Source organism: Clostridium sp. HMP27, from assembly GCF_000765165.1.
GTDB lineage: Bacteria > Bacillota > Clostridia > Clostridiales > Clostridiaceae > Clostridium_AK.
The window spans coordinates 1-54,469 of the sequence record NZ_JMFY01000011.1; the positions used below are offsets into that span (position 1 = coordinate 1).

44 protein-coding genes, 3 tRNA genes, 1 riboswitch and 1 other annotated feature are annotated in these 54,469 nt (G+C 31.5%); of the genes, 36 read left to right on the top strand and 11 right to left on the bottom strand.

The genetic code is table 11. The annotated features are described in order from the left end of the window. From DP68_RS05190 to DP68_RS05200, 3 genes are all read right to left on the bottom strand, one after another. Positions 1 to 222: sodium/glutamate symporter (locus DP68_RS05190; protein ID WP_035307087.1), on the bottom strand; the 222-nt coding region annotated here is incomplete at its 3' end. Between the two features lie 675 nt (positions 223 to 897). Beyond that, positions 898 to 2,091: a sodium/glutamate symporter gene (gene gltS, locus DP68_RS05195; RefSeq protein ID WP_035307090.1), complete on the bottom strand. Its 1,194-nt coding sequence runs from the start codon at positions 2,089 to 2,091 to the stop codon at positions 898 to 900. Positions 2,092 to 2,388: 297 nt separating this feature from the next. Further along, positions 2,389 to 3,420 (bottom strand): ABC transporter substrate-binding protein, encoded by a 1,032-nt coding sequence (locus DP68_RS05200; RefSeq protein ID WP_035307093.1) that lies wholly within the window; start codon positions 3,418 to 3,420, stop codon positions 2,389 to 2,391. Between the two features lie 168 nt (positions 3,421 to 3,588). Between DP68_RS05200 and DP68_RS05205 the strand changes: the two genes are divergently transcribed. The 11 genes from DP68_RS05205 (at position 3,589) to hutH (ending at position 20,883) form a co-directional block, all read left to right on the top strand. Then, positions 3,589 to 5,211, top strand: coding sequence for a transporter substrate-binding domain-containing protein (locus DP68_RS05205; RefSeq protein WP_035307096.1), 1,623 nt, complete (start codon positions 3,589 to 3,591; stop codon positions 5,209 to 5,211). Continuing rightward, positions 5,204 to 6,550 carry a sigma-54 dependent transcriptional regulator gene (locus DP68_RS05210; RefSeq protein WP_035307098.1) on the top strand — a complete coding sequence of 449 codons (1,347 nt, stop codon included), beginning with the start codon at positions 5,204 to 5,206 and terminating at the stop codon, positions 6,548 to 6,550. The genes DP68_RS05205 and DP68_RS05210 overlap by 8 nt, the downstream gene beginning before the upstream one ends. 188 nt (positions 6,551 to 6,738) lie before the next feature. Beyond that, the gene (locus DP68_RS05215) at positions 6,739 to 8,766 is read left to right on the top strand and encodes a urocanate hydratase (RefSeq protein ID WP_035307101.1); all 2,028 of its coding nucleotides are present in this window, start codon (positions 6,739 to 6,741) and stop codon (positions 8,764 to 8,766) included. A gap of 225 nt (positions 8,767 to 8,991) precedes the next feature. Continuing rightward, entirely contained in the window at positions 8,992 to 9,897 is a 906-nt protein-coding gene (ftcD, locus tag DP68_RS05220) for a glutamate formimidoyltransferase (RefSeq protein ID WP_035307104.1), read from the top strand. 8 nt (positions 9,898 to 9,905) lie between these two features. After that, positions 9,906 to 11,162: an imidazolonepropionase gene (gene hutI / locus DP68_RS05225; RefSeq protein WP_035307113.1), complete on the top strand. Its 1,257-nt coding sequence runs from the start codon at positions 9,906 to 9,908 to the stop codon at positions 11,160 to 11,162. Positions 11,163 to 11,341: 179 nt separating this feature from the next. After that, the gene (locus DP68_RS05230; protein WP_291547461.1) at positions 11,342 to 11,941 is read left to right on the top strand and encodes a trimeric intracellular cation channel family protein; all 600 of its coding nucleotides are present in this window, start codon (positions 11,342 to 11,344) and stop codon (positions 11,939 to 11,941) included. A 98-nt stretch (positions 11,942 to 12,039) separates the two neighbouring features. Further along, positions 12,040 to 15,102: an AAA family ATPase gene (locus DP68_RS05235; RefSeq protein WP_035307117.1), complete on the top strand. Its 3,063-nt coding sequence runs from the start codon at positions 12,040 to 12,042 to the stop codon at positions 15,100 to 15,102. A 133-nt stretch (positions 15,103 to 15,235) separates the two neighbouring features. After that, positions 15,236 to 16,552 carry a YjiH family protein gene (locus DP68_RS05240; RefSeq protein ID WP_035307120.1) on the top strand — a complete coding sequence of 439 codons (1,317 nt, stop codon included), beginning with the start codon at positions 15,236 to 15,238 and terminating at the stop codon, positions 16,550 to 16,552. Positions 16,553 to 17,095: 543 nt separating this feature from the next. Next, positions 17,096 to 17,899, top strand: a complete 804-nt coding sequence (locus tag DP68_RS05245; RefSeq protein ID WP_291547420.1) for a diaminopimelate epimerase — start codon at positions 17,096 to 17,098, stop codon at positions 17,897 to 17,899. Positions 17,900 to 17,921: 22 nt separating this feature from the next. Further along, positions 17,922 to 19,229, top strand: coding sequence for an SLC13 family permease (locus tag DP68_RS05250; protein ID WP_035307126.1), 1,308 nt, complete (start codon positions 17,922 to 17,924; stop codon positions 19,227 to 19,229). Between the two features lie 109 nt (positions 19,230 to 19,338). Beyond that, positions 19,339 to 20,883 (top strand): histidine ammonia-lyase, encoded by a 1,545-nt coding sequence (hutH, locus tag DP68_RS05255; RefSeq protein WP_035307128.1) that lies wholly within the window; start codon positions 19,339 to 19,341, stop codon positions 20,881 to 20,883. Positions 20,884 to 20,931: 48 nt separating this feature from the next. Here hutH and DP68_RS05260 read toward each other — a convergent pair whose 3' ends face one another. Continuing rightward, positions 20,932 to 22,221: an amidohydrolase family protein gene (locus DP68_RS05260; protein WP_035307131.1), complete on the bottom strand. Its 1,290-nt coding sequence runs from the start codon at positions 22,219 to 22,221 to the stop codon at positions 20,932 to 20,934. Positions 22,222 to 22,509: 288 nt separating this feature from the next. On the opposite strand from DP68_RS05260, the gene gltS (DP68_RS05265) reads away from it, so the two are divergent. The 7 genes from gltS (DP68_RS05265) to DP68_RS05295 all read left to right on the top strand — a co-directional run bounded on the left by gltS (DP68_RS05265) (position 22,510) and on the right by DP68_RS05295 (position 32,560). Beyond that, positions 22,510 to 23,739 carry a sodium/glutamate symporter gene (gene gltS / locus DP68_RS05265; RefSeq protein ID WP_291547425.1) on the top strand — a complete coding sequence of 410 codons (1,230 nt, stop codon included), beginning with the start codon at positions 22,510 to 22,512 and terminating at the stop codon, positions 23,737 to 23,739. Between the two features lie 353 nt (positions 23,740 to 24,092). Then, entirely contained in the window at positions 24,093 to 24,986 is an 894-nt protein-coding gene (gene ftcD / locus DP68_RS05270) for a glutamate formimidoyltransferase (protein WP_035307133.1), read from the top strand. A 165-nt stretch (positions 24,987 to 25,151) separates the two neighbouring features. Next, complete coding sequence (locus tag DP68_RS05275; RefSeq protein WP_035307135.1) at positions 25,152 to 25,667, top strand: folate family ECF transporter S component; 516 nt, start codon at positions 25,152 to 25,154, stop codon at positions 25,665 to 25,667. A 55-nt stretch (positions 25,668 to 25,722) separates the two neighbouring features. Further along, on the top strand, positions 25,723 to 27,405 hold the full coding sequence (locus DP68_RS05280; RefSeq protein WP_035307138.1) for a formate--tetrahydrofolate ligase: 1,683 nt from the start codon (positions 25,723 to 25,725) through the stop codon (positions 27,403 to 27,405). A 17-nt stretch (positions 27,406 to 27,422) separates the two neighbouring features. Next, on the top strand, positions 27,423 to 28,040 hold the full coding sequence (locus DP68_RS05285; RefSeq protein WP_035307140.1) for a cyclodeaminase/cyclohydrolase family protein: 618 nt from the start codon (positions 27,423 to 27,425) through the stop codon (positions 28,038 to 28,040). A 169-nt stretch (positions 28,041 to 28,209) separates the two neighbouring features. Beyond that, positions 28,210 to 28,425: a binding site (T-box leader), on the top strand. 49 nt (positions 28,426 to 28,474) lie between these two features. Further along, a complete protein-coding gene (locus DP68_RS05290; RefSeq protein WP_035307142.1) occupies positions 28,475 to 31,123 on the top strand; it encodes a valine--tRNA ligase in 2,649 nt (882 codons plus the stop codon). 138 nt (positions 31,124 to 31,261) lie between these two features. Next, on the top strand, positions 31,262 to 32,560 hold the full coding sequence (locus DP68_RS05295) for a folylpolyglutamate synthase/dihydrofolate synthase family protein (RefSeq protein ID WP_035307144.1): 1,299 nt from the start codon (positions 31,262 to 31,264) through the stop codon (positions 32,558 to 32,560). Between the two features lie 110 nt (positions 32,561 to 32,670). On the opposite strand, the gene DP68_RS05300 is transcribed toward DP68_RS05295, so the two are convergent. Next, positions 32,671 to 32,925 carry a TIGR03905 family TSCPD domain-containing protein gene (locus tag DP68_RS05300; protein WP_035307145.1) on the bottom strand — a complete coding sequence of 85 codons (255 nt, stop codon included), beginning with the start codon at positions 32,923 to 32,925 and terminating at the stop codon, positions 32,671 to 32,673. A 161-nt stretch (positions 32,926 to 33,086) separates the two neighbouring features. Here DP68_RS05300 and DP68_RS05305 point away from each other — a divergent pair, with 161 nt between their 5' ends. Next, positions 33,087 to 33,968 carry a YncE family protein gene (locus DP68_RS05305; RefSeq protein WP_035307147.1) on the top strand — a complete coding sequence of 294 codons (882 nt, stop codon included), beginning with the start codon at positions 33,087 to 33,089 and terminating at the stop codon, positions 33,966 to 33,968. On the opposite strand, the gene DP68_RS05310 is transcribed toward DP68_RS05305, so the two are convergent. Together DP68_RS05310 and DP68_RS05315 are read right to left on the bottom strand one after the other, a co-directional pair. After that, positions 33,965 to 34,492 (bottom strand): DUF4364 family protein, encoded by a 528-nt coding sequence (locus DP68_RS05310; RefSeq protein ID WP_035307148.1) that lies wholly within the window; start codon positions 34,490 to 34,492, stop codon positions 33,965 to 33,967. The two genes, DP68_RS05305 and DP68_RS05310, sit on opposite strands and share 4 nt — an antisense overlap. 131 nt (positions 34,493 to 34,623) lie before the next feature. Continuing rightward, positions 34,624 to 34,854 (bottom strand): alpha/beta-type small acid-soluble spore protein, encoded by a 231-nt coding sequence (locus DP68_RS05315; RefSeq protein WP_035307150.1) that lies wholly within the window; start codon positions 34,852 to 34,854, stop codon positions 34,624 to 34,626. A 191-nt stretch (positions 34,855 to 35,045) separates the two neighbouring features. Between DP68_RS05315 and pdaB the strand changes: the two genes are divergently transcribed. The 3 genes from pdaB to DP68_RS05330 all read left to right on the top strand — a co-directional run bounded on the left by pdaB (position 35,046) and on the right by DP68_RS05330 (position 37,163). Next, positions 35,046 to 35,801, top strand: a complete 756-nt coding sequence (gene pdaB, locus DP68_RS05320; protein ID WP_035307153.1) for a polysaccharide deacetylase family sporulation protein PdaB — start codon at positions 35,046 to 35,048, stop codon at positions 35,799 to 35,801. A 91-nt stretch (positions 35,802 to 35,892) separates the two neighbouring features. After that, positions 35,893 to 36,393 carry a hypothetical protein gene (locus tag DP68_RS05325; protein ID WP_052085657.1) on the top strand — a complete coding sequence of 167 codons (501 nt, stop codon included), beginning with the start codon at positions 35,893 to 35,895 and terminating at the stop codon, positions 36,391 to 36,393. Positions 36,394 to 36,473: 80 nt separating this feature from the next. Then, complete coding sequence (locus DP68_RS05330) at positions 36,474 to 37,163, top strand: single-stranded DNA-binding protein (RefSeq protein WP_035307156.1); 690 nt, start codon at positions 36,474 to 36,476, stop codon at positions 37,161 to 37,163. 212 nt (positions 37,164 to 37,375) lie between these two features. On the opposite strand, the gene dapD is transcribed toward DP68_RS05330, so the two are convergent. Continuing rightward, positions 37,376 to 38,083, bottom strand: a complete 708-nt coding sequence (gene dapD / locus DP68_RS05335) for a 2,3,4,5-tetrahydropyridine-2,6-dicarboxylate N-acetyltransferase (RefSeq protein WP_035307158.1) — start codon at positions 38,081 to 38,083, stop codon at positions 37,376 to 37,378. A gap of 199 nt (positions 38,084 to 38,282) precedes the next feature. On the opposite strand from dapD, the gene DP68_RS18850 reads away from it, so the two are divergent. Then, a complete protein-coding gene (locus DP68_RS18850; protein ID WP_052085658.1) occupies positions 38,283 to 39,377 on the top strand; it encodes an amidase domain-containing protein in 1,095 nt (364 codons plus the stop codon). A gap of 17 nt (positions 39,378 to 39,394) precedes the next feature. After that, the gene (locus tag DP68_RS05345) at positions 39,395 to 40,564 is read left to right on the top strand and encodes an aminotransferase class I/II-fold pyridoxal phosphate-dependent enzyme (RefSeq protein WP_035307160.1); all 1,170 of its coding nucleotides are present in this window, start codon (positions 39,395 to 39,397) and stop codon (positions 40,562 to 40,564) included. 390 nt (positions 40,565 to 40,954) lie between these two features. On the opposite strand, the gene dapB is transcribed toward DP68_RS05345, so the two are convergent. Genes dapB through DP68_RS05360 form a run of 3 tightly spaced genes read right to left on the bottom strand, consistent with a single transcriptional unit; the run spans position 40,955 to position 43,629 of the window. Then, positions 40,955 to 41,704 carry a 4-hydroxy-tetrahydrodipicolinate reductase gene (dapB, locus tag DP68_RS05350; protein ID WP_035307163.1) on the bottom strand — a complete coding sequence of 250 codons (750 nt, stop codon included), beginning with the start codon at positions 41,702 to 41,704 and terminating at the stop codon, positions 40,955 to 40,957. Positions 41,705 to 41,719: 15 nt separating this feature from the next. After that, positions 41,720 to 42,604, bottom strand: a complete 885-nt coding sequence (gene dapA, locus DP68_RS05355; protein WP_035307164.1) for a 4-hydroxy-tetrahydrodipicolinate synthase — start codon at positions 42,602 to 42,604, stop codon at positions 41,720 to 41,722. 35 nt (positions 42,605 to 42,639) lie between these two features. After that, entirely contained in the window at positions 42,640 to 43,629 is a 990-nt protein-coding gene (locus DP68_RS05360; RefSeq protein WP_035307167.1) for an aspartate-semialdehyde dehydrogenase, read from the bottom strand. Positions 43,630 to 44,304: 675 nt separating this feature from the next. Here DP68_RS05360 and DP68_RS05365 point away from each other — a divergent pair. The 12 genes from DP68_RS05365 (at position 44,305) to DP68_RS05420 (ending at position 54,392) form a co-directional block, all read left to right on the top strand. Beyond that, on the top strand, positions 44,305 to 45,963 hold the full coding sequence (locus tag DP68_RS05365; RefSeq protein WP_035307169.1) for a peptide ABC transporter substrate-binding protein: 1,659 nt from the start codon (positions 44,305 to 44,307) through the stop codon (positions 45,961 to 45,963). Positions 45,964 to 46,130: 167 nt separating this feature from the next. Then, entirely contained in the window at positions 46,131 to 47,081 is a 951-nt protein-coding gene (locus DP68_RS05370; RefSeq protein WP_035307171.1) for an ABC transporter permease, read from the top strand. 15 nt (positions 47,082 to 47,096) lie between these two features. Beyond that, entirely contained in the window at positions 47,097 to 48,014 is a 918-nt protein-coding gene (locus DP68_RS05375; RefSeq protein ID WP_035307174.1) for an ABC transporter permease, read from the top strand. Between the two features lie 14 nt (positions 48,015 to 48,028). Further along, positions 48,029 to 49,048: an ABC transporter ATP-binding protein gene (locus DP68_RS05380; protein ID WP_035307177.1), complete on the top strand. Its 1,020-nt coding sequence runs from the start codon at positions 48,029 to 48,031 to the stop codon at positions 49,046 to 49,048. After that, positions 49,049 to 50,014: an oligopeptide/dipeptide ABC transporter ATP-binding protein gene (locus tag DP68_RS05385; RefSeq protein ID WP_035307180.1), complete on the top strand. Its 966-nt coding sequence runs from the start codon at positions 49,049 to 49,051 to the stop codon at positions 50,012 to 50,014. 178 nt (positions 50,015 to 50,192) lie between these two features. Beyond that, complete coding sequence (locus tag DP68_RS05390) at positions 50,193 to 50,447, top strand: small, acid-soluble spore protein, alpha/beta type (RefSeq protein ID WP_035307183.1); 255 nt, start codon at positions 50,193 to 50,195, stop codon at positions 50,445 to 50,447. 69 nt (positions 50,448 to 50,516) lie between these two features. Next, complete coding sequence (locus DP68_RS05395) at positions 50,517 to 51,254, top strand: class I SAM-dependent methyltransferase (RefSeq protein ID WP_035307186.1); 738 nt, start codon at positions 50,517 to 50,519, stop codon at positions 51,252 to 51,254. Positions 51,255 to 51,273: 19 nt separating this feature from the next. Beyond that, positions 51,274 to 52,164, top strand: coding sequence for an Hsp33 family molecular chaperone HslO (gene hslO, locus DP68_RS05400; RefSeq protein ID WP_035307189.1), 891 nt, complete (start codon positions 51,274 to 51,276; stop codon positions 52,162 to 52,164). A 143-nt stretch (positions 52,165 to 52,307) separates the two neighbouring features. After that, positions 52,308 to 52,483, top strand: a riboswitch (cobalamin riboswitch). Positions 52,484 to 52,791: 308 nt separating this feature from the next. Continuing rightward, a complete protein-coding gene (gene cobT / locus DP68_RS05405; protein WP_035307192.1) occupies positions 52,792 to 53,868 on the top strand; it encodes a nicotinate-nucleotide--dimethylbenzimidazole phosphoribosyltransferase in 1,077 nt (358 codons plus the stop codon). 280 nt (positions 53,869 to 54,148) lie between these two features. Then, positions 54,149 to 54,224 (top strand) — tRNA-Val (locus DP68_RS05410). A gap of 9 nt (positions 54,225 to 54,233) precedes the next feature. Further along, a tRNA-Asp gene (locus DP68_RS05415) sits at positions 54,234 to 54,310 on the top strand. A 7-nt stretch (positions 54,311 to 54,317) separates the two neighbouring features. Next, positions 54,318 to 54,392: transfer RNA gene (locus DP68_RS05420), tRNA-Thr, on the top strand. Positions 54,393 to 54,469: the final 77 nt, after the last annotated feature.

Sequence of the window (54,469 nt, forward strand, 5' to 3'; positions counted from 1 at the left end):
TACCATCATAAATGGTGTTTGAAGAGTTGTATCCAAATTTAATTTAAGAATTCCGTTTACTCTTAGTAAAGTGTTTACAAGTGCGAATAAAATACCGCCTACAACAGGTCCAGGTATACAAAACTTTTGAAGAGCTGGGAATTTACCTTTTATCCATTCTCCAAGGTAGTACATTACCACTGCTAAAGCTGTGGTTTGCATCATGTCTAATTTAAATTCCATAATAAGTCCACCTTCCTTTAATATAAGTTAAATAATAAAAATAAGTTTAATAGCTTGTACTGAAAACGTTAATCATCAGTACAATTATTATTATACATAAAATAATAAAAAAAGCAATCGAAAAAATGAAAAAAATGAATTTTTATTTTAAAATATTTCATTTATCAGTCAAGAATGAATAATATAACATTGAATTTATAATAATACAAAAAGTTATTGAAAAATTAATAATTATATTATACTAGTTTCAAAAAAACATATAAAATTTGGCTATATTGCACGAAATAGGTCAAATAAATATAATTGTATTAATTAAGATTATGATTGTTATTATTAGGGAATGAGTGTCTTGTAATACTGATATAGTCTTTATAAGGAGCTTAAGACTTTTAAATAAACAAACTCATTGAAGAAGAGTTAAAAAATATATAAAAAATATGTATATGTATTTATATATTTTTTAAAAACTAATAACAATGTAAACAAACTGTAAATTTAAGTAGAATGAAATTGAACAAATTCCATATTATTACTGAAAATTTAATCTGATAATATTTGCACGAAAAAGAATATATGAAATGTTTATATTGTCGAAATTCAAAAAAATATAAAAAATGCCAGTATATAAATATACTGGCATAAGGAATGGACTTGTTATATCTATTATATATATGATTATTTAGCAAATAAATTAGCAAAGGTAGTTATTATTATTGCATTAGTAAAGTCTATTAGGAATGCACCAACTATAGGTAATACGAAGAATGCTCTTGGTGCAGCTCCGAATCTTTCTACAACAGATCTCATGTTAGCCATAGCGTTTGGAGTAGCTCCCATACCAAATCCGCAGTGTCCAGCAGACATTACAGCTGAATCGAAGTCTTTACCCATTATATTAAATGTTACATAATAAGCAAATAACCACATAACAACAACTTGAGCTAATAATATTATAAGCATTGGACCTGCAACTGCTGCAAGTTCCCAAAGTTTTAATGAAATTAATGCCATAGATAAGAAGATGTTAAGTCCTATTGATCCTATGATTTCAGTACACTTTTGATTTACATGCCACTTTCCAGTGGATTCGCCAACATTTAGTATAATAGCGGCTATAATCATTGCACTAACGTAAGCTGGAAGGGTAATTCCTGCTTTTTTGAATAGGTTTCCAAGTACTGCACCAATTCCAAGAGCTATTAAAAGTAAGGCGAAGCTTCTGAAAAACTCTTCATATGATACAGCCTCTTCAGCTGCAGCGCTAACTTCTTCTTGAGAAACATATAATTCAGGATGAGATTTAAGATTCCTTGTTTCTATTAATCTTCTTCCAAGAGGACCTCCCATTAATGAACCGGATACAAGACCGAAAGTTGCAGCTGCCATAGCAAAGGTTGTAGCACCTGCAAGTCCCATTTGTTCAAATACTGGACCGAAGGCACCACCGGTACCATGACCACCAGTCATTGTAACAGAACCGCATATAAGTCCAAGTAGAGGATTTTGACCTAATGCTTTAGCAATGACTACACCAATTCCATCCTGGATTACACAAAGAATGGATGCTACTAGCCAGAATATAGCAACTTGTAGTCCACCTTTCTTAACAAGTTGTAGGCTTGCTGTAAATCCTATAGATGTGAAGAAAACCATCATAAATGGACTTTGTAATGTAGTGTCTAAAGTTAGTTTTAAAGCACCACTTTGTCTTAAGAAAAGGTTTACGATTGAGAAAATAAGTCCGCCAACAACAGGGTCTGGAATACAAAATTTGTAGAGTAATTTCCATTTTGATTTTACCCAACCGCCGAAGTAGTAAATTACTACGGCTAATGCAGTCGTTTGCATCATGTCCAATTTAATTTCCATAAAAATTCCCCCTTATTTAGATAAATATAATTCCAGGAAATATCAATTTAATCTTAATATTTCCTATATGTACATTATATACCTTGCCAAAATAAAGTCAAATTCATAAATCTGACAAATGAAGTGATTATTTTCTTAAATTTCAAATGTGTTTAAAAAATGTATAATAAGAGCTAAATATTTATAATTATAAATTAAGTTCTAAATGATTGTTTATAATAATTTAAAAATGACAAAAAATAGCAATGATAAAAACCGCCTTTTTGAAAAATAAGGCGGTTTTTATCATACGATTTTTTACTTGATTTCAGTTATGACTTTTTTTCCTATATTGTTGTTAACAATATCCGTAAATGCTGGTCTTTTAGGGATTAAATCTGCTTTATAGGATTGTATTACATCCATTAATTTAGTCATTGATTCTTCCTTTAATATAGGATCTTCTGCAAAAGCATTTATGCCTTTATAATTTTTTACAACAGATATTATTACATCTTTATCTGTTCCGGGGAAGAAGGAAATTATAGTGTCAGCTACCTTTTCGTCACTATTATTTTTAACCCATAATTGTCCTTTGTACAAAGCCCTTGTGAAACTTTCTATAAGAGCTTCATTCTTTTGTATGAATGATTTAGTTGCAAAAAACGCAGTATAACCCATATCACCAACAGATTCTCCTATGGAAGCTACTATTTTACCTGAGTTGTCTTTTTCAAGCATTGTAGCTGTTGGTTCAAATAAAGCAACATAATCTCCAGTGCCGGCTTTAAAAGCTCCGGAAGTAGCAGTGAAGGCTAAATTAGTAATAAGTTTAACATCTTTAGCTGGATCTAACCCATGCTCCTTAAGGGCATATTCTAATGCCATTTCAGGAACTCCACCAGGTCTTCCGCCAATGATAGTTTTGCCTTTTAAGGATTCCCACTTAAAGTTTTCTTCTTTAGTTCTACCTACAAGGAAGGAACCATCCTTACGAGTTAAGTTAGCAAATATAACTGGAAAGTCTTCTCTGTTCTGATTGTAAATGTAGATAACCTGCTCAGGGCCGCAAAAACCTATATCAGCACTTCCGCTCAATACCTGCTGCATAGTTTTATCTGCACCTTGGCCTGTTGTAAGATTGATTTCTATGCCTTCTTCTTTAAAGAAACCATTATTTACGGCTGCGTAGAAAGGAGCATAGAATACTGAACGTACAACTTCATTAACATTTACTTTTACTATTTTCTTTTCTTCTGGTTTAGTTTTTCCACTGCAGGATACTAGAGTTGCTAGCAAGGTTACAATCATAATTACATAGGAAATGAGTTTAAGTTTTTTATGTTTCATAAAAACCTCCGATTAAACTTTTTTATATTCTTATAATATGTAAGATATGGTTAAGTGTGATAATATAGAAAATAACAAATAATAAGCAATAATTTGGAAACTTAAAAATTTATAAATTCATCTATAATTAATACTAAGTGCTTATTTATAAAGGGGAGGGAGATGACTTTGTACAGAAGTAATAAAAAAACAATAGTATTTGTATTAACTGTATTAATAGTAGGTTTGACAATATTTTATATCTATAAAAATAAAACCGATATAAAACAGCCACAAAATGTTGTGATAGAAGTTGCAGGTGATATAAATTTTCCACCATTTGAGTACCTAGATGAAAATCATATATATGTAGGGTTTAATGTGGATTTAATAAGAGCTGTAGCACTACGAAGCGGAATAGAAATTAAGTTTAATCCTATGAAATGGGAAGATGCTTGTGAAAAGCTTAAGAGGGGCGAAGTAGATATAATAGAAGGTATGAAACGAACAAGCGAAAGGGATAAACTATATGATTTTTCTGAAGAGATACTTACCAATTCTCAAAGTATTTTTGTTTTAGCTGATAATAATTACTTGAATAAATATGAAGATTTGACTCGAAGTACAGTAGCTATACAAAAGGGAGATGTTGCAATTAATAATTTACGGAGTATGGAAAGGGTAAATATAATATTTACAAAGGACCAAGAAGATGCTTTTAAAAAGCTTCTAAATAAAGAAGTAGATGCGTTTATAGGCAATACCTTAACAGGAGTGTACTATGCAAATAAATTAAGTATTAATAATAAAATAAAAATTGTAGATGCCCCTTTAAACCCTACATCATATAGTATTGCGGTAAAAAAAGGGGATAAAGCAACTTTAGAACTTTTAAATAAGGGTATAAAAGAAATAAAAGAAAATGGCACTTACGATATGATTTATAGAAAATGGTTTGGACAATCCTTTAAATACGCCAATTGGTATGTAAGGAATACGCTGAAATATTCATTAATAGCTATGTGCATTTTTTTTGTAATACTTTTTTTCCTTTATATGTGGAACGACAAGCTTAAAGAAGAAGTAGAAAAGAAAACTAAAAGTTTAGAAATGGCTAATGAATCCTTAAGAAAAAAAGATAGAATGGAATCTCTCGGGATCTTAATGGCAGGTATTGCTCATGAAATAAGAAATCCTTTAACTTCTATTAAAACTTATGCAGAATTGCTCCCTAAAAAATATGACAATCCAAAATTTAGAGAAATGATAAGTAAAGATATACCTTATGAAATAGAACGACTTAATAGTTTAATAAATGAGCTTTTAGAGTATTCTAAACCTAAAAAGGCTTTTAAAGAAAATGTAAATATATATGAAATCATAGAAAAGATACTAGCGCTGATAGGTAATAAGATACAAAAAGAAAGTGTGAAAATAAATATAGATATACCTAAAGATGTATTTGTGTACGCAGATAAGAACCATCTTAAGCAAATAATTATAAACTTAATATTAAATGGAATAGAGGCAATTAATAAAGAAGAAAAATCAATAAATATAAGTTCTATGGAAAGCTTGGGGAAGACTTATTTGATGATAGAAGATAATGGTTGTGGTATGGATAAAGAAGAGTTAAATAAAATATATGATCCATTTTATACTACAAAGGCATCAGGAACAGGATTAGGGCTTTTTGTATGCTATCAGCTTATGGAGGAAAATAACGGGAAAATACATGTATCAAGTTCAAAAGATGAAGGAACTTCATTTATATTAGAATTTAAAAGCTTAGGAGATGATAAAAATGTTTAAAGTACTGGTTATTGATGATGAAAGTTCTATATGTACAGCATTAAGTTTTGCATTAGAAGATAATTATGAGGTTTTTACAGCAAAAGATGAAAAAACTACGTTGACTATCATAAATGAAGTTGACATAAATATTATACTTTTAGATTTAAGACTAGGGGATGAAAATGGAATAGAGGTGTTGAAGAAAATAAAATGTGCAAATAAAGAAATAATGGTCATTATGATGACTGCATTTGGAACTATAGAATCCTCTGTAGAAGCTATAAAAAATGGAGCGTTTTATTATATTACAAAACCTATTAATATGGAAGAGCTTGATCTTCTTATGAAAAAGGCTGAGGAATACATAGGATTAAATAGTAAAATAAAGTACTTAAGTGATAAGATAGATAAAAATTATAACATAATAGGAAGCTCTTCTAAAATGAAGGAGGTTTTCAATCTAATAGATAGAGTTAAAGACGTAAATATAAATGTATTCATAACAGGAGAAAGTGGCACTGGAAAAGAACTTGTTGCAAGGGCAGTTCATTTTAATGGAAAAAGAAAGGACAAACCTTTCAATGTAATAAACTGCTCGGCAATACCAGATAATCTTTTAGAAAGTGAGCTCTTTGGGTATAAAAAGGGTGCTTTCACAGGTGCTGCAGAAGATAGAAAAGGAATAATAGAACTTTCAAGTGAAGGGACATTATTTCTAGATGAAATAGGCGATATGGATATAAATTTGCAAACTAAGCTTTTAAGAGTAATTCAAGATAAAGAAATAAGACCTGTTGGTTCTAATAAAATTATAAAAGTAGACGTTAGATTTATATCTGCTACAAATAAGAACTTAAAGGAAGAGGTTAAAAGGGGTAACTTTAGACAAGATTTGTTTTATAGACTAAATGTAATAAATATACAAATTCCTCCGTTAAGAGAAAGAATGGAAGATATACCTGAAATCATAGAATATTTTATAAAAAAATATAGTAATCAGTTTGAAAAGAGAATTAAAGGAATAACAGCAGGAGCACTACAAGCTTTAGAAGGGTATAAATTTAATGGGAATGTACGTGAGCTTCAAAATATTCTAGAAAGAGCTGTGGTGCTAACAAGAAACGAGTATATAGATAAAGAAGATTTACCTCCTGAAATTTTTGAAAGAGAAAATATACTCCTATTAAAAGATCATCTCATACCAATTTATGTAGGGGAGGATATGAAGACTATAGAAAAAAAGGTTATAGAATATAACTTAAAAAAATTTAAACAAAACAGAAAAAATACTGCTGAAGCCTTGGGGATCAGCGAAAGAAACTTAAGGTATAAGATTAAGGAATACGAGTTATTATAAGCGCTAGTTACTAAAAAATATTCTACGTTTTTACCGTCTACAAACGGAACCGTCAAAAAAGTCGAATTTCAAGTTAGAAATTTCTGAATTTATAAAATACATAGACGTTTTAACGACGAAGCTGATATATAATAAGAGTGTAATATAAATACGCAATATAAATATTTAACATATAGGGGGATTTAAAAATGATAGGAAATTTTGATATTTCAGAAGCTATGGAAATTAAACTTGATGATTATTTACCAGAAATGCCTAAGTTTGTTCAAGGAATAAGAAGAGCTCCAAATAGAGGTTTTCACCTTACACAGGCACAAACAGAGGTAGCACTTAAAAATGCACTTCGTTATATACCAGAAAAGTATCATGCAGAGTTGATTCCAGAATTTTTAGAAGAGCTTACTACAAAAGGAAGAATTTATGGATATAGATTCCGTCCAGAAGGAAGACTTTACGGAAAACCAATTGATGAATATAAAGGAAATTGTATAGAAGGTAAAGCTTTTCAGGTGATGATAGACAACAATTTAGATTTTGATATTGCACTTTATCCTTATGAATTAGTTACATACGGAGAAACAGGTAGCGTATGTCAAAACTGGATGCAGTACAGATTAATTAAAAAATACTTAGAAGTGATGACACAAGATCAAACTTTAGTTCTAGAATCAGGACATCCTCTAGGATTATTTAAATCTAAGCCAGATGCACCAAGAGTAATAATTACAAATGCACTTATGATAGGTATGTTTGACAACTTAAAGGATTGGGAAATCGCTGAAGAAATGGGAGTTGCAAACTATGGACAAATGACAGCAGGTGGATGGATGTATATAGGACCACAGGGTATTGTTCATGGAACATTTAACACTATATTAAATGCAGGAAGAACAAAACTTGGAATTCCAAATGATGGAGATTTAAGAGGAAGAATATTTGTAACTTCAGGACTTGGTGGAATGAGTGGTGCTCAAGGTAAAGCAGGAGAAATAGCAAATGGTGTTGCTATAGTTGCCGAAGTTGATAAATCAAGAGTAGATACAAGACTTGAACAGGGCTGGATTAAAAAATGGTCATCAAACTTAGAAGAAGTTTGGGCAATGGCTGAAGAATCTAAAGCAAAAAAAGAAGCTATGTCTATAGCTTATCATGGTAATATAGTAGATTTACTTCAATATGCAGTAGACCATAATATTCACATAGATTTACTTTCAGACCAAACATCTTGTCACAATGTTTATGAAGGTGGATATTGCCCAGCAGGTATTACATTCGAAGAAAGAACAAGACTTTTAGCAGAAGACCCAGCTAAGTTCAGAGAATTAGTAGACAAGACTTTAAAACAGCATTTTGAAGTTATTAAAACTTTAACTGAAAGAGGAGTATATTTCTTTGACTATGGTAACTCTTTTATGAAGGCTATATATGATGCTGGAGTTAAAGAAATTTCTAAAAATGGAATAGATGAAAAAGATGGATTTATTTGGCCATCCTATGTTGAAGATATCATGGGACCACATTTATTTGACTATGGATATGGACCATTTAGATGGGTATGCCTAAGCGGAAAACATGAAGATTTAAGAAAAACAGATCATGCAGCTATGGAATGCATAGATCCAGAAAGAAGATATCAAGATAGAGATAACTATAACTGGATAAAGGATGCTGAAAAGAATGCATTGGTTGTAGGAACTGAAGCTAGAATATTATATCAAGATGCTATGGGAAGAGTAAATATTGCCCTTAAGTTTAATGATATGGTTAGAAAAGGTGAAGTTGGTCCTATAATGCTTGGAAGAGACCATCATGACGTTTCAGGTACAGATTCACCATTTAGAGAAACTTCAAATATTAAAGATGGAAGTAACGTAATGGCTGATATGGCTGTACAGTGCTATGCTGGTAATGCTGCAAGAGGAATGAGTTTAATAGCTCTTCATAATGGTGGAGGAGTTGGAATTGGTAAATCTGTAAACGGTGGATTTGGATTAGTTCTTGACGGAAGCCACAGAGTAGATGAAATAATAAAATCAGCTATGGCATGGGATGTTATGGGCGGAGTTGCTAGACGTTCATGGGCTAGAAATGAGCATTCTGTAGAAACTGTTGTTGAATACAATAAGATGAATAAAGGAACTGATCACATAACAATACCATATATCGCAGATGAAAACATGGTGAAAGAAGCAGTAGGAAAAGTATTTAATAAATAATTTGGTTTTTAATAGTATACTGATTGCAGTAAACTAGGAGTAGAGGATATAAATTAGGGATTAGGCTAAGGTGCTAGGAGATAGGAAATGAGAAGATTTTGATTATACAAAGTATCTCAAAAACCCTAGTACCTAGTGTCTAACCCCTAAAGTCTTTATCCTAGTTTTTGTATATAATAGATAATGTATATAGGTTGACAATTAAAACTTGTAAGTGGAGGATTTATGGGGAATGGGGATAAGATAGTAACTTGTGCCCCTAACTTTAGTGAAGGCACAGATATAAAGAAAATAGATAAAATTATTGATGAATTTAGAGGAATAGAAGGTATAAAGCTTTTAGATTATAGTTATAATAAAAAATTTAATAGATCATCAGCAGTTATAATGGGAAATCCTAAGGATGTTAAAAATGCAATGATGAATGCAATGGGGATAGCATTGGAACTTATAGATATGGAAAAGCATACTGGGGATCATCCAAGAGTTGGAGCTGTTGATGTGGTACCTTTTATACCATTAAAGAATATGAGCATGTTAGAAGCTATAGTTATTTCAAAAGAGTTTGGAAAAGAAGCATCTTTAAACTATAATATACCAATATTTTTATATGAAAAATCTGCCTCAAGTCCTAATAGAGTAGATTTATGTAATATAAGGATGGGGGGATATGAAGGGATAAAAAACAAACTTAAAAGACCAGAATGGAAGCCAGATTTTGGACCAGATAAGCCTCATCCTACAGGAGGAATTAGTATAGTAGGGGCTAGAATGCCTTTGGTGTGCTTTAATATAAAATTCAACACATCGAATTATGCACTTGTAAAAAAAATAGGTAAAAGCATTCGAGGCTCTGAAAGAGGGTTTAAATGTTGTAGGGCATTGGCAGTAAAACCAAGCAACGATGAGGCTGTGGTGCTTGCTGTGGTTTTAACGGATTATAATAAAACAGGACTTTATACAGTTTTTGAAATGGTTAAAAGAGAAAGTGAGAAATTTGGGGTAAATATTATAGGAACGGAAATAAGTGGACTTGTATCTATGGAAGCTTTAGTAAACAGCGCAGTGTACTATTTGCAATTAGAGGACTTTTCTATGGAACAAGTAATAGAATATAAATTAATGGAGTAGGTGATTTTATGTTAAAAGGAAATTTAATAATAATAAATGCAGCAGAAATAGTAACACCTTTAGGAAGTAAGGCAAGTTTTGGTAAGGAAATGGGAAATTTAAATATAATAAAAAATGGAGCAGTTGTTATAAAAAATGGAATTATTGAAAAGGTAGGAACTACAGAGGAAATATTAAAGGTATATAATCAAGAAAATTTTCAGGTTATAGATGCAGAAGGAAAAACTGTATTACCTGGATTTGTAGATTCTCATACTCATTTTGTATTTGGCGGATATAGAGCAGAGGAGTTTTCATGGAGACTTAGCGGGGTAAGCTACATGGAAATCATGAATAGAGGAGGAGGTATAGTTAACAGCGTAAGAGGAACAAGAGATGCTTCTGAAGAAGAGTTATATAATTTGGGAAAAGAAAGATTAAATTCAATGCTATCCTTTGGAGTAACTACTGTAGAAGGAAAAAGCGGATATGGATTAGACTTAGAAACAGAATTAAAACAACTTAAAGTAATGGATAGATTAAATGAAGATCATCCTGTAGATATATGCAAAACCTTTTTAGGTGCTCATGCAGTACCAGATGAATATAAAGGAAGAACTCAAGAATATATTAATTTCATGGTTGAAGAAGTGCTGCCAAAAGTTGCAAAGGAAAATTTAGCAGATTTTTGTGATGTGTTTTGTGAAAAAGGAGTATTTTCGGTGGAGGAATCCAGAGAAATACTTTTAAAAGCTAAGGAATTAGGCATGAAATTAAAACTTCATGCAGATGAAATAGTACAACTTGGAGGATCAGAGCTTGCTGCAGAACTTAATGCAGTGTCAGCAGATCATCTTTTACATGCATCGGATAAGGGCATAGAGGACATGGCAAGGGCGGGGGTTGTAAGTACGCTTCTTCCAACTACAGCATTCTGCTTAAAGGAGCCATATGCCAGGGGAAGATTTATGATAGATAAGGGATGTGCTGTGGCACTTGCTACAGATTTTAATCCAGGCAGTGGATTTACAAATTCTATACCACTTATGTTTGCACTAGCTACAATATATATGAATATGAGTATTGAGGAAGCAATAACAGCAATGACTTTAAATGGTGCTGCAGCTATAGGAAGAGCAGACGTCATAGGAAGTATTGAAGAAGGTAAAAAAGCAGATTTAGTGATATTGAAGTATCCTTCTTATAAATTCTTGCCATATCATACTGGAGTAAATATAGTAGAAAAAACCATTAAAGATGGTGTTGTGGTAATGGCTAATCAGTAGGCGGAATTAGCTATTAACTAATGGTTAGGGAAATAAAAGGAAGTTTGTTGAAGGCAAACTTCCTTTTATAATATATACTAATAATGGGTAATCTCTTAATGTTTAATTTTCTTCTGAATTTTGTTACAATATAATATGTAAACGAAGTCAAAGAATGGGGGAGAAAAAACTTGAACCTTATGAGTGTTTTTGAGTTTATAGGAACTGTAGCTTTTGCCTTTTCAGGAGCTATAATTGGAATACGAAAGGAAATGGACATATTTGGCGCTATCATACTTGCCATAACTACAGCTATAGGAGGGGGAATTTTTAGAGATATAGTAGTAGGAATACTGCCGCCTACATCTTTTGTAAATCCAACTAATTGTTTTATAAGCATAGCTACTGCAATAATAGTTTTTATTTTTTATAATAAGTTAAATAAACTTTCTCACCTTGTGCAAATTTCTGATGCTATAGGACTTGGAGCGTTTACTGCTATAGGAGGGAACGTAGCGTTACATACACTTCCTACAAATTTTATGATAGTATCTTTAGGACTTTTTACGGGAGTTGGGGGAGGAGTGCTTCGCGATGTGTTTGCTAAAGAAATTCCATTTGTATTTAAAAAGGAAATATATGCAGTAGCATCCATACTAGGAGGCGTAAGTTTCATATCTACATATAAAAGCTTGGGGATAGATAGAGCTTCATACATATGTTTTTTTGCAACATTTCTAGTTAGAATGATTTCAATAAAAAAAGGATTACATTTACCAGTGGCTAAGGTTAAGGAATAAAAATTAAGTTGTATTAAAAACTTTAATTTAATAATGAGAGGTTGGAGATTAAAATCGCTTCAATACCTAAGCGTTAGAAAGATGATTGGGGGGTAAAAATGAATAAGATATATGGGAAATTATTTGGTACACCAAAAGTTACAAAGGATGGGCAGGAAGTATTGTTTCCTTATGGAAAGGTAAAAGCTCTTTTTTATTATTTGCTTATAAATAAACAGGCTAGCCGTGAAGAGTTAGCTGGAATGCTTTGGGCGGAAGAAGATGAGGATATAGCAAAGAAAAATTTAAGAAATGCTATATATAAGATAAAGAAAGCATTTGATGAAGAAGTTATAATTTCCCCTAAAAAGTCTATGATTTTATTAAATCCAGAGATTGAAATAAAAACAGATGTGGATGAGTTTCTAAGTGATAAGAAAGATATTAAGGAGTATGAAGGAGAGCTTTTACAAGGTTTTTTTGTAAAAAATGCAGAAGAATTTGAAAGCTGGCTAGATAAAACCAGAGAGCATTATAAGAGTATATATATATCGTCTTTATATGAAGAAATAGCTTCTAAAATTACAAATGGAGATTTAAAAAATAATTTAATAGAAAAGTATTCGAAGATTCTGATAAGAATAGATGAATTTGATGAAAAGGCATATAGAGCTCTTATGAATTATTATAAAGAAAATAGTAGCTATAGTAAGGCGCTAGAACTTTATAATAAGCTTACAGAAATCTTGGATAAGGAACTTGGAATTACGCCTGATGAAGAAACCACAGCTATATTTGATTCAATACTGGATAAAATGAATTCTACAGATAAAGAGAGTATTAAAGCAGCAAAGAATTTTTTTTATGGAAGATGTAATGAGCTTAGAATACTCGAAAATAATTATAATAACTTTATTAAAGGAACATCTAATGCACGCTCAATTATAATAAAAGGAGAAGCGGGAATAGGTAAATCTCGACTAAAAGAAAGATTTTTAGAAGGAGTAGATACAAAAGAAGTATTTTTATTTGAAACCAACTGTTATCAACTAGAAAAAGAATATATATTAAAGCCATGGAACAGTATAATTTATCAAGTATCAAGTGTTTTAAAAACTAATAATATTAGTATCCCTACCATGTGGGAGGATATTATAGCAAATGTTTTTCCTGAGTTTGGGGAAAAAAAGGCTGCATCAAATATAAAATTACTTGAGAACTTAGATAGCTTAAAATGCGAAATGATAGCAGAAGCATTATTAGACATTTTAAAAAAAATAACAGTAAAGAAAAAAATAATAATGATTTTTGATGACATACAATGGATGGATAATTTGAGTTTGCTTATTCTGAGTAGTATAATACTTCACGCAAATAAAAACGATATAATGTTTATAGGGACTTGTAGAAATGAATATGATGAAAATATAGATAACTTCATAACCACAATGAAAAGATACGAAAAAATACATTGTGTAAATCTGGAGAGATTTAATTTAAAGGAAGTAGAAAGTTTTGTGAGCAAGGCATTACCTCAAAAAAACTTTTCAAAGGAAGTATTTAAAAAGGTATATGATGAAACGGAAGGGAATGCTTTTTTTATAACTGAATACTTAAATATATTAAAGTCTAAAGGTGATACCAATATAATGTCTGTTAAAATGCAGGATGTATTACAAAGTAGATTTTTGTATATTTCTGAAGAAGGAAAAAAGATATTAAATATAGCATCTCTTTTCTTTGATGAAGCACCTTTAGAAATAATAAAAAATGTAACTCAAAAGGATGAGCTAGAAATAATTGATATAATAGAGGAGCTTACAAATAGGTTTATCTTAAAGGAAGTAATTACAGAGAATGGGACAAGTTTTAAGTTTACTCACCAAAAACTTAGGGAATTTGTTTATCTAAAGCAATCAGAGGGTAGAAAGAGAATTTTGCATAGTAAGATAGCTAGTATATTAGAAAAACAGCTTAAAAATGATAAGAGTGATATAAACACTTATCATAAACTTATATATCATTTTAGTAGCGGAGATAATGAACTGGAGGCTTTAAGGTATAGAATAAAGAGCTTGAGTTATTACTTGAATTTTAGTCATGAACTCTTTCCTATATTATTTAATCAAGAAAGTAATGCTTATAAGTACGCCTATCTTAGTAAACAGCAAACAGAAAAACATCTTAAGGATTTAGAGAAGTCTTTAAAGGAAGTAAAGAAAAGAGAAACCTCTGGGGATGAATTAAAGAAAATTGAAATTTCATATCTTCATATTAGAGGAAGGTATCTTATAAGAGAAGGAAATTATGATGAAGGCACTGTATTTATAAAAGAAATGATAGAAAAATCTGTAGAATTAAAGGATAATGACTATGCATTAGAAGGTTATAAGCAAATGATATACTATTGCATACAAACCAATGATACAGAAACTATGGTAAATTATATAGATTTAGCTTTGAACCTAGCAGTGGAATGCAATTATCATAAGGAAATAGGAATACTTTTAAGGTTAAAAGGCCTTTATAATATAATGTGCGGGAAATATGATGAAGCAGAGAAACTTCTAAATGAGTCTATAAATATATTTAATGTAACAAAGCAAGTTGCAGATAAATATGCTTTAAATATTGCAGCAGCATATAATTATATTGGAGAAATCAGGCGATATAATATGAAGTTTTCGGAGGCTCTTTCTTATTTTGATAAAGCATTATCTATATGTGAAAATAAAAATGCTCTTGTGAGTTTGTCTATTTTTAATATAAATGCAGGACTTTCAGCCTTTGACATGGGGGATTATGACAGGGCAAAAGAACATTTTGAAAAGGCATATAATATTTTTGGGCAATTGGATTCTATATGGAAAAGATCTATGGTAGAAGCTTTTTTATCTCTATTAAATGTAAAGGAAGGAAACTATACAGAAGCTCTAGAGTATTTAAAAAATGCGGATATGTATTCAGGGAGGCTTAAAAATCCTCAAGAGTTTGGAATAGTATATAGGGTAAAGGCTGAAATTAAGGCTCATATGAGTTTAAATGAAACTTTAAATAAAGTTTTTAGCAAGTATTTAGATAAAGAGGTATCTTATTATTGCGATGAGGCAATTAAATATTTAAAAGAAGCAGGAGATAAATATAGTATTGAAGTTATAGAAGTTATAAAAAGAGGAAACTAAACTAGTGCCACCCACGTGGCAAGTGGCAAGTGAACAGCACTTGCCACTTGCCATGTGGGTGGCACTAGTAATATATTTGTAATCTATAAAATATATTATAGTATAAAGTTTAATATTTTATAGGAGGAATTGTATGCAAACAGTTAAAGGCACAAATACACCTACTAATACTACTAATGCATTCCGCTTTCTGGTATACAGTCTTATAGGAATATTTATGTTCTTTGTTCCTATAAAGATCAAAGGCAATTCTACTATTCCAATTGATCACATGGTAAACTATCTTAAAGCAGCATCTCCGGGGCTTGTCAATATTTATGCACTTATAGTTATAATTCTTGGAGGATTATATCCTTTTATTAAAAAAACTTGGAATAAAGATAAAGTAACTTTAGTATTTTCTATTCTTAAACTTATGGGAATTGTAGTTGGAATTATGATATTCTTTAAGATTGGACCAGCTTGGATGTTTGAAGCTGATATGGCACCATTCTTATTTAATAAGTTAGTTATTCCGGTAGGTGTAATAGTTCCTATAGGTTCAGCATTTCTTGCATTTTTAGTAGGATATGGGCTTATGGAATTTACAGGCGCATTGGTACAGCCTATTATGAGACCTGTTTGGAAAACTCCAGGAAGATCTGCTATAGACGCAGTTGCATCCTTCGTAGGAAGTTATTCTATAGCGCTTTTAATTACAAATAGAGTTTATAAAGAAGGAAAGTATACGGCAAAGGAAGCAGCTATAATTGCTACTGGATTCTCCACAGTTTCAGCTACTTTTATGATAATAATATGTAAAACATTAAATATAATGAATCTATGGAATACGTATTTTTGGGTTACTTTAATTGTTACATTTATAGTAACTGCAATAACTGCAAGAATATATCCACTAAGTAAAAAACCAGGCACTTATTATACTGGAGTAGGAGACCCTGAACCCATTGCACAGGGTAATAGGATTAAATATGCTTGGAATGAAGCTATGAAGTCAGCATCAGCTTCGGTATCACTTGGGAAAAATATAAAGATCAATTTAAGAGATGGTTTTATAATGGCAATGGGAATACTACCTTCAATATTATCTGTAGGCTTTCTAGGATTGGTACTTGCAAAATATACTCCTGTGTTTGATGTATTAGGTTATATTTTTTATCCATTTACTTTAGCTTTAAAGATTCCAGAACCACTTTTAGCAGCCAAGGCTTCTTCAGTTGAAATAGCTGAGATGTTTTTGCCTGCAATGCTAGTAGTTCAGGCTCCACTTGTAACTAAGTTTATAATAGCTGTAGTATCAGTTTCCTCTATATTATTCTTTTCAGCTTCAATACCATGTATTTTATCTACTGATATTCCAATTAGCTTAACAGATATAATAATAATTTGGATTGAAAGAACTATATTTACCCTAATATTAACTGCACCAATTGCATTTTTTATACTGTGAATAAGTGCCACTCATGTGGCAAGTGGCAAGTTAACACACTTGCCACTTGCCATGTGGGTGGCACTTATTTGTTAATTTAATATGGTAAACAATTAAAGCAATAGTGAATTAAAAAAGTGCATTGATAGCAAGTTAATAGTTTAATAAATTGTTGAATTATTTCATTGTCTTGAAAATTTGAAATATTTTATTTCTTTTTTAAACTACAATTGATGGAATTTAGCTTAATAAATTGGAAAACTAATAAAGGCATTTGACGTTTTATAGACGATAAAATCACCTAAAATAGCCGTTTATAACAAGAACATATAGCTAGACAATGAAAATATAAGTAAACTATTCCCAAATTATAGCATATAATGTATAATTAATGACAATGAAAGTATAAAGTCATAATAATATTTTTATTTTTTTAAAAATTCACAATAGACTATTATTTGACGAAGTTTATGATATAATAAGCTTGTAGAACATGAGGTGAAGATTTGAGGGGAGGGGACAAGCATAGAGTTAAGTTTTATAAAAATAAGCCCAGTAGAAAATATGACCGTGTTTATAAAAGACAACTTGCCTAGAAGAATACATAAGGATGTAGCAAAAGAAATAATGCAGTATGGAAATATATACGCAGAACAAGTTGGATTTATTGAAACCCCAGTTTCAGAAGAAGGTAAGAAAAAGGAAACTCTAAGACTTCAAATGATGGGTGGGGAGTTTTGCGGAAATGCCGCAAGATCTTTGGCAGCCTATATGGTATATAGCTCTTATCCAGGTTTAAATAAGATTGAAGATAAATACTTGGTAGAATTAGAGGTATCAGGAGCAAAAGAGATGGTTTCATGCGAAGTATTACCTACCCAAAAATCTAATGAATTTTATTCCAAAATCAATATGCCTCTACCAGTAAGTACAGATGAATTTAAATTTAATTATGAAAACGGTTCATTAAATATAGTGAAGGTAGAGCTTCCTGGTATAACTCACTTTATAATAGCATGCGATGGAATAAAAGATAAGCAAGACTTCTTCATAAAGTTCAAATCAGAGCTTAACTTAGATGAGTTAGATGCTTTTGGACTAATGTTTTATGAAGCTCATAAAAACTTTTTAGAACCACTAGTATATGTACGAGAAACTGAAAGCTTATTTTGGGAAAGAAGTTGTGTTTCAGGTACCACAGCCTTAGCTTATGCATTGTCTTATGATAAAAAAGAAAATTTAAGTATAGAAGTAAATGAGCCTGGAGGAAAACTTTTGGTTGAAGCAAGCTGGTGTGATGGAAAAATAAAAAGTATAAAGTTGGATGGAAAAGTTACCATCGTAGCAGAGGGAACTTTACACATATAAAAATTAAAAAGGGGGAATTATTATGCTATTATTAAACCCAGTTATATTATCCGTTATTATAATGTCGGCATTGTGTCTAATAAAGCTTAATGTTATGTTAGCGATACTTATAGCTGCAGTTGTTGCAGGAGTCGCTGCGGGAATGCCAATTTCAGAGACCATGTCAACACTTATAGGTGGCATGGGAGGAAACTCAGAAACAGCATTAAGCTACGTATTACTTGGAGCTTTGGCTGTTGCAATCAATAAAACAGGTCTTGCTACAATACTTGCAAAGAAAATTGCAAAGGTAGTTAAAGGAAAAGCTATAGTATTTACATTGCTTATTGCATTTGTGGCTTGTTTTTCACAAAATCTTATTCCAGTACACATTGCATTTATTCCAATTTTGATACCACCACTAATTCCTATAATGAATAAGATGAAAATAGACAGAAGAGCAGTAGCTTGTGCATTGACCTTTGGACTTAAAGCGCCTTATGTAACACTTCCAGTAGGATTTGGACTTATATTCCACAACATTATAAGAGATCAAATGATTCAAAATGGAGTTAATGTAGCAACTAGCGATGTTGCAGGAGTAATGTGGATAGCTGGGGCAAGTATGGTTGTAGGCTTATTCCTTGCAGTATTCATATTTTATAGAAAACCAAGAGAATATAGAGAAATGATGATGAATGAAGCTGATGAAGCAGCAGCAGCAGTGGATGAAAAAATGACAACTAAACATTGGCTTGCATTACTTGGAGCAGTAGCTGCATTTGTAGTTCAGCTTAAGACAGGTTCTCTTCCACTAGGAGCATTAGCAGGTTTAACAATTATGGTAATAACAAAATCCATAGTATGGAAAGATGTAGATGAACTTATGGATGGCGGAATGAAACTTATGGGATTCATAGCTTTCGTAATGCTTGTAGCAGCAGGATATGGTAACGTATTAAGAGAAACAGGAGCTGTAGAAGCACTAGTTAATGTTACAGCAGGTATGGTAGGAGGCAAAATGGGTGGAGCATTCTTAATGCTTTTCGTTGGATTAGTTGTAACTATGGGTATAGGTACATCCTTTGGTACAGTACCAATCATAGCAGCTATATACTGCCCACTTGGACTAAAACTTGGAATGAGTCCAGCTTTAATTATACTTTTACTTGGTATAGCAGCAGCACTTGGAGATGCAGGTTCACCAGCATCAGATAGTACACTTGGACCAACATCAGGATTATCGGTAGATGGACAGCATGATCATATTTGGGATACTTGCGTACCAACATTTATATTCTATGATATACCACTCTTCTTAGCAGGAATGGTTGGAGCAATGTTCCTATAATAAATAATAAATTAGGTTGAAATTCAGCTTTAGCTGAATTTCTTCCATAATTACAACAATATGGACAACAACTTAATATAAATACATAACTAAAAGGGAGGAACTTAAAATGAAAGAAATAAGAGAAGTAATATTAAATGGAAACGATTTAACTTTAGAGGAAGTAGTAGCTGTAGCAAGATATGGTGCTAAAGTTTTTTTAAGTGAGGAAGCTAAAAATAGTGTATTAGAATCAAGAAAGATTATTGATGATATAGTTGAAAATGAAAGAGTAGTATATGGAGTAACTACAGGATTTGGCGAATTTTGTAACGTAAGTATATCAAAAGAAGATTGTAAAACATTACAAGAAAATCTTATTCGTTCACATGCTTGTGGATATGGACCAGCATTCTCTGCAGATATAGTAAGAACTATAATGCTAACAAGAGCAAATGCTTTAGCAAAAGGATATTCAGGAATAAGAATAGGGACATTAAATACATTAATATCAATGCTAAATGCAGGAGTGCACCCACAAATACCTGAAAAAGGATCTCTTGGAGCATCGGGAGACTTAGCGCCACTTGCTCATATGGTTTTACCAATGCTTGGACTTGGCGAAGCTGAATATAAGGGAGAAGTAATGTCAGGCGCTGAAGCTATGGAGAAAGCAGGTGTTGAAGTAATTGAGTTAGACGCTAAAGAAGGACTAGCTTTAATAAACGGAACTCAAGTTTTAACATCAACAGGAGCATTAGCGACATATGATGCAATTGAACTTTTAAAAGTTAGTGATATAGTAGCAGCTCTTTCAATGGAAGCATTAAGAGGTATTACAGATGCTTTTGACCCTAGAACTCACGTAATAAGAGCACATGAAGGACAAATGGCTACAGCAAGAAATATATTGAAATTAGTTGAAGGAAGTACTTATGTAACAAGACAAGGAGAACTTAGGGTTCAAGATGCTTACTCCATAAGATGTGTACCTCAAATACATGGAGCTAGCAAGGATACTATTGATTATGTTCAGAAAAAGGTTGAAATAGAAATTAACTCAGTTACAGACAATCCAATAATAACAAGAGAAGGGGATGTAATTTCTGGAGGTAACTTCCACGGGGAACCAATGGCACAGCCTTTTGACTTCTTAGGGATTGGAGCAGCAGAAATTGCAAACGTATCAGAAAGAAGAATTGAAAGACTTATAAATCACCAATTAAATGACTTGCCAGCATTCCTTGCAAAGCATGGTGGATTAAACTCTGGATTTATGATAACTCAGTATGCAGCAGCAGCTTTAGTATCAGAAAATAAAGTTCTTGCTCACCCTGCATCAGTAGACTCCATTCCATCTTCAGCTAACCAAGAAGACTTAGTAAGTATGGGAACAATAGCTGCAAGAAAGGCAAGAGATATAATAGACAATGCTAAGAGAGTAGTGGCAACAGAAATGATGGCAGCATGCCAAGCTATAGATTTTAGAAAAGATAAAGGATTTGAACTTGGAAAAGGAACTAAAGAAGCATATAAAGTAGTAAGAGAAGCTTTAAATTTTATAGAATTTGACACTGATATACAGATGTATAAAGAATTAGATAAAGCCACAGAATTAATAAGCAGCGGAAAGTTATTAGAAGCAGTTGAAAAGGTAGTTGAATTAGAACACTAAAAGAAGAGCCATCTCACAGTTAATAGTGAGATGGCTTTTTATTATATTTTAATCAACAAATAATTTAGATAATAAATTCTTAAGAGGAGTCTCAATGTCCTTGTCCATATTCATAGTAAGTAGATTTCCATCTTTAACTACATTCTTTGAACTTACAAATACATCGGATACTAAGCCTTCTTTATTAGTTACTTTTATATCACAAAAATGTCCATTATCAAGTGTCCCGATATATCCTTGATTAAATTTAAATGGAGTTTTACCAATAGAGTTAATTACTTCAGAATTAACATTTGTGAATTTGTCTTTTAAAAAGTTACGTTCTCCGATGATGGATAGATCGTCATTACTAGCTTCTCCATCAGTACCTAAATACAGTGGTATATTCATTTCTAGGAATTTTTCTAAATTAGCTTTACCAGCTTTTACTCTTTCATTCATTCTTGGGTTTAATACCACATTCATGTTATATTTTTTAATAACCTCGTATTCTTCATCATCAAGCCATATGCAATCGGATAAAATTACATGCTCAAGACTTTTAACTTCTTTATTTTTAAGTAAAGATTCTAAAAACTTTAGTGGACGCATACCGTATAACTCAAGGGATAAATCTACATCTCCTTTATCCTCTGACAAATGGAATTGAATATACTTTCCATTCTCAAAGGCTAAATTAATCCCTTTTACTATAGCTTCTTTTGTGGAAGCATGTATGCTATGAAGGGAAGGAGCAGCGATTATATCCTTATCGCACATTTCTCCAAATAACATATAAAAATTCATTTCTGCTTCATCTGGAGTTTCAAAGTAGCTCTTTTGAGAATCCTTTTTTGCTTCATAGGCATTTTCAGTTAATATATCATAGTTCATTCTACCGAAATAAAGTCTAATACCAGTATCTTTTGCTGCTCTTAATACCTCTTTATCTAAAGTATTGCCTTTATTGCCGTGACAATAAAAAGATACCATAACAGATGTAACCCCTAGTGTAAGCATGCGAGAAAATGCCCTTAAACATCCGTAATATATATGTTCAGGCTGTAGTTTTACACTATATCTATAGATTGTATTACGACACCAAGTTCCTAGATCCCAAGACTTATCTACAATATCAGTATATATGGATTGTTCAGGATGGGAATGAGCATTAAAATCTCCAGCTTCTATTATATACTCATTTGGATAATCATATACCTTGCCTGGGAAATCATCTTGAAAGGCTTCGTTTAACTTGATTTCCTCAATTAAACCTGTATTTAAATTTGAAATAATATAACCTGGATGCACCTCCTTATCTTTTTTAATATTTCCTTTAATAAGAGTTCTTTCTTCCATAGTTACCCTCTTTTCTATTTATATTAGTTATTATCAGTATTCTGCAAAAAAACTAGTATTCCTTTTAAAAATGCCAATGGTTTTTAAAAACTTACAATTGATTGGTTTTTAGTTTGTATATGTAGTAAATGGCAAATAGAAATAGGCAAAATTTGCAGTGCGGCAAATTTTGCAGTGTATACGAAGTAAAAATATTGAGAAAAGATAGAAAATTGAGTTAAGTTTAATTGGCATGGATTTTGCTCTTATAAATTAGTGAAATAATAAAATATATTAGGAGGTATTTTTATGAAAATTGAAATGGTAAAAGGTATCTTGACATTTAAGATGGACATGATTGCCACATTAACCGTTGCATTACTGTTATTATTTTTAGGGTATTATTTAAGAAAGAAGGTTAAATTCTTTGAAAGATTTTGTATTCCAGCACCAGTTATTGGTGGCCTAACATTTTCACTATTAGCTTTAGTTTTAAAACAAAGTAATATAATTACCATTAGTATGGATACTACATTTCAATCACCTTTCATGATTGCGTTTTTTACAACAGTAGGATTAGGAGGAAGCTTTGCATTAGTTAAAAAGGGTGGTAAACCTTTAATAATTTACTGGATACTTTGTAGTATACTTGCAGTAGCTCAGAACGCTATAGGAGTTCTTTCAGCTAAAATGGTTGGAATTCATCCTATACTTGGGGTAATGATGGGAGCTGTATCTATGGAAGGTGGACATGGTGCAGCAGCAGCTTTTGGACCTACAGCAGAATCCTTAGGAGTTGCAGGAGCAACTACTGTAGCAGTGGCAGCAGCAACTTTTGGACTTATATCTGGAGGACTTATAGGAGGACCTATAGCAAAATATTTAATAGATAAATATAAATTAAAACCTACAGAAGTAGAAGAATTCTCAGGGGAGTCATATAGAGAAGCAGCAGGTATAGCTTCAACTTCAAATGTTACATCTCATGGATTCTTAGTTCAATTAGCAGTAATTACAGTTTGTATGACTATAGGAGCTATAGTGTGTGCTTTTATAGCTAAAACAGGAACAGTACTTCCAGGATACGTAGGAGCAATGTTTACAGCAGTTGCTTTTAGAAATTTAAATGATAAATTCAAATTTATGAAACTTGATCACTATATTATAGATTTAGTAGGAGATGTATCTCTCGGAATATTCTTATCTATGGCTCTTATGTCATTAAAATTATGGGAACTATCAAATCTTGCAGGACCAATGCTTATAGTTGTAGTTATACAAGTAATATTTATGATTTTATACACAGTATTTATAGTATTTAAAGCATTAGGAAAAGATTTTGATGCAGCAGTTATGGCGTCTGGAATGGCAGGTCATGGACTTGGAGCAACTCCAAATGCTATAGCAAATATGGGAGCTGTTACAGAAAAATACGGCCCATCCACTAAGGCATTTTTAATAGTACCTTTAGTTGGAGCATTTTTAATAGACTTAGTAGGAATACCAAACATCGTATGGTTTATAAACTTCTTTAAATAAATCATATTTTCGCATAATGTTGAACCTCCCGTATGGGATTTGCATATTTAGTGAAACATCTCAGTAAACTGAGATGTTTCATTAGATGAAGGTTCCTAGATGAGAATTCTATACGACCAGGTGAACATAAAAAAGTTTCGCATTTTTTATCGTCTATAAAATAATACAAAGATTTTAAATTGTTTGAATATATTATAAAAATTAGACGTTTTATTGATGGAATGGTGATATAATTTAAGTGTAAGGTAAATAAAACCACGACAGCACAGCTCTTAGATACATATTATAAATCATTAAAGAGCTACACAATAAAAATAAAATAACATTTTTCATAAATTAAGGAGGAGTTACTTATGGCAAAATTAGTTGAATGTGTACCAAATTTTAGTGAGGGAAGAGATAAGGAACTTGTAGAAAAGATAGTTGATGAAGCAAGAAAGGTAAAAGAAGTTAAACTTTTAGACTATTCATCAGATGAGGATCATAATAGAACGGTTGTAACTTTAATTGGATCACCAGAAAAGATAAAAGAGGCTGTTGTAAATATGGCCAAGGTAGCAACAGGATTAATAGATATGACAACTCATCATGGTGCACATCCTAGAATGGGAGCAGTAGACGTTGTACCATTCACTCCAGTAGCAGATATAACTATGGAAGAGTGTATAGAAATAGCAAAAGAAGTAGGAAAAGAAATTGGAAGTTTGGGAGTTCCAGTATACTTATATGAAGATGCAGCAACAAAACCAGAAAGAAAAAATCTTGCGGATGTAAGAAAAGGACAATATGAGGCATTCTTTGAAAAGATTGTAAAGCCAGAATGGAAGCCAGATTTTGGTCCACAAGAAATGAATGCAAAGAGCGGATGTACAGCAGTAGGGGCTAGAGTATCCTTAGTAGCATTTAATGTAAATTTAGGAACTGATAGACTTGAAGTTGCAGATGCTATAGCTAAAAAGGTTAGATTCATAGGTGGCGGTCTTAGATTTGTAAAAGCTATAGGATTAAAATTAGAAGAAAGAAATCAAGTTCAAGTATCTATGAATTTAGTTAACTATGAAAAAACAGCAGTATATAGAGCATTTGAAATGATAAAAATAGAGGCTAAAAGATATGGAGTTCCAGTTGTAGGTAGTGAAGTTATAGGAACTGTTCCTATGAAAGCATTACTTGATGCTGCAGAATACTACTTACAAATTGAAAATTTTGATATTAACCAAATACTCGAAAAGAGATTGTTAGAATAAGTTCCACGTTCACCTTGCATGATTTACAGAAATCTATGATTTCATTGTAAATCATTACATCTCATTCAATTGAGATGTTTCTTTTAAAACTACAAACGTCTACAAATACTGCAAGAATTTGTAGACGTTTGAGAAATACATATGGTATAAAAAGGGGGGAAAGAGTTGAATACTAAAAAGGTAGTTTATACAGCATTATTTATATCTATGGGAATTATAATAAGTAGGTTTTTTTCAATAACTACTCCGATAGTTAGAATAGGATTTGGATTTATTCCAACTATGCTTTCAGGAGTGTTGTTTAGCCCATTGTTTGCAGGAATTGTAGATGCAGCAATTGATTTAATTGGAGCCACAATCTTTCCTACAGGAGCTGTATTTTTAGGATTTACGCTAAGCGCCTTTGTATCAGGTGCAATATATGGACTTTTCTTTTATAAGAAAAATATAGGATATAAAAATATTATTTTAGCTACAGTTTTAAAAACTATCATAGTAAATATAGGCTTGAATACTATATGGTTAAGTATGCTTACAGGAAAAGCATTCATGGTGATTATAGCACCGCGACTTGTAAAGGATTTAATAATGCTTCCAATTGAGATAATAGTATTTACAAGCGTACTATACTACTTGAGAAATAGTTCCATGGTTAGTAAAATTAATAATGTAGTTCAATAAAAAATTAACATATATTTTTATAATATAAATTTAAAGAAGATGGGGTGTAAATATTATGACAAATAAAGTACCAAGTGATATTGAAATAGCACAAAGCGCGAAAATGAAGAAAATTGCTGAGGTAGCAGAAGAATACGGCATATTAGATGATGAATTAGAACTTTATGGAAAATACAAAGCAAAAATTTCATTGGATGTTTTTAATAGATTAAAAGATAAGAAAGATGGAAAGTTAGTTCTTGTTACAGCTATAACTCCAACTCCAGCAGGAGAAGGAAAGTCAACTACAACTATAGGACTTGGACAGGCTCTTAACAAAATAGGTAAAAAAGCAATTATCGCTTTAAGAGAACCATCCTTAGGACCTGTATTTGGAGTAAAAGGAGGAGCAGCTGGCGGTGGATATGCACAAGTTGTTCCTATGGAAGATATAAACCTTCACTTTACAGGAGATATGCATGCTATAACTACAGCAAACAATTTACTTTCAGCTGCAATAGATAATCATATAAATCATGGAAATACTCTTAATATAGATATAAGACAGATAGTTTGGAAAAGAGTTTTAGACATGAATGATAGATCTTTAAGAAATGTAGTAGTAGGTTTAGGTGGAAAAGTAAATGGTTATCCAAGAGAAGATTCATTTATGATAACTGTTGCTTCAGAAGTTATGGCAGTACTTTGCTTAGCATCTGACCTTATGGATTTAAAAGAAAGACTTGGAAGGATGATTGTAGCTTATAATGGAGAAGGTCAACCAGTAACAGCTAAGGATTTAAATGTTCATGGAGCTATGGCATTGGTATTAAAGGATGCTATAAAACCAAACATTGTTCAAACACTTGAAAATACTCCAGCACTTATTCATGGAGGACCTTTTGCAAATATAGCTCATGGATGCAACAGTATAATTGCTACAAAACTTGGATTAAAACTTGGAGACTATCTTGTTACAGAAGCAGGATTCGGTGCAGACCTTGGTGGAGAAAAGTTCTTAGATATAAAATGTAGATATGGAAACTTAAAGCCATCTGCAGTAGTATTAGTTGCAACTATCAGAGCATTAAAGATGCATGGTGGAGTTAAGAAGACAGAACTTGGAGCTGAAAATGTAGAAGCGCTAATTAATGGATTTGCAAACCTTCAAAAACAAGTAGAAAACATTAGAAAATTTGGATTACCAGTACTTGTAGCTGTTAACAAATTTGCAAATGATACTGAAGCTGAAATACAAGCATTAACAAACCAATGTAAGGAGCATGGAATAGAAGTTTCACTTAATGAAGTATGGGAAAAAGGCGGCCAAGGTGGAGTTGAAATGGCTGAAAAGCTAGTTAAAATCATTGAAACTGAAGAAAGTAATTATGCTCCACTTTATGAAGTTGAAGCATCAATTCCAGAAAAATTAAACACTATTGTAAAAGAAATTTATGGTGGAGACGGAGTAGAAATAGATTCAGCTGCTATGAAGCAAATTAAGAAATTAGAAGAATTAGGTCTTGATAAGCTTCCAATATGTATGGCAAAAACTCAGTATTCTTTCTCAGATGACCCAAGTTTAGTTGGTGCTCCAAAAGGATTTAAGATAAACGTTAAAGACGTAAGAGTATCAGCTGGAGCAGGATTTATAGTTTGCCAAACAAGTAATATAATGATTATGCCAGGACTTCCAAAAGTACCAGCTGCAAATAAAATGGATATAGATGAAAACGGAGTTATATCAGGATTATTTTAGAATTGGAGGAAATTAACATGCTAAGAGATTTAACAGTTAAGGATTTTATAGATGAAACAGCTTCAGAATCACCAGCACCAGGTGGCGGAAGTATAGCTGCATTAAGCGCAGCTTCCGCTGCAGCTTTGATTACTATGGTAGCAAATCTTACTTTAGGTAAAAAGGGCTATGAAGAAGTTCAAGGTGAGATGGAAGAAATAAAGAAAATAGCTGGAGAATACAAAGATAAATTTGTAAATTATATTGATGAGGATTCAGATGCATTTAATAAAATAATGGCAGCTTTTAAAATGCCAAAGGAAACTGATGAAGAAAAAAAAGCAAGAACAGCAGCAGTTCAAAGTGCATTTAAGGGAGCGGCTACAGTACCTTTAAATGTAGCAAAGGATGCATTTAAGTTACTAGACCTAGCTAAAGTTGTAATAGAAAAAGGAAACCAAAATGCAGTAACAGATGGAGCAGTAGCTGCAATGTCTTCAAGAACAGCAGTGCTTTCAGCATTATATAATGTAAAAATAAACTTAGGTTCTATAAAAGACGAAGAATTTGTAAATGAAGCTAAAAAGGAAATGGAAGAATTAGAATCTAAGGTAAATGAAATAGAACAAAGCCTTCTTTCTAAAGTAGTACTTTAGTTAAATTAATAAAAAACAATTAATACTTAATAGCTATGAAAGGGAAATTTAGGTGAAACTTAAATTTCCCTCTTCAATTATTATTAGTTCACTATTAAATCAATTAATTGTTGACAGTTTTAGGATTTAAGCTATAATAAAGATTATAAATTAAATAACAATTTGATACTGAAATGCTTTGAAAAAGAGGAGTAAAGGTTAATAGTTCTAAGAGAGGAAAGTTCATAGGCTGAAAGACTTTCTGTGCAAATGACCTTGAAGGTAGCTTTGGAGCTTCTTTGCTGAAATCTTAGTAGGCAAAGACGGGTTTAATCATCCGTTAATAATATGAGAGCTTGAGTTTTACTCAAGAAAAAAGGTGGTAACGCGCGCTGTCGTCCTTTTAAGGATAGCAGGGTGCTTTTTTAATTAAAAAAAAGCGGGAGGTAATACATATGAACGAAAATATAAACATAGCCACAACCTATAATCCTAAGGAGTTTGAAGATAGGATTTATAAGAATTGGGAGGAAAATAAGTATTTTACCCCAGAGGTAGATAAGAATAAAAAACCTTATACAATAATGATGCCCCCTCCAAATATTACAGGAAAGCTTCATTTAGGGCATGCATTAGATAACAGTATTCAGGATTTTTTAATAAGAGCTAAGAGAATGCAAGGATATAGTACATTATGGCTTCCAGGAGAAGATCATGCAAGTATTGCTACAGAAGTTAAGGTGGAAAATGAGCTTCTTAAGCAGGGACTTAAGAAAAAGGAAATGGGAAGAGAAGCTTTCCTTGAAAAGGTATGGGAATGGAGCCATGAGTACAGAGATAGAATAAAGGGACAGCTTAAAAAACTAGGGGTATCTGCTGACTTTACAAGAGAAGCATTTACTATGGATGAAAATTTAAATAAAGCTGTTAGAACAGTATTTGTTAAACTTTATGAAGAAGGATTAGTTTACAGAGGTAATAGGATAGTTAACTGGTGTCCTAAATGTATGACTGCTATTTCAGATGCAGAAATAGAATATAGTGAGCATGAAGGTCATTTTTGGCATATAAAATATCCTGTAAAGGGAGAAGATAGATTTATAGAAATAGCAACTACAAGACCAGAAACTATGCTTGGAGATACTGCTGTAGCTGTTAATCCAAATGATGAGAGATATGCTGACTTAGTGGGAAAAACTCTTATACTTCCACTTGTTAATAGAGAAATTCCTATTGTTGCTGATGACTATGTAGATATGGAATTTGGAACAGGTGCAGTTAAAATAACACCAGCCCATGACCCAAATGATTATCATGTTGGAAAGAGACATAACCTTCCAGAAATAATTGTTATGAATGAAAACGGAACAATAAATGGACTTGGTGGAGAATACGCTGGTATGGATAGATATGAAGCAAGAAAAGCCATAGTAGCAGATTTAGAAAAAGAAGGATTCTTAGTAAATATAAAAGACCATGCTCATAATGTAGGATGTCATGATAGATGCAACACTGTAATAGAACCTATGATTTCAAAACAGTGGTATGTAAAAATGGAATCACTTGCAAAGCCAGCTATTGATGTAGTAAGAGAGAAAAAGGTGAATTTTGTACCTGAAAGATTTGATAAAACATATTTCAACTGGATGGAAAATATTCAAGATTGGTGTATATCAAGACAGCTTTGGTGGGGACATAGAATCCCAGTATGGTACTGTGAAGACTGTGGAGAAATGATAGTATCTGCAGAAGAACCAACTACTTGTCATAAATGCAATAGTTCTAAGCTTAAACAGGATAATGATGTATTAGATACTTGGTTTAGCTCAGCACTTTGGCCTTTCTCAACTCTTGGATGGCCAGATAAAACAGAAGACTTGGAATACTTCTATCCAACAAGTGTACTCGTTACAGGATATGATATCATATTCTTCTGGGTAGCAAGAATGATTTTCTCTGGACTTCACAGCATGAATGATATCCCATTTGAAACTGTACTTATTCATGGTATAGTAAGAGATTCAAATGGTAAAAAAATGTCAAAGTCTCTTGGAAATGGAGTTGACCCATTAGATATAATTGATAAGTACGGTGCAGATGCTCTAAGATTTATGCTTGTAACAGGAAACGCTCCAGGTAATGATATAAGATTTTATGAAGAAAAAGTTGAAGCGGCAAGAAACTTTGCAAATAAGATATGGAATGCCTCAAGATTCGTTATGATGAACTTAGATAAAGATCTTATGGATAAATATAAAGACGTTAAGGATTATACTATAGCAGATAAGTGGATATTATCAAGAGTAAATACTTTAGTAAAAGAAGTTACTGAAAACATAGATAAATATGAGTTGGGTATAGCATCACAAAAGGTTTATGACTTTATGTGGAGTGAATTCTGTGATTGGTATATAGAACTTGTTAAACCTGTATTATATGGAGAAGATGAAAAGGCTAAGGGTATAACTTATAATGTACTATTTGATGTATTAACTACAGGACTTAAGCTGTTACATCCAATCATGCCATTTATAACAGAAGAAATTTACACTCATGTTCAAAGTGAAGAAAATACTATAACTACTTCCAAGTGGCCTGAATATAGAGAAGAGTTAAATGATAAAAAATCAGAAGAAAATATGAATTACATAATTGAAGCTATTAAAGCTTTAAGAAATGTAAGATTAGAAATGAATGTACCACCTTCAAGAAAAGCTAAGGTTGCAATATTTGCAGTAGAAGGAAAAGAGGCATTTAATGAAGGAACAGTATACTTTGAAAAACTTGCATCAGCTAGTGAAGTTACTTTCTTAAATTCTAAAGAAGAAGCACCAGAAAATGCAGTTGCGGCAGTAACTAAAGGTGCTGAAATGTATATGCCATTACTTGACCTTGTAGATTTAGAAAAGGAACTTGAAAGACTAAATAAAGAAAAAGAAAAGCTACAAAAAGAAATAGAACGTGTAGAAAAGAAACTTTCAAATGAAAGCTTTGTAAAGAAGGCTCCAGAATCAGTAGTAGCTGAAGAAAAAGCTAAAGGTGATAAATACAAAGAAATGCTTACATCTGTACTTGAAAGAATACAAAGTTTAAGTAATCAGTAATTAGTATACTTAGTAACCAGTGGCCAGTAAAATATAGTGTTGATTTTTAGAATCCCTATAACTGGGTACTGGTTACTAGCATACTTTCTATTAAAACTGAAGAGTAGGGATTAGTGATAAAAAACGGGGGGATTTTAGATGAATTATAATGAATCTATAGGTTATATTGAAAATACGGCTAAGTTTGGTAAAAATAAAGGACTTGAGAGAACTAACAAGATATTAGAGCTTTTAGGAAATCCTCATAAAGATTTAAAGTGTATTCATATAGCAGGAACTAATGGAAAGGGTTCTACTACAGCAATGCTTACTCAAATACTTATAGAATCTGGATATAAGGTTGGAATGTACACTTCACCATTTATAGAAGAATTTGAGGAAAGAATACAAATAAATAGTAATAATATTCCTAAAGAAAGATTATGTGAGGTAGTAGAAAAAGTAAAGATAGCAGTAGATAAGACTTGTGAACTAGGATATGATGAGCCTACAGAATTTGAAATAATAACAGCAGTAATGTTTGTATATTTTCAAGAGGAAAAAGTGGACTATGCAGTAATTGAAGTAGGCCTTGGAGGAAGAATAGACGCTACAAATGTAGTAAATCCTTTGATAAGCATAATAACTTCAATAAGCTATGATCATGTGAAAATTTTAGGGAATACATTAGAAGAAATTGCATATGAAAAGGCAGGTATAATAAAAGAAAAGACACCTGTAATATTATATCCTGTGGAAGAAGAGGCGAAACTTTCTATTGAAAAAGTAGCCAAAGAAAAACAAAGCCCTATAATATATGTAAAAAAAGAAGATTCAATGCTAAAAGAAAAGCTTTACAATGTACCTTATCAAGAGATTATAATTAACACTAGTAAGAATACTTATGAAATACAGTTATCACTTTTAGGAACTCATCAGTTATTAAATTGTTCTGTAGTTATAAAAGCAGCAGAAGAATTACAAAATATAGGGGTTAATATTAAAAAAGAACATATTATAGAAGGGTTAAAAAAGGTAAAGTGGGCTGGAAGACTTGAGATGTTAAAGGCAAAACCTATGGTGGTAATAGACGGAGCTCATAACATTGATGGGATTAAAAGTCTTAAAAATAGTATAAATACTTATTTTAAATACAATAAGTTCATACTGATTATGGGCATACTTTCAGACAAACAAGTAGATGATATGGTAAAGGTGATTACACCAGAAGCCTCAAATATTATAACTGTGACACCACCAAGCTATAGGGCAGAAAATTCCTCTGGACTTGTGGAAATAATAAAAAAATATAATTCTAACTGTGAAGCTATAGAAAATTATAAAGAAGCCTATGAAAAGGCTTTATCCTATGCAAATGCAAATGATTTAATACTTATATGCGGATCGCTTTATATGGTAGGAGAAATGAGAAAAACTATAAGAACAATTAATAGTTGATATTAAGTAGTAAAAAAGTTTAATGAAAATTTATTGAGATAAATTCGCAAAGTATAAAAACCTTCCACAAAAGTGGAAGGTTTTTTATATTAAATAATAATTATTAAATATTAATTATTGACTGAATTTAACGCCTCTTCCAGTGCCTTTGAAAGCTGATCTGGGCAAGATGTAGGTTTTTCTTTACAATTAATTCCTTTTAATCTTTTTATTGCTTCATTAACATCCATTCCTTCAATTAAGCTTGCAAGTCCTTGTAAGTTACCATTGCATCCTCCAAGAAAACGAACATTTGTAACTTTGTTATCAACAATATCAAAATCAATTTTACTAGCACAAACACCTTTTGTAGTATATGAATACATTAAATTTTCCTCCTTTAAAAGTATATAAGAATTATAACTTATTCAAATTTAATAGACAAGTACTAATATTTTAGACATATATCAATTTATTTGAGATGTTTCATTTAACTATGCCCAATTTTTATGTACTTACATATTATATCTGTGAGGGGGGAAAAACCATGAGTCATTTATTCATATGCAACACATCTTCTGACTGTATATCTAGAATAAATCTATCTACATTTAAAGAAGAAAACAAGATAACATTGAACAATGGGTATTATAAAATTGGGCCCCATGGAATATGCAGATATAAAGATAAACTGATAACTGCAAACAGCTATTCAAATAGTATTTCTATAGTAGATGTTACAAAGAATATTGAAATACAAAATTACTTTATAGGAATGCACTGTAACGATGTAGTTACAGTAGAGGATTATGCATATATCGTATGCGGAGAACTAAATACTATAGTGGTGTTTGATTTGGTACAAAATAAGATCGTAGAGGAAATACCATGTGGCAATTTACCTCATAGTATTCAATTCAATGAAAAAAATAACTTGTTCATAGTATCAAATATGGGAAATGATACTTTAACCTTAATTAGTGGAGAAAAAAAAGGATGCATAAAAAATATAAAGGTAGGACCTTACCCAACAAAAGCCTTATTTACGAAAGATGGCGAATATATTGTAGTATGTGAAAGTAATTTAGGCTCAGATCAAAAAGGAAGTATAAGCATTTTATCGACTAAAAATCTTAGAGTATTATATAGAATATCTGTAGGAAATTCACCAGTGGATATGGTCATAGATGATAATATTTGCTATGTTTCGAATTTTGGGGATGGAACTTTGAGTTTCGTAGATATAAATTATTATGAGGAAACAAATAGAATAAAGATAGGAGGAATGCCTAGGGGGATAGTGAAAGAAGGAAATGAACTTTATGTAGGAGATAATTATAATAATGTTCTTATAAAAATTGATTTAGAAAGTGGTAATAAGAAAAATATACCAATAGGAGGAGAGCCTACTGGTATGATTTTAATTTAATCATCTAAAAGTATCTGCAATATTCTCTCATATTTTTTAGAAGAATCATTCTTCCATTTTGTGCATAATTCCCGAGCTAAATTATTGCTGTCTACAGTTATCTTTAAATCAATTAAATTTATATTACCCTCAATAGCTTTTAAACTTACAACAAATTTATTTTTATTTTCAATTGTATAGTCAGAAGATGCAGAAACCTCTCTTTTTATATTTTCATGTTGATTTTCTAAATATATGTCTATTGTTTCAAGTTTAACTTTAGAAATCCTGTTTATAAAAAGAGATAGTACTTTTTCACCCTTTTCCGTAATTAAAAGTCTATGTTTATTTTCATCTTCAAGTATTTGCAAAAAGTTATTTTGAACAAGTTCTGAAATATATTGTTGAAGAGTAAAATAATTCATAAAATTATTTTCAAGTATCATTTGGGTAATTTGATTATTGGAAATAGGGGCGTTTATTTTTAGAAATATATATAGCAGCAGGAGTTTGTTTTCTGCGAGTTCTAAAGTATCTTCAAACATTCATAATCCTCCTAATAACCTTATATTGATTGTTAAACTTATCAATTATTATATCACAATTTATTAAGTATTAACAATTAAGTATTAACTAAAAAAAGTCGGCTATTATAGCCGACTTTTATATAAAGTTATTATTTGATACCATTTGCAAGTTGTTCTTCAGCCATTGAGATGAGTTTTTTAACCATTTGCCCACCAACTCTTCCACAATTCTTTGAAGTTACTTCTCCCCAGTAATCTTCGGAGCCTTGATGAACCCCGAGTTCCATTGATTCTGCTATTTCATATTTCATATCATCTAAAGCTTTATGAGAATCGGGTACAAGCTGAGTTCTTCCACTTCCTGATTGTCCTAATGCCATAATAAGTTACCTCCTTTTATAAATAATTATGTATTAGTCATTTATAGTATCTGCTCATATTAAATATAAATACTGTAGTGTTTCAGGAAATATAGGTTTAATAAGGTAAGTTAATTAAATTTCACTAGAATATTTCACTTAAATTTCACATATAAAAAATAAGAAGGAAATTATATGGAGGGTAGTGCAAATTGAAGAGTAAAATTTACAAAAAGGTCTTATTTGCAGTGTTGCTATTGGCGGTAAGTACCATATCAAGTATATTTTTAAATGTTAGCAAGGGAGTATTTATTCAGGATAAAAATATTCCTATATATTCAGTGGATACACAAGAAAAGAAAGTAAGTATAACCTTTGATGTGAATTGGGGAAATGATAATACGATTGAAATACTAGATATTTTAGATAAGTATAATGTAAAAGCTACCTTTTTTATAATAGGAAATTGGGCGGAGGATTTTCCAGAGCTTACTAAAGAAATATACAAAAGAGGACATGAAATTGGAAATCATTCAGATACTCATCCGGATTTTACTCAAGTTTCAAAGGATAGAATAATAAAAGAGATAAGTGTGGCAGATGCAAAAATAATGAAGATTACAGGGCAAGGAACTAAGTTGTTTAGATGCCCATCAGGTTCTTATAATGATAATGCACTAAATGCAGTAAAATCTGCAGGATATTATTGCATACAATGGGATGTAGATAGTATAGATTGGAAAGCAGAAGGAGCAGATAAGGAATATGAAAGAGTTATGAAAAAAGTTAACCCTGGTTCTATAATATTATTCCATAGTGATGGAAAATTTACTCCATATAACTTACCAAGAATAATAGAGAATTTAAAGGCTGAGGGATATAGTTTTGTTAAGGTTGGAGATTTAATATATAAGGAAAATTATAAAATAAATTTGGAAGGTAAGCAGATAATAATTGATGGTAAATAATTACTGTATTATAATGGAAATATATAATGTATAAAATATCAACCTTTGCTAAAAATACATGTAGAAGAAAATTGAAGCAGGGGTTGATAAAATGAGAAGAATAGCAATAATAGGAGAAAATACAAATTTAATTTACATTATAAAAAAGGAGTTGTTACAGTTAAATATTAGATATGAATTAGTGCAGTTAGAAGACGCTGAAGTTTCAGTAGATTATGTAATTATAAATGAGGATACTGATTATAATTTCAAGAATATTAAAGGTTTGTATTATCTTGTGAATATGGACTCTAAATTTAAAAAGGATTTAAATATTAATGGAAATGTAATTACTTATGGATTTGGAAGTAAAAATACAGTTACACTTTCAAGCGCAGAAAAGGATGAGAAGTATTTAGTATACTGCCTTCAAAGATATATAGGAAATATGTCTAAAAATACAATAGAGCCTTGTGAACTTCCTATAAAAAGGAGTTTTAACAATAACAATGAACTTTATGGGTATATGGTAGCAGCAACTATAGCACTATTAGAAGATGTAGATATAAGAAAATTAAATTTTATATTTAATAATGAAGAAATATTTAGTTGAATAGTAATATTATTGACGTTTTAAGAATATTTATAAGTAAGAAAATATTCTTATATACTAAGGGAGAGAGAGGGGTTATCATGGACAATTTATTACAAAACAACAAAATATATTTAGAAGGAAAGGTATGCTCAGAGCTGGAATTTAGTCACGAAATGTATGGAGAAGGATTTTATACATTTAACGTTGAAGTTCCAAGACTTAGCGATGCTAAGGATGTTTTATTTATAACAGTATCAGAAAGACTTATGGTAGGAATGGAAATAAAACTTGGAGCTGAGTTAATAATAGAAGGTCAGCTGAGATCATATAATAAATTTATAGATGGAAGCAATAGACTCGTATTAACTGTTTTCGCAAGAAATATAGTTCCTTGCATAGAAAAAAGTAAAAATCCTAATTTAATAGTTTTGAATGGATTTATATGTAAGCAGCCTGTTTATAGGACAACTCCTTTTGGAAGGGAAATAGCAGATTTGTTATTAGCTGTAAACAGAGCCTATAATAAGTCAGATTATATTCCGACTATAGCATGGGGAAGGAATTCTAGATACTGCAAAGATTTAGAAGTTGGCGATAATATAAGAGTCTGGGGAAGACTTCAAAGCAGAGAATATCAAAAGAAAGTATCAGAAGATGAATCAATAAAGAAGATAGCTTATGAAGTTTCTATATCTAAAATGGAAAAGGTAAATAAGGATGGAGAAACTGAAGAAATTCAAGGAGAAGATGAAGAAGGAACTGAAGAAATTTATGAAATAGAAGAATAGAAATAAACTCGCACATTTTTAATATCAAACTTAAAGTATGGACTTTGCATTTAGGAAAACGTTCATTTCGCTAAAAACGGCTAATATTTCTAAATTTAAAATAAAGCCGTTTAAAAGCTTATTCAATGTTTTCTACAATGCAAAGTCCATACTTATTAACATTAAAAATGTCCTCATATAAACTACTTAAGGAGGGGATTTTGCTGTATTTTCTACCTAAGGTCATCTAAAATTTCGGTTTTACCTTTAGTTTTTTCGTCTATGTTTTTAATTATTCTTGCAGGAGTTCCAGCTACAACTACTCCTTCAGGAACATCTTCAACAACTACGGAACCTGCAGCAACTACTGAGTTTTTACCAATATGTACACCTTCAAGGATTACTGCATTAGCTCCAATAAGTACATTATCTTCTATAATACAAGGTTCTTTACTAGGGGGTTCAAGTACTCCGGCTACAACTGCACCAGCACCTAAATGAACTCTTTTTCCAAGTTTTCCACGAGCGCCTACCACAGCATTCATATCTACCATGGTTTCTTCGCCTATTTCAGCTCCTATATTTATTACAGCTCCCATCATTATAACTGCGTTTTTACCTATACTTACTCTATCTCTTATGATAGCACCGGGCTCAATTCTAGCTTCTACATTGGAGATATCAAGCATTGGAATAGCAGAATTTCTTACGTCATTTTCCAGTCTGTATTTTGTTATTTTATTTTTATTCAAATTTAAAAATTCTAGTATTTCCTCTTTTTCTCCAAATAATATGTAAAAATTACTTGCACCATAGATTTCAACATTTTCGTTATTTGTTTCAGATAAATCTCCATCTACATAAACTTTAAAAGGAGTAGATTTTTTTGCTTCTTTTATATATTTAGCTATTTCGTATGGATTAGTAAAATCATAATTCATAATAAAGCCTCCTTTAATTAATTTTTGAATGATAGTAGTATCATTATAATATAATACATAAATTTATTATATTATAGTATAATTTTAATAATTAATAAATAATCTATAGTAATTTAAACAAATCTTAATAATATAAGTTTTGTATATTAACTATTATTAATAATAATAATTAAATAATACTTGTATAAAGGGAGTTTTTATGGAGAAATCTGATATCCTTAAGATAATTGAAAATTACTTTGATATTAAGTACAAAAGTATAGGGGAATTAAAATTAGAAGAAGATATAAAAGAGTTATTTTTATCAAATGACGAAATATATAAAAAACACTATACATTTGAAATAGCAGCTTTAGAAATGCACATAAATCATAGAAAGTTACAAAAGTATGATCTTAGATTTTCTAAATATAATTATTATCTTGATTATATAAGCTTAAATATTAATGCTAATAAGGCCATAGCGGTATTAGATGAAAATCATGATATTTATTTTAAATCTTCATCTAATATAAAATCTCAAATGAGCAATTTAAGGCATAAAATTTATTTGGAAAAATTTAAGGATAAGTGGTATATAATAAAAGATATTTACAAGGATTATTACAAAAATATTATAATGGATTATAATAATAAGTATACTTCTTTAGAAGAAATAAAAGAAACTCTATTAAAACAAAATTATAATAATTATCTTCAATCTCAAAATATAAGAAGTGTTAGCTTCAAAGATGAGGCGGCGTTAGCTCAAAATAAAATTAGTAAGGAAAAATTATATAATTATAATAGAATAAGTGCAGTAAACTATGCAAGAATGTGGGCACTCAAGATAAATCCTAAATGGGGAAACTATGAATCAAAAGGATATGGTGGGGATTGTACTAATTTTACTTCTCAATGCATATATGCAGGGGGGGTACCCTTTGATTTCTATGGAACTTCTGATTTTGTTAAGTGGTATTGGTATTCGAATAGCAAGAGGGTAGCACCTTGGACTGGGGCTAAGCAGTTTAATTATTATGTTCAGTACAATACAGGGTATGGATTAAAGGCACACTTTGCTGACTTATCAGACATGATGCCTGGAGATATAGTACAATTAGGAGGGAATTATCCTAAAACCTATCATAGTATGATTATTTCAGATTATGTATACAATTCCAATGGATATGTAGAAGATTATTTAATTTGTCAACATTCAACTTCTGTTGGTGGAAGATTAAAGGATTATCCGCTATCATCAAAACCACCTGTTCAAAAAGTTTATATTTCTATTGATGGATACTATAAGTAAATAAAGGGGGCTTAACTATGGAAAAATTTAATTTAGAGGAACAATATGTATCAAATTATGTAAAAGGTATTGAGATTTCAGGTATAAGAAAGTTTTTTAATAAGGTTAGTGAATATTCAGGAGTTATATCATTAACATTAGGTCAACCGGATTTTCCAGTACCTGAAAAGGTGAAAGCAGCTATGATAAAGGCTATAGAGGATAATAAAACCACCTATACTTCAAATATGGGGATATTGGAATTGCGTGAAGAAGTATCGAGTTATTTAAGTAATCTTCACATAAATTATATTTCAGAAGAAATTTGCATAACAGCAGGGGGAAGTGAAGCTATATTTGATACTTTTACAGCAGTATTAAATCCTGGTGATAAGATACTAGTTCCAACGCCTGGATATCCTGCGTATGAAAGTTGTGCTAAGCTTTTGGGGGCTTCATCTATAGCCTATAATTTAAATGAGGATTTTACAATAAATATAGATGAAATAAGAAAAGTTGTAGAAAAGGAAAAACCAAAGGTAATAGTAATATCCTTTCCATCAAATCCAACAGGAGGGATACTAACTAAGGAAGATGCAGAAAATTTATATTCTATAATTAAAGATAACGAAATTTTAGCAATAACAGATGAGATATATAGCTCTTTATGTTTTGATAAATACTATTCAATAGCTCAGTTTAAAGATATAAAACATAAAGTGATATTTATAAGTGGCTTTTCTAAAATGTTTTCAATGACTGGACTTAGAATTGGATATGTATGTGCTGAAGAACAGTATATGAAACATATATTGAAAGTACATCAATATAATATGAGCTGTGCACCATCTATATCTCAATGGGCAGCGCTAGAGGGACTTAAAAATTGTCTTGAAGATGTGGAATACATGAAAAATGAATTTATAAAGAGAAGAGATTATGTATATGAAAGGCTTAAAAGTATGGAGTTTAAGGTAAACTTACCTAAAGGTGCTTTTTATATATTTCCATCTATTGAAAAGTTTAATGTGAAAAGTGAAGAATTTTGTGAAAAACTCTTAGTTGAAGCAAAGGTTGCAGCAGTACCAGGTTCTGCTTTTGGAACAGGGGGAGAAGGCTATTTTAGAATATCCTATGCGTACAGCATGGAACAATTAGAAGAAGCACTTGATAGAATGGAAAAGTGGCTTAAAGATGTGAAATTTTAAGATAATGTTGAAACTTTAGTATGAGATTTGCATTTAGGAAAGCTATTCACTTCTCAAAGAAGCTCTAATATTTTTGATTTTAAGATCGCTAAACTTTCTAAACTCGCTATAGCTCAGACAATAGAAAGTTCTTAACGGTATTTTAAAGTGAAAAATAAAGAGCTTCTAATGCTTGTTCAATGTTTTCTACGATGCTAATCTCATACTATATCTTCAACATTAAAAATATAACTTAAACTTGCTGTAATTGTATAACTAAGGAGGGAATTTCATAAAGACGAAATTCCCTCCTCAATTATTAAATATTCACTATTGAAAAGTAACTAAGGTACATCATTAGTTACTTTATAAAACAAAAACTCTAGATTATGAACTAGTGATTAGTGATTCTTATTTTAACACGTCATCCATATCATACATTCCTGGAGCTTTTTGATACATGTATTCGGAGGCTCTTAAGGCGCCTACAGCAAATACTTCTCTAGATATAGCAGAGTGTCTTATCTCAATTATTTCACCACTACCTGCAAAAACTACATCATGATCTCCAACGATGGAACCACCTCTGACTGCATGAATTCCTATTTCCCTTTTGTCTCTTTTAGAAATTCCTTCTCTTCCATAAACAAATTCAGTTTCTTCTTGTATGCTGTCTTTTATGGAGTTTGCAAGTAATAATGCAGTTCCACTAGGGGAATCTAATTTTTGATTATGGTGTTTTTCTATTATTTCTATATCAAAGTCTTTAAAAAGCTTTGAGGAAATTTCCTTTAGTATATTGTTCACTATATTTATTCCAATAGACATATTTGCAGATTTAAATACAGGTATTTTTTCAGAAGCTTTTTTTATTTCTTCCAGTTGTTCTTCTGTATATCCTGTAGTGCAAAGTACTAAAGGAAGATTTTTTGGTATACAAAAACTTAATAAGCTATCTAAAGATTTAGCTGAAGAAAAATCTAAAACTACGTCAAATTCTACATCACAATCTTCTAGTTTTGAAAAAACGGGATAAGATGAACTTACAGAGGTATTTATATCTACTCCTGCAACTATTTTTAAATTATTAAATGATAAGGAAGTATGAGATATCATTTGACCCATTCTTCCATTGCATCCATTTAACAGTACTTTAACCATTATATCCTCCTAAGGCTATTTTAATAATCCATAAGCCTTTAATTCATTTTTTAATACAGCAAGGTTATTTTCGCTCATAGAACAAAGAGGAAGTCTTAAATCACCTACAGACAAACCTAATACATTCATTGCTGTTTTTACAGGTATAGGATTGGTTTCAATAAATAAAGCATTTGTCAAAGCTAAAGTATCTAGCTGAATCTTTAAAGCTTCTTCAAGTTTTCCTTCCATATAATAGTTACACATATTATGCATTTCTTTTGGAAGTATATTTGCTACTACAGAAATTACTCCAATACCTCCTAAAGACATTATAGGAATTATTTGATCATCATTTCCTGAATATATATCTATCTTGTCTCTTAAAAGAGCCTTTATTTCAGCTATTTGGCTAATGTTACCACTAGCTTCTTTAATTGCAACCACATTCCTGCACTCAGCGCATATCTTTACTAAGGTAGAAGGTGCTATATTCATTCCAGTTCTAGCTGGTACATTATAAAGCACAATAGGAGTATTTATATTTTTATCTATTTCTTTAAAGTGTTCTAAAAGTCCCTTTTGAGTAGTTTTATTATAGTAAGGAGTAATTAAAAGAAGACCATCTACTCCAATACTTTCTGCCCACTTACTATATTCTATAGTGCCTTTAGTATTATTACTACCAGTACCTGCAATCACGGGAATTCTTCCATGAACTTTATCTACAGTAAACTTAATAGTTTCTTTTCTTTCAGTTTCACTCATGGTAGAAGCTTCACCAGTAGTACCACATATTATTATTGCGTCAGTGCTGTTTGCAATATGCCATTCTATAAGTTCTTCAAGCTTATTGAAATCTATACCATTTTCATCGAAAGGAGTAATTATGGCTACTCCAGATCCTTTGAATATACTCATAATTCACCTCCAAAAATTTAAATTAATAATTTAAATTATTCACTAATCATACACTCTGCAATTTGAATTGCATTTAATGCAGCGCCTTTCCTTATATTGTCAGCAACTACCCATAAATTTAATCCGGAATCTAAACTAAAATCTCTTCTTATTCTTCCAACATATACTTCGTCTTCTCCTGATGAATTTAAAGGCATAGGGTATATTAAGTTTGCTACATCATCTTCAAGTATTATTCCTTTAGAATTCTTAAATAGTTCAAATACTTCTTTAATATCAAAGTCTTTTGATAGCTCAACGTTTATACTTTCGCTATGACTATTTAAAACAGGAACTCTAACAGTAGTAGCGGTTATTTTTAAATTATCATCATGAAGTATTTTTCTTGTTTCATTTACCATTTTAATTTCTTCCTTTGTATATCCATCTTCTAAAAATGAATCAATGTGAGGAAGAAGATTACCTACTATAGCATAAGGGAACTTTTTAGGAGCTTCTCCCTTATAGCCTTCCATTAAATCATTATATCCATTCATGCCTGCACCGGATACAGCTTGATAAGTAGAATAAACTATTCTCTTAATTCCATAGGCATCATATAGAGGTTTTAAAGCTACTACCGCTTGTATAGTAGAGCAATTAGGGTTAGCAATAATACCTTTATGCTTTTTAATATCCTCTGGGTTTACTTCAGGTACTACAAGTGGTACATTAGGATCCATTCTCCAAGCACTGCTGTTATCTATAACCACAGCTCCGTAATTTGCAAAAATAGGAGCAAAGCTTCTGCTTGTATCTCCACCAGCTGAAAATAATGCAAAATCAATTTTTTTATTTTTTATATTATCTTCCTTTAATTCTTCTACAGTATATTCTTTTCCTTCGAAGGAAAGTTTTTTTCCTGCAGACCTAGCAGAAGCAAATAAATATAACTCTGCTATAGGAAAATTTCTTTCTGCAAGTATTTCTAAAAATTTTCTTCCAACCATTCCAGTACAACCAACTACTGCAACATTATAATTCATAAGAGTCCCTCCCTAAAAATAATTACATCTCAAATTATATTCAGATGCTTTATATTATTATATTATATAATGAATAAACATATAAATGAAACATTATGTATAAATTTTTATTAAAGATATTAGAAGTGATAAATAAGAAGATTAATAAATAAAAAAAGAAAAACATCCTTCATTAATTAGAAAATTTCAATCGATTTATATTAATTAAAATAAATTAATTATGGTGGATTTATGAGTGTGGTGGAGAGCCATCTGATTGACACTGAAAAAAAACTGTGTTAATATAGTTAAAATAATGTAATAAAAACGTCACAAATAGAATGACAAAGACAAACGAGTTTTCTTAAGATACATATTTATTTAGAGGTTATTCTTTGTATAAATATATAATTATTGCAAGACTCTTATTTTTATCTTGTATTTATATAAAAATATAAACTAAGTATATCAAACATATAAATAAGTATATAAAAATACGAATTAATCACATAAAAATACAAATACATATATAAAGGTAAATTAAAAGTTTTAATAAAAGTATGGAATAAGCTATCTTAATAAATTAAGATACATTAGTTCATAATTATAATAGTTAATTTCCATAGCTAACTATAATGTTAACAATATAATTTTTAAATTATATAATTATAAGTAATTATAAAGGGGGAGTTTATAGTGAAAAGAAACAAGATACTAGCACTTATCTTAACTGCTGCGCTTACACTTACAACATTTGTTGGATGCGGCAGTGGAGACAAAAAGTCAGCAGGTGGAGAAACTAAACCAAAAGTTATGAGTTTGGAGCTTGCAGATATTAAAACTTTAGATTCAGGATTAGCATCAGATACAGCATCATTTACTGCAGTAGGTGCTGGTTTTGAAGGACTTGCAAGAGTTAACAATGGAAAAGTTGAAAAAGCTGGTGCTGAAAGCTGGGAAGTTTCAGCGGATAAAAAAACTTATACTTTTAAATTAAGAGATTATAATTGGTCAGATGGAAAACCGGTTACAGCTAAAGATTTCGTTTATGGATGGACAAGAATACTAGATCCAAACACTAAATCAACATACTCATTCTTTATAGAAGGAGTTAAAAATGCTGGAAAGTTTATGAAGGGACAGGCTAAGGCCGAAGATCTTGGCTTAAAGGCTAAGGACGATAAAACTTTTGTAGTAGAGCTTGAAAGACCAATACCATACTTTGAAGAAATGATATCATTCCCATTACTTGTACCAGTTAGAGAAGATATAGCAAAGGCTCAGGGAGATAAATATGGTACAGACCCAACAAAGATGGTTTATAATGGACCATATACAATTACTGCGTGGCAGAAGGGTGCTAAGTTAACATTAAAGAAAAATGATAAGTATTACGATAAAGACGCGGTTAAAACAGATGAAGTTAACTTATCAGTTATAAAAGAAATGCAAACAAGATACCAGATGCTTATGAATAAAGAAATAGATGCAGTAGCTGTTACTGGTGAGTATATTGATAAACTTAAAAAGGATGTAGAAGCAGGTAAAATTTCTGGTATAGGGCAAGCGGACCCAGTTTCTTTCTATATGATATTTAATCAAACTGGAAAAAATAAGCTTTTAACTAATCCTAAAATTAGATTAGCTTTCTCACTTGCTATAGATAGAGAAACTTATGTTAATAAGATTTATAAAAGAGGATTTGTTGCTTACGGTGTTGTATCACCACTTATAAAAACTGGAGATGTAGAATACAGAAGTAAAATTGAAGAGCCATTAAAGGAAGTAATTGCTCAAAAGAAAGATCCTAAAGCTTTATTTATAGAAGGATTAAAGGAACTTGGGTTAGATCCAGATCCATCAAAACATACTGTAAGATATCTTCCACAGGATAGCAGTGCCTTTGATAAACAATCAGCTGAATTCTTCCAAAATCAATGGAAGTCAAAAATAGGTGTTAATGTGCAGCTTGATTCAGCAGCAAGCTTTGCAGATTACTTGAAGAAAACACAAGATGGTAACTTTGAAATTGCGATGTCTGGTTGGGGCGCAGATTTCAATGATCCGGATTCATTTATAGGATTATTCCAAAAGGATAACGGAAATAACTATGGTAAGTATAACAGTGCTAAATATGAAGAGCTATTAAACAAGATCAAAAATGAAACTGATAATACCAAGAGATTAGAATTATTTGCACAAGCTGAAAAATTACTTATTAATGAAGATGCAGGTATAGCTCCTATATACTATAAAGATAGAAGAAACTTCTTCCAAAATAGTGTAAAGGGACTTCAACACCCAGCATTTGGAGCAACATATGAATTAAAATGGATTTATAATGAAGGAAAATAGGGGAAAATAAAGAGTATGAATACTACAATGGGGTTTGTAGAGCCTTATTGTAGTATTTGTATGTTAAGGACAAAATGGTATATTATGGGGCTGAAAAAAACATATGGAATTTGGAAATTCCAGTGGTTACATAAATTTTAACTGGAAATCAAGGAAGGAGGATATAAATGATAAAATATATATTAAAGAGATTAGGATACATGCTAATAACTTTATGGGTAATAACTACAATAACATTCTTTTTAATGAATTCTATACCTGGAGATCCTGTATCGGTTCAAGCGCAAAAACTTCCGCCAGAAACTAGGGAAATAATAAAAGAAAAATATGGGCTTAATAAGCCACTGTCTACAAGATACGTTATTTATTTAAAGAATATAACAAAGGGAGAATTAGGTGATTCCTTTATAACTCCTGGATATAGTGTGCAACAAATAATTAAAGATAAGTTTCCTAATTCATTAAAGCTTGGTTTGCAGGCAATAGCTTTAGGATTAACTATAGGTATAATACTCGGTATAATAGCCGCATTTAGAAGAAATACAAAGGTCGACTACTCAGTAATATTCCTTGCAATACTTGGAGTTTCTATACCAAGCTTTGTTCTAGCAGCGTTACTTCAAAAGGCAGTAGGGGGTAAAATAGGACTGCCTAGTGCAGGCTGGTATGCACCTGGAGAATATTTAAGTGGATTTAAATATACAATACTTCCAACTATAGCGCTATCCTTTTCAAGTTTAGCAACTTATGCAAGATACATGAGAACTTCGGTTTTAGATGTTGTAGGACTAGACTATATATTAACAGCGGAGTCTAAGGGTGTATCTAAAGTAGCCATAGCGTGGAAACATGTTATAAGAAATGCAATATTACCTGTTATTACTATACTTGGACCACAGGTAGCCGCAGTTATCACAGGATCTATAGTAATAGAGAGAATATTTAATATTCCTGGGCTTGGAAATTCCATGATAGATGCTATTTTGACAAATGATTATAATGTAATTATGGGACTTACAATATTCTATTCTGCTCTATATATAATTTCACTGTTAATAGTTGATATATTATATACAGTAATAGATCCAAGAATAAGACTTACTGGTGGAAAAAGATAGGAGGTCAAAGGTGTAATGGTAAATTTAAATAAAGAAAAATTTAAAGTTTTAGGATATGATGCAGAAAATGCTGATATTATAGTACGACCTAATTTGACCTACTGGCAGGATGCATGGAGAAGATTAAAGCAAAATAAGGTTGCTATGTTTTCTATGATATTATTGGTGATTATAATACTCATGTGCATAATAGGACCTTGGATATCACCGCATAAGTTTTCTGTTCAAAATACAGACAAAATGAATCTTTCACCAAACGGTGAATATTGGTTTGGAACAGATAATTTAGGAAGAGATTTATTTTCAAGACTTTGGATTGGTGGTAGAGTTTCTATCACTATAGGTATAATAGGAACGATAATTGAGGTAGTTATAGGTTGTATATATGGAGGTATTAGTGGATACTTTGGAGGAAAAGTAGATGATATAATGATGAGAATCGTAGAAATACTTATAAGTATACCATATATGCTAATAGTTATAATACTATCCATATTTATGGGAAAGGGTATGATGTCTCTTTTAATTGCACTATGCATTACTGGTTGGACAAGTATGGCTCGTATGGTTAGAGGACAGGTTATGCAGCTTAAACAATCAGAGTATGTACTTGCAGCTCAGGCATTGGGAGCAGACCCTAAAAGAGTAATACTTAAACATTTAATACCAAATACTATTGGAGTAATAATTGTTTATATGACTTTTGATATTCCGTCATTTATATTTGCTGAGGCATTTTTAAGCTTCATAGGACTGGGAATACAGCCTCCTGAAACTAGCTGGGGTGCAATGACTTCTTTCGGACAAGCGGTTATGGATTTTTATCCATATCAATTAATTTTCCCAGCACTAGCTATTTCATTAACAATGTTAGCATTTAACTTACTTGGTGATGGATTAAGAGATGCTCTAGATCCTAAGCTTCGTCAGTAAAGGAGGAGATAATTATGTCACATTTGCTTGAAGTTAAAGATTTGAAAGTTACATTTCACACTTATGCAGGTGAAGTGCAATCCGTTAGAGGAGTATCTTTTCATGTAGATAAGGGGGAGACCTTAGCTATAGTTGGAGAATCTGGTTGTGGTAAGTCAGTAACTTCTAAATCCATAATGAGATTAATACCTACTCCTCCAGGAGATATAAAAGAAGGTTCACAAATACTATTTGATGGAAAAGATGTTTTAAAGATGTCAGATAAAGAACTTAGGGATTTAAGAGGAGAAGATATAAGTATGATTTTCCAGGATGCTATGACATCCTTGAATCCTACAATGAAAATAGGAGATCAAATAGCTGAAAACTTAATTATTCATCGAGGAATGAATAAGAAAGAAGCATTAGATGAAGCTGTAAAAATGCTTAAATTAGTTAATATACCAAATGCAGATAAAAGAGTAAGTCAATATCCACATGAATTTTCAGGTGGTATGAGACAAAGAGCAATGATTGCCATGGCACTTGCTTGTAATCCAAAAGTTCTAATAGCTGATGAACCTACTACTGCGCTAGATGTTACAATTCAGGCTCAGATAATGGATCTTATAAGAGAACTTCAGGATAAGCTTGGTACAGCAGTTATACTTATAACTCATGACTTAGGGGTAGTTGCTGGTGTAGCAACTAAAATTCAGGTTATGTATGCAGGTATGATAATTGAAAGAGGTACTAGAGAAGAATTATTTTATAACTCAAAGCATCCGTATACTTGGGCGCTTTTACAATCAGTACCAAGACTTGATACAAAACATAAAAATGAATTATATTCAATACCAGGAACTCCTCCAGACTTATTAAAGCCTCCAGTAGGCTGTCCGTTTGCTTCAAGATGTGCTTACTGTATGGAAATTTGTAATGAAGAAATGCCTGAGGTAACAAAACTTTCAGAAACTCATGAAGTACAATGTTGGTTACAGCATCCTCTTGCACCAAAGGTTGAGACTCCAAAATTTGAAGGAGGTGCAATATAGGTGGAAAAAGAAGTTTTAATTCAGGTTAAGAATCTTAAGAAATATTTTAAAGTTGGAAAAAATGCTACTTTAAAGGCTGTAGATGATGTAAGTTTTAATATAAAAAAGGGAGAAACCTTAGGACTAGTTGGAGAATCAGGTTGTGGTAAAACAACTTGTGGAAGAACAGTACTTGGACTATATGGAGCTACAGGTGGAGAAGTTTTATTTGAAGGCACTGATATACACAAGCTAAAGGGTAAAGCGAAAAAGGAATATACTAAAAATGCACAAATAATCTTCCAGGATCCTTATGCATCGCTAGATCCAAGAATGACAGTAGGAGATATCATTGCTGAAGGAATAGACATACATGGCATTCATAAGGGAAAAGAAAGAACTAATAGAATATATGAGCTTTTACAGCTAGTAGGTTTAAATAAGGAACATGCATCAAGATTTCCTCATGAGTTTTCAGGAGGGCAAAGACAGAGAATAGGTATAGCAAGAGCATTGGCTGTTGAACCAAAGTTTATTGTGTGTGATGAGCCAATTTCAGCACTTGACGTTTCTATTCAAGCTCAGGTTGTAAATTTACTTATAAAATTACAAAATGAACTTGGACTTACTTACTTATTTATTGCTCATGATCTTTCAATGGTAAAGCATATATCTGACAGGGTTGGAGTTATGTACCTTGGAACTATGGTAGAGCTTGCTTCAAGTGAACACTTATATGCAAAGCCATTACATCCATATACTCAAGCACTTTTATCTGCTATTCCAATTCCTGATCCAGAAGTTGAACAAAGCAGAAGCAGAATAATGCTTGAAGGAGATGTTCCAAGTCCTATAAATCCAAAGCCAGGATGCAGATTTGCACCAAGATGTAAATATGCAAAGCCTGTATGTAGTGAAGTTTCACCTGTATTTAAAGAGGTTGAAAAAGATCACTTTGTAGCATGTCATTTATTTGAAGATAAATAGTATTTAATAATGCCCTAAAATCAGTGTAATGGCTGGTTTTGGGGTTTTATTTTGGGTTTTAAGCTTAATTATTTTCTTAAATAGAGATTAGATTTTGATTTGAAAAATTGAATAAATATGTCCCCATCTGTAAAAACTATTAAATAACGTAATTAATTTTTTTACGGAGGGGATTATTATGGGAAAAACACCACTTAAAAAGGTTATTAAGGCTAAATTAAAATCAAATAGAGAACTTACTGAAGCAGAAAAGCTTAGAGAACAAATTAAATATGAAATTGCTGATGAATTGGGTTTGATAGATAAGGTAGAGAAATATGGATGGAGCAGCTTAACTTCAGAGGAAACAGGAAGAATAGGTGGAATAATGACTAGAAGAAAAAAACAAATGAATATTCCTAAAAATATTGACTTGCAAAAAAATAATTTATAATATAAATTTATTAATGAAACATCTCAATTTTGAGATGTGCTGATTTATATTGGATAAAGGGGAACGGTTATGGAGTGTTACAAAGAATTTGCCCATATTTATGACAATCTTATCAAAGGTGATGTGGATTATTTTAAATGGGCAAATATTATATTGGATTTATGTAATGAGTTTAATGTGCCCAAAAGGGAGTATTTAGACTTGGCTTGTGGAACTGGAAATTTAACAGAACATATAGCCAAAGGTTTCTTAAATACTTGGGCAGTGGATTTATCAGATGATATGCTTACTGAAGCTGAAAATAAGCTTAGAAATAAAGGTATAAAGGGAAAGTTTGTATGTCAGGATATAAGTGAATTGGAACTAAATAAGCAATTTGATCTTATAACATGCTGCTTAGATTCTACTAACTATTTAACAGAAAATGAAGATATATTAAATTATTTTAAGGGTGTACATAAGCATTTAAAGGATGAAGGTATTTTTATATTCGATATAAATTCATATTATAAGCTTTCTAATATATTAGGAAATAATATATTTACTTATGATGAAGAAAACGTGTATTATACTTGGGAAAATGTCTTTGAAGATAATATAGTGGACATGTACTTGACTTTCTTTTTGAAAGAAGGAGAGCTTTATAGAAGATTTGATGAACATCATACAGAAAGAGCATACACTGAGAAGGAGCTAGAAGAACTTATTGTTAAAGCTGGGTTTAAAATAGCAAAGGTACTAGATAATTATGAGCATGAGGATATATCTTCTACAAGTGAAAGAATAGTGTATGTGCTCACAAAATAGGAAATCAGGAGGAAATAAAATGAGTGATAAATTAGTTAGAGCAATTGCAAGTAATGGTGACATAAGAATTATTGCAGCTATTACAACAGAACTTGTGAATGAAGGAGTAAAAATTCATGAATGTGCTCCTACAGCAGCTGCTGCACTAGGAAGAATGCTTACTGCAGGAACATTAATGGGTGCAATGTTAAAATCAGAGAAGGATTCTTTAACTATTCAAATATCTGGAGGCGGGGAGGCAAAGGGTGTTCTTGTTACTGCTTATTCTGATGCAAGCGTAAAAGGATATATAGGGAACCCTAAGGTTGATTTACCTGCAAATAGCAAAGGAAAACTTGATGTTGGAGGAGCTATAGGCATAAATGGTAAGGTTACCGTTATAAAGGATATGGGACTTAGAGAGCCTTATGTTGGACAGATACCTATTTATTCAGGAGAAGTAGGGGATGATCTTGCGTATTATTTTACAGTTTCCGAGCAGACTCCTTCTGCTGTTGGACTTGGAGTTCTTGTAGATACTGATTTAAGTATTAAAGCGGCAGGTGGATTTATTATTCAAATGATGCCAGGAGCAAATGAATTAGCCGCTGATTTAGTCACTTATAGGCTTCAGGATATGAAATCTGTAACTGATTATATAGTACAAGGAATGAGTATTGAAGAAATACTTCAGTTTATATTTGAAGATATGGATTTAAAAATATTAGATAATATGACTCCAAAATATCAGTGTGATTGTACAAGAGACAAGGTAGAAAGAGTATTTATGAGCATAGGAGAAAAAGACCTTACTGAATTATATAATGAAAATAAAACTGAGGAATTAAAGTGTCACTTTTGCAATACAAGCTATAAATTTACTAATGAACAAATAGGAGAAATTTTAAAAAAATCAGGAAGCAAGAATTAAGCATGAATTAATAACCATTAAAATACATTGTAATTAACGAAGGGTTGTACTATAATTTTATCATGAAGTATCCTGATAACTTGAGATGAGCTGATTTATAATGAAATTATAAATTTCTATAAATCATGCATAGTTAGTAAAAATTTAATATGATTATTTTAGGTGCTGATATAGTTTAAAAGAGAAAGTGGTGAGAAGCCACTGCAGCCCCCGCTACTGTAAGAGTTGACAAATCCCATTTATCCACTAGATATTTCTAGGAAGGAGGGAGGAGGAAGAAACTTAAGCCAGGAGAACTGCCTGAAATACATTGCTACAATGCTTCGGAGGGAAGATATAAGCTTACTTTGTATATGTATTCCCTTGCTTTTGCAAGGGATTTTATTTTTTAATGATATAACATATTTAAGTTATTTAAACCATTATATTAATAAGTATTACATATTTAAAATAAGAATCTCCCTGTTGATTTGGGATGATTCTTATTTGTTTTTATCCAGTATATGCCACCTGAATCTATGAATCACTTGATATTAAAAATGCAGTAAGAGTTAAGATCTTGAAAATAAGTGCTATTAGTATTATAAAAAGTAAATTATTATTTTTAAATTTTAGGAGGAATGGGAAATGGAATTATTAAAAGAAACATTGCAAAGTATTGCACCAGCTAATGATGAGGCGATAAAAGATGCTTGGAAGAGAATGGACAGCCTTAGTAAACCTATAGGAAGTTTAGGAGAATTAGAAAAAATGGCTATAAAGATATCTGGTATTACTGGGAAAGTAAAGAATAAAATAAATAAAAAAATAACTATAGTTATGAGTGCTGATAATGGAGTGTTAGTAGAAGGAGTTAGTGCATGCCCTCAGGAGCTTACAGCTATTATTACAGATAATTATACTAAAGGTGTTACAGGTATAGGTGTCTTATCTAATTATGCTAAAGCAGATGTATGCGTAGTAGATATAGGTGTGAATGCAAACTTTAATAACCCTAAGATAATAAATAAAAAAATAGCTTATGGAACTAAAAACATGGCAAAAGAAGCGGCTATGTCAAGAGAAGAAGCTATAAGAGCCATTGAAGTAGGAATAGAAATGGTAGATAAATATGTAAGTGAGGGATATGATTTATTTGGTACTGGAGAGGCAGGAATGGGTAATACTGCCACTAGTGCGGCAGTTATAAGCGTACTATCTGGAATAGATTCTGATTTAATAGTAGGTAAAGGTGCTGGGCTTACAGAGGAACAATTTGTGAACAAAAAAAATGTAATAAAAAGGGCTATTGAATTAAATAATCCTGATAAAAGTGATGCTATAGATGTTTTATCAAAAGTAGGTGGTTTTGATATAGCAGGATTATGTGGATGCTTTCTAGGTGCAGCCAAAAATAGAGTACCCATTGTAATAGATGGGGTTATATCTTCAGCAGCTGCATTGTGTGCTTATAAGTTAAATCCCAATGTAAAAGATTTTATGTTTCCGTCTCATATCCCAGTAGAACCAGGTGCAACTTGTGTAATGAATGAAATAGGTCTTAAGGCAAATTTAGGTTTAGATATGAGGTTAGGAGAAGGTTCAGGATGTCCTATAGAGTTTTTAGTAATAGAATCTGCTTTATGTATAATGAATGATATGCATACGCTAGAAGAGGCAAGTATACATAACACTGAATTTTTTGTAGATATTAGAGAAGATTAAATTACGACGTTTTCTAATACTGAACCTCACGTATGAGATTTACATTTAGGAAAACGATTTGATACACAAAGAAGCTCTAATGCTTGTTCAATGTTTTCTACAATGTAAATCTCATACTTATATTCAATATTAAAAGTATCTTCATGCATACTGCTGAAGGAAGAAATTTCGCTTTGGCGAAAGTTTCTATAAAAATATAAAAAAGTTTAATTTTTTTATTGACAAAAGTCATATCAGCTTATATAATAATAATTGTCTTAAACGACACGCAAGTATTTATGGGAGCATAGCTCAGCTGGGAGAGCATCTGCCTTACAAGCAGAGGGTCACAGGTTCGATCCCTGTTGTTCCCACCATGATACTGCGGCCCAGTGGCTCAGTTGGTTAGAGTGCCGGCCTGTCACGCCGGAGGTCGAGGGTTCGAGTCCCTTCTGGGTCGCCATAATTATGCTGGCATGGCTCAACGGTAGAGCAGCTGACTTGTAATCAGCAGGTTGGGGGTTCGATTCCTATTGCAAGCTCCATGAATTTACTAAAATAAGGCCCCTTGGTCAAGCGGATAAGACACCACCATTTCACGGTGGTAAAACGAGTTCGAGTC

Coding starts and splice junctions, on each gene's coding strand:
- gltS (WP_035307090.1), bottom strand. CDS start 2,091: ATGGAAATTAAATTGGACATGATGCAAACGACTGCATTAGCCGTAGTA.
- DP68_RS05200 (WP_035307093.1), bottom strand. CDS start 3,420: ATGAAACATAAAAAACTTAAACTCATTTCCTATGTAATTATGATTGTA.
- DP68_RS05210 (WP_035307098.1), top strand. CDS start 5,204: ATGTTTAAAGTACTGGTTATTGATGATGAAAGTTCTATATGTACAGCA.
- DP68_RS05215 (WP_035307101.1), top strand. CDS start 6,739: ATGATAGGAAATTTTGATATTTCAGAAGCTATGGAAATTAAACTTGAT.
- ftcD (WP_035307104.1), top strand. CDS start 8,992: ATGGGGAATGGGGATAAGATAGTAACTTGTGCCCCTAACTTTAGTGAA.
- hutI (WP_035307113.1), top strand. CDS start 9,906: ATGTTAAAAGGAAATTTAATAATAATAAATGCAGCAGAAATAGTAACA.
- DP68_RS05230 (WP_291547461.1), top strand. CDS start 11,342: ATGAGTGTTTTTGAGTTTATAGGAACTGTAGCTTTTGCCTTTTCAGGA.
- DP68_RS05235 (WP_035307117.1), top strand. CDS start 12,040: ATGAATAAGATATATGGGAAATTATTTGGTACACCAAAAGTTACAAAG.
- DP68_RS05240 (WP_035307120.1), top strand. CDS start 15,236: ATGCAAACAGTTAAAGGCACAAATACACCTACTAATACTACTAATGCA.
- DP68_RS05245 (WP_291547420.1), top strand. CDS start 17,096: ATGACCGTGTTTATAAAAGACAACTTGCCTAGAAGAATACATAAGGAT.
- DP68_RS05250 (WP_035307126.1), top strand. CDS start 17,922: ATGCTATTATTAAACCCAGTTATATTATCCGTTATTATAATGTCGGCA.
- hutH (WP_035307128.1), top strand. CDS start 19,339: ATGAAAGAAATAAGAGAAGTAATATTAAATGGAAACGATTTAACTTTA.
- DP68_RS05260 (WP_035307131.1), bottom strand. CDS start 22,221: ATGGAAGAAAGAACTCTTATTAAAGGAAATATTAAAAAAGATAAGGAG.
- gltS (WP_291547425.1), top strand. CDS start 22,510: ATGAAAATTGAAATGGTAAAAGGTATCTTGACATTTAAGATGGACATG.
- ftcD (WP_035307133.1), top strand. CDS start 24,093: ATGGCAAAATTAGTTGAATGTGTACCAAATTTTAGTGAGGGAAGAGAT.
- DP68_RS05280 (WP_035307138.1), top strand. CDS start 25,723: ATGACAAATAAAGTACCAAGTGATATTGAAATAGCACAAAGCGCGAAA.
- DP68_RS05285 (WP_035307140.1), top strand. CDS start 27,423: ATGCTAAGAGATTTAACAGTTAAGGATTTTATAGATGAAACAGCTTCA.
- DP68_RS05290 (WP_035307142.1), top strand. CDS start 28,475: ATGAACGAAAATATAAACATAGCCACAACCTATAATCCTAAGGAGTTT.
- DP68_RS05295 (WP_035307144.1), top strand. CDS start 31,262: ATGAATTATAATGAATCTATAGGTTATATTGAAAATACGGCTAAGTTT.
- DP68_RS05300 (WP_035307145.1), bottom strand. CDS start 32,925: ATGTATTCATATACTACAAAAGGTGTTTGTGCTAGTAAAATTGATTTT.
- DP68_RS05305 (WP_035307147.1), top strand. CDS start 33,087: ATGAGTCATTTATTCATATGCAACACATCTTCTGACTGTATATCTAGA.
- DP68_RS05310 (WP_035307148.1), bottom strand. CDS start 34,492: ATGTTTGAAGATACTTTAGAACTCGCAGAAAACAAACTCCTGCTGCTA.
- DP68_RS05315 (WP_035307150.1), bottom strand. CDS start 34,854: ATGGCATTAGGACAATCAGGAAGTGGAAGAACTCAGCTTGTACCCGAT.
- DP68_RS05325 (WP_052085657.1), top strand. CDS start 35,893: ATGAGAAGAATAGCAATAATAGGAGAAAATACAAATTTAATTTACATT.
- DP68_RS05330 (WP_035307156.1), top strand. CDS start 36,474: ATGGACAATTTATTACAAAACAACAAAATATATTTAGAAGGAAAGGTA.
- dapD (WP_035307158.1), bottom strand. CDS start 38,083: ATGAATTATGATTTTACTAATCCATACGAAATAGCTAAATATATAAAA.
- DP68_RS18850 (WP_052085658.1), top strand. CDS start 38,283: ATGGAGAAATCTGATATCCTTAAGATAATTGAAAATTACTTTGATATT.
- DP68_RS05345 (WP_035307160.1), top strand. CDS start 39,395: ATGGAAAAATTTAATTTAGAGGAACAATATGTATCAAATTATGTAAAA.
- dapB (WP_035307163.1), bottom strand. CDS start 41,704: ATGGTTAAAGTACTGTTAAATGGATGCAATGGAAGAATGGGTCAAATG.
- dapA (WP_035307164.1), bottom strand. CDS start 42,604: ATGAGTATATTCAAAGGATCTGGAGTAGCCATAATTACTCCTTTCGAT.
- DP68_RS05360 (WP_035307167.1), bottom strand. CDS start 43,629: ATGAATTATAATGTTGCAGTAGTTGGTTGTACTGGAATGGTTGGAAGA.
- DP68_RS05370 (WP_035307171.1), top strand. CDS start 46,131: ATGATAAAATATATATTAAAGAGATTAGGATACATGCTAATAACTTTA.
- DP68_RS05375 (WP_035307174.1), top strand. CDS start 47,097: ATGGTAAATTTAAATAAAGAAAAATTTAAAGTTTTAGGATATGATGCA.
- DP68_RS05380 (WP_035307177.1), top strand. CDS start 48,029: ATGTCACATTTGCTTGAAGTTAAAGATTTGAAAGTTACATTTCACACT.
- DP68_RS05390 (WP_035307183.1), top strand. CDS start 50,193: ATGGGAAAAACACCACTTAAAAAGGTTATTAAGGCTAAATTAAAATCA.
- DP68_RS05395 (WP_035307186.1), top strand. CDS start 50,517: ATGGAGTGTTACAAAGAATTTGCCCATATTTATGACAATCTTATCAAA.
- hslO (WP_035307189.1), top strand. CDS start 51,274: ATGAGTGATAAATTAGTTAGAGCAATTGCAAGTAATGGTGACATAAGA.
- cobT (WP_035307192.1), top strand. CDS start 52,792: ATGGAATTATTAAAAGAAACATTGCAAAGTATTGCACCAGCTAATGAT.